The organism is Sulfurimonas sp., from assembly GCF_028694605.1.
In the GTDB taxonomy this organism is placed as follows: domain Bacteria; phylum Campylobacterota; class Campylobacteria; order Campylobacterales; family Sulfurimonadaceae; genus Sulfurimonas.
Genome location: NZ_JAQVKP010000006.1, coordinates 57672 through 112208, shown reverse-complemented (window position 1 = coordinate 112208; position 54537 = coordinate 57672). Strand labels below are relative to the sequence as shown.

Annotated in this window: 72 protein-coding genes, 3 tRNA genes and 1 pseudogene (2 of these 76 running past the window's edge); 32 read left to right on the top strand and 44 right to left on the bottom strand. The window is 40.3% G+C overall.

All coding sequences use genetic code 11. The features are described 5' to 3' along the window. The 18 genes in view from PHY84_RS05245 to PHY84_RS05160 are tightly spaced (at most 60 nt apart) and all read right to left on the bottom strand, a layout consistent with a single transcriptional unit that may run on beyond the window. Nucleotides 1-972: the 5' portion of a hypothetical protein gene (locus PHY84_RS05245; RefSeq protein ID WP_299858315.1), read on the bottom strand. It extends 4269 nt beyond the left edge of the window; only the first 972 of its 5241 coding nucleotides appear in the window; its start codon is at nt 970-972; the stop codon falls past the left edge of the window. Then, the gene (locus PHY84_RS05240; protein ID WP_299858314.1) at nt 969-1232 is read right to left on the bottom strand and encodes a hypothetical protein; all 264 of its coding nucleotides are present in this window, start codon (nt 1230-1232) and stop codon (nt 969-971) included. Before PHY84_RS05240 ends, PHY84_RS05245 begins: the two co-directional genes overlap by 4 nt. An 11-nt stretch (nt 1233-1243) precedes the next feature. Beyond that, nucleotides 1244-1825, bottom strand: coding sequence for a hypothetical protein (locus PHY84_RS05235; protein WP_299858313.1), 582 nt, complete (start codon nt 1823-1825; stop codon nt 1244-1246). Then, nucleotides 1791-3236 (bottom strand): hypothetical protein, encoded by a 1446-nt coding sequence (locus PHY84_RS05230; protein WP_299858312.1) that lies wholly within the window; start codon nt 3234-3236, stop codon nt 1791-1793. Before PHY84_RS05230 ends, PHY84_RS05235 begins: the two co-directional genes overlap by 35 nt. A 60-nt stretch (nt 3237-3296) precedes the next feature. Next, nucleotides 3297-4256, bottom strand: coding sequence for a hypothetical protein (locus PHY84_RS05225; RefSeq protein ID WP_299858311.1), 960 nt, complete (start codon nt 4254-4256; stop codon nt 3297-3299). Further along, entirely contained in the window at nt 4256-4675 is a 420-nt protein-coding gene (locus tag PHY84_RS05220) for a hypothetical protein (RefSeq protein WP_299858310.1), read from the bottom strand. Before PHY84_RS05220 ends, PHY84_RS05225 begins: the two co-directional genes overlap by 1 nt. Next, the gene (locus PHY84_RS05215; RefSeq protein ID WP_299858309.1) at nt 4668-5114 is read right to left on the bottom strand and encodes a lysozyme; all 447 of its coding nucleotides are present in this window, start codon (nt 5112-5114) and stop codon (nt 4668-4670) included. Before PHY84_RS05215 ends, PHY84_RS05220 begins: the two co-directional genes overlap by 8 nt. Continuing rightward, nucleotides 5111-5338, bottom strand: coding sequence for a hypothetical protein (locus tag PHY84_RS05210; protein ID WP_299858308.1), 228 nt, complete (start codon nt 5336-5338; stop codon nt 5111-5113). The genes PHY84_RS05215 and PHY84_RS05210 overlap by 4 nt, the downstream gene beginning before the upstream one ends. Further along, on the bottom strand, nt 5335-5727 hold the full coding sequence (locus tag PHY84_RS05205; RefSeq protein WP_299858307.1) for a hypothetical protein: 393 nt from the start codon (nt 5725-5727) through the stop codon (nt 5335-5337). The genes PHY84_RS05210 and PHY84_RS05205 overlap by 4 nt, the downstream gene beginning before the upstream one ends. A gap of 2 nt (nt 5728-5729) precedes the next feature. Then, nucleotides 5730-6191, bottom strand: coding sequence for a phage holin family protein (locus tag PHY84_RS05200; RefSeq protein WP_299858306.1), 462 nt, complete (start codon nt 6189-6191; stop codon nt 5730-5732). Beyond that, nucleotides 6188-7198: a radical SAM protein gene (locus PHY84_RS05195; RefSeq protein WP_299858305.1), complete on the bottom strand. Its 1011-nt coding sequence runs from the start codon at nt 7196-7198 to the stop codon at nt 6188-6190. The genes PHY84_RS05200 and PHY84_RS05195 overlap by 4 nt, the downstream gene beginning before the upstream one ends. Then, nucleotides 7191-8285 carry a radical SAM protein gene (locus PHY84_RS05190; protein WP_299858303.1) on the bottom strand — a complete coding sequence of 365 codons (1095 nt, stop codon included), beginning with the start codon at nt 8283-8285 and terminating at the stop codon, nt 7191-7193. Before PHY84_RS05190 ends, PHY84_RS05195 begins: the two co-directional genes overlap by 8 nt. Then, nucleotides 8278-8598: a hypothetical protein gene (locus PHY84_RS05185; RefSeq protein ID WP_299858301.1), complete on the bottom strand. Its 321-nt coding sequence runs from the start codon at nt 8596-8598 to the stop codon at nt 8278-8280. The genes PHY84_RS05190 and PHY84_RS05185 overlap by 8 nt, the downstream gene beginning before the upstream one ends. Continuing rightward, nucleotides 8595-9656: a collagen-like protein gene (locus PHY84_RS05180; protein ID WP_299858299.1), complete on the bottom strand. Its 1062-nt coding sequence runs from the start codon at nt 9654-9656 to the stop codon at nt 8595-8597. The genes PHY84_RS05185 and PHY84_RS05180 overlap by 4 nt, the downstream gene beginning before the upstream one ends. A 2-nt stretch (nt 9657-9658) precedes the next feature. Beyond that, the gene (locus PHY84_RS05175; RefSeq protein WP_299858298.1) at nt 9659-9943 is read right to left on the bottom strand and encodes a hypothetical protein; all 285 of its coding nucleotides are present in this window, start codon (nt 9941-9943) and stop codon (nt 9659-9661) included. After that, on the bottom strand, nt 9915-10322 hold the full coding sequence (locus tag PHY84_RS05170) for a hypothetical protein (RefSeq protein WP_299858296.1): 408 nt from the start codon (nt 10320-10322) through the stop codon (nt 9915-9917). The genes PHY84_RS05175 and PHY84_RS05170 overlap by 29 nt, the downstream gene beginning before the upstream one ends. Nucleotide 10323: 1 nt before the next feature. Continuing rightward, on the bottom strand, nt 10324-11250 hold the full coding sequence (locus tag PHY84_RS05165) for a DUF5309 family protein (RefSeq protein WP_299858294.1): 927 nt from the start codon (nt 11248-11250) through the stop codon (nt 10324-10326). Further along, entirely contained in the window at nt 11250-11726 is a 477-nt protein-coding gene (locus PHY84_RS05160; RefSeq protein ID WP_299858292.1) for a hypothetical protein, read from the bottom strand. Before PHY84_RS05160 ends, PHY84_RS05165 begins: the two co-directional genes overlap by 1 nt. A 195-nt stretch (nt 11727-11921) precedes the next feature. Here PHY84_RS05160 and PHY84_RS05155 point away from each other — a divergent pair, with 195 nt between their 5' ends. Continuing rightward, a complete protein-coding gene (locus PHY84_RS05155) occupies nt 11922-12485 on the top strand; it encodes a hypothetical protein (protein WP_299858290.1) in 564 nt (187 codons plus the stop codon). A gap of 11 nt (nt 12486-12496) precedes the next feature. Here PHY84_RS05155 and PHY84_RS05150 read toward each other — a convergent pair whose 3' ends face one another. Further along, the gene (locus tag PHY84_RS05150) at nt 12497-12877 is read right to left on the bottom strand and encodes a hypothetical protein (RefSeq protein WP_299858289.1); all 381 of its coding nucleotides are present in this window, start codon (nt 12875-12877) and stop codon (nt 12497-12499) included. A gap of 139 nt (nt 12878-13016) precedes the next feature. Here PHY84_RS05150 and terL point away from each other — a divergent pair, with 139 nt between their 5' ends. The 8 genes and pseudogenes from terL (at nt 13017) to PHY84_RS05110 (ending at nt 16424) form a co-directional block, all read left to right on the top strand. Continuing rightward, nucleotides 13017-14414: a phage terminase large subunit gene (gene terL, locus PHY84_RS05145; RefSeq protein WP_299858288.1), complete on the top strand. Its 1398-nt coding sequence runs from the start codon at nt 13017-13019 to the stop codon at nt 14412-14414. Then, nucleotides 14415-14731 (top strand): annotated as a pseudogene (gene ssb, locus PHY84_RS05140) (single-stranded DNA-binding protein); the annotation flags it as partial. Nucleotides 14732-15017: 286 nt separating this feature from the next. Next, nucleotides 15018-15359: a DUF3310 domain-containing protein gene (locus PHY84_RS05135; protein ID WP_299858287.1), complete on the top strand. Its 342-nt coding sequence runs from the start codon at nt 15018-15020 to the stop codon at nt 15357-15359. Next, complete coding sequence (locus PHY84_RS05130) at nt 15353-15637, top strand: hypothetical protein (RefSeq protein ID WP_299858286.1); 285 nt, start codon at nt 15353-15355, stop codon at nt 15635-15637. The genes PHY84_RS05135 and PHY84_RS05130 overlap by 7 nt, the downstream gene beginning before the upstream one ends. After that, nucleotides 15624-15764: a hypothetical protein gene (locus tag PHY84_RS05125; protein ID WP_299858285.1), complete on the top strand. Its 141-nt coding sequence runs from the start codon at nt 15624-15626 to the stop codon at nt 15762-15764. Before PHY84_RS05130 ends, PHY84_RS05125 begins: the two co-directional genes overlap by 14 nt. Beyond that, nucleotides 15761-15952: a hypothetical protein gene (locus PHY84_RS05120; protein ID WP_299858284.1), complete on the top strand. Its 192-nt coding sequence runs from the start codon at nt 15761-15763 to the stop codon at nt 15950-15952. The genes PHY84_RS05125 and PHY84_RS05120 overlap by 4 nt, the downstream gene beginning before the upstream one ends. Then, nucleotides 15949-16176 carry a hypothetical protein gene (locus tag PHY84_RS05115; RefSeq protein WP_299858283.1) on the top strand — a complete coding sequence of 76 codons (228 nt, stop codon included), beginning with the start codon at nt 15949-15951 and terminating at the stop codon, nt 16174-16176. The genes PHY84_RS05120 and PHY84_RS05115 overlap by 4 nt, the downstream gene beginning before the upstream one ends. Nucleotides 16177-16247: 71 nt before the next feature. Beyond that, nucleotides 16248-16424, top strand: a complete 177-nt coding sequence (locus PHY84_RS05110; RefSeq protein WP_299858282.1) for a hypothetical protein — start codon at nt 16248-16250, stop codon at nt 16422-16424. A 123-nt stretch (nt 16425-16547) separates the two neighbouring features. Here PHY84_RS05110 and PHY84_RS05105 read toward each other — a convergent pair whose 3' ends face one another. Beyond that, nucleotides 16548-16706, bottom strand: coding sequence for a hypothetical protein (locus PHY84_RS05105; protein ID WP_299858281.1), 159 nt, complete (start codon nt 16704-16706; stop codon nt 16548-16550). 809 nt (nt 16707-17515) lie between these two features. Between PHY84_RS05105 and PHY84_RS05100 the strand changes: the two genes are divergently transcribed. Further along, nucleotides 17516-17662 (top strand): hypothetical protein, encoded by a 147-nt coding sequence (locus PHY84_RS05100; RefSeq protein WP_299858280.1) that lies wholly within the window; start codon nt 17516-17518, stop codon nt 17660-17662. 465 nt (nt 17663-18127) lie between these two features. On the opposite strand, the gene PHY84_RS05095 is transcribed toward PHY84_RS05100, so the two are convergent. Continuing rightward, nucleotides 18128-18352, bottom strand: a complete 225-nt coding sequence (locus PHY84_RS05095) for a hypothetical protein (protein WP_299858279.1) — start codon at nt 18350-18352, stop codon at nt 18128-18130. Between the two features lie 442 nt (nt 18353-18794). Here PHY84_RS05095 and PHY84_RS05090 point away from each other — a divergent pair, with 442 nt between their 5' ends. The 5 genes from PHY84_RS05090 (at nt 18795) to PHY84_RS05070 (ending at nt 21148) form a co-directional block, all read left to right on the top strand. Then, the gene (locus PHY84_RS05090) at nt 18795-19367 is read left to right on the top strand and encodes an ORF6N domain-containing protein (protein WP_299858278.1); all 573 of its coding nucleotides are present in this window, start codon (nt 18795-18797) and stop codon (nt 19365-19367) included. Then, nucleotides 19360-19584 (top strand): helix-turn-helix transcriptional regulator, encoded by a 225-nt coding sequence (locus PHY84_RS05085; RefSeq protein ID WP_299858277.1) that lies wholly within the window; start codon nt 19360-19362, stop codon nt 19582-19584. Before PHY84_RS05090 ends, PHY84_RS05085 begins: the two co-directional genes overlap by 8 nt. 163 nt (nt 19585-19747) lie before the next feature. Next, nucleotides 19748-19933: a hypothetical protein gene (locus PHY84_RS05080; RefSeq protein WP_299858276.1), complete on the top strand. Its 186-nt coding sequence runs from the start codon at nt 19748-19750 to the stop codon at nt 19931-19933. Nucleotides 19934-20079: 146 nt separating this feature from the next. Beyond that, nucleotides 20080-20874, top strand: a complete 795-nt coding sequence (locus PHY84_RS05075) for a BRO family protein (protein WP_299858275.1) — start codon at nt 20080-20082, stop codon at nt 20872-20874. 1 nt (nt 20875) lies between these two features. After that, nucleotides 20876-21148, top strand: a complete 273-nt coding sequence (locus PHY84_RS05070) for a hypothetical protein (RefSeq protein ID WP_299858274.1) — start codon at nt 20876-20878, stop codon at nt 21146-21148. Here PHY84_RS05070 and PHY84_RS05065 read toward each other — a convergent pair. Next, on the bottom strand, nt 21126-21470 hold the full coding sequence (locus tag PHY84_RS05065; RefSeq protein ID WP_299858273.1) for a hypothetical protein: 345 nt from the start codon (nt 21468-21470) through the stop codon (nt 21126-21128). The genes PHY84_RS05070 and PHY84_RS05065 overlap by 23 nt on opposite strands. Before the next feature lie 198 nt (nt 21471-21668). Between PHY84_RS05065 and PHY84_RS05060 the strand changes: the two genes are divergently transcribed. The 4 genes from PHY84_RS05060 to PHY84_RS05045 all read left to right on the top strand — a co-directional run bounded on the left by PHY84_RS05060 (nt 21669) and on the right by PHY84_RS05045 (nt 25605). Continuing rightward, nucleotides 21669-21992, top strand: coding sequence for a hypothetical protein (locus PHY84_RS05060; protein ID WP_299858272.1), 324 nt, complete (start codon nt 21669-21671; stop codon nt 21990-21992). Continuing rightward, nucleotides 21979-23001 (top strand): site-specific integrase, encoded by a 1023-nt coding sequence (locus PHY84_RS05055; RefSeq protein ID WP_299858271.1) that lies wholly within the window; start codon nt 21979-21981, stop codon nt 22999-23001. Before PHY84_RS05060 ends, PHY84_RS05055 begins: the two co-directional genes overlap by 14 nt. A gap of 43 nt (nt 23002-23044) precedes the next feature. After that, nucleotides 23045-24442, top strand: coding sequence for a leucine-rich repeat domain-containing protein (locus PHY84_RS05050; protein WP_299858270.1), 1398 nt, complete (start codon nt 23045-23047; stop codon nt 24440-24442). 65 nt (nt 24443-24507) lie between these two features. Beyond that, nucleotides 24508-25605: an AAA family ATPase gene (locus tag PHY84_RS05045; RefSeq protein ID WP_299858269.1), complete on the top strand. Its 1098-nt coding sequence runs from the start codon at nt 24508-24510 to the stop codon at nt 25603-25605. A gap of 33 nt (nt 25606-25638) precedes the next feature. On the opposite strand, the gene PHY84_RS05040 is transcribed toward PHY84_RS05045, so the two are convergent. Then, a complete protein-coding gene (locus tag PHY84_RS05040) occupies nt 25639-25899 on the bottom strand; it encodes an HTH domain-containing protein (RefSeq protein ID WP_299858268.1) in 261 nt (86 codons plus the stop codon). Between the two features lie 265 nt (nt 25900-26164). Between PHY84_RS05040 and PHY84_RS05035 the strand changes: the two genes are divergently transcribed. Continuing rightward, the gene (locus PHY84_RS05035; RefSeq protein WP_299858267.1) at nt 26165-26401 is read left to right on the top strand and encodes a hypothetical protein; all 237 of its coding nucleotides are present in this window, start codon (nt 26165-26167) and stop codon (nt 26399-26401) included. A 54-nt stretch (nt 26402-26455) separates the two neighbouring features. On the opposite strand, the gene PHY84_RS05030 is transcribed toward PHY84_RS05035, so the two are convergent. Continuing rightward, nucleotides 26456-27607 carry a DUF4172 domain-containing protein gene (locus tag PHY84_RS05030; RefSeq protein WP_299858266.1) on the bottom strand — a complete coding sequence of 384 codons (1152 nt, stop codon included), beginning with the start codon at nt 27605-27607 and terminating at the stop codon, nt 26456-26458. A 172-nt stretch (nt 27608-27779) separates the two neighbouring features. Between PHY84_RS05030 and PHY84_RS05025 the strand changes: the two genes are divergently transcribed. The 4 genes from PHY84_RS05025 to PHY84_RS05010 all read left to right on the top strand — a co-directional run bounded on the left by PHY84_RS05025 (nt 27780) and on the right by PHY84_RS05010 (nt 28885). Continuing rightward, nucleotides 27780-28145: a hypothetical protein gene (locus PHY84_RS05025; protein WP_299858265.1), complete on the top strand. Its 366-nt coding sequence runs from the start codon at nt 27780-27782 to the stop codon at nt 28143-28145. Further along, entirely contained in the window at nt 28145-28276 is a 132-nt protein-coding gene (locus PHY84_RS05020; protein ID WP_299858264.1) for a hypothetical protein, read from the top strand. The genes PHY84_RS05025 and PHY84_RS05020 overlap by 1 nt, the downstream gene beginning before the upstream one ends. A gap of 137 nt (nt 28277-28413) precedes the next feature. Next, a complete protein-coding gene (locus PHY84_RS05015) occupies nt 28414-28584 on the top strand; it encodes a hypothetical protein (protein ID WP_299858262.1) in 171 nt (56 codons plus the stop codon). Between the two features lie 16 nt (nt 28585-28600). Further along, nucleotides 28601-28885 carry a hypothetical protein gene (locus PHY84_RS05010; protein ID WP_299858261.1) on the top strand — a complete coding sequence of 95 codons (285 nt, stop codon included), beginning with the start codon at nt 28601-28603 and terminating at the stop codon, nt 28883-28885. A 568-nt stretch (nt 28886-29453) separates the two neighbouring features. Here PHY84_RS05010 and PHY84_RS05005 read toward each other — a convergent pair. Then, a tRNA-Asn gene (locus PHY84_RS05005) sits at nt 29454-29528 on the bottom strand. An 11-nt stretch (nt 29529-29539) separates the two neighbouring features. Beyond that, nucleotides 29540-29616 (bottom strand) — tRNA-Met (locus PHY84_RS05000). Between the two features lie 223 nt (nt 29617-29839). Here PHY84_RS05000 and groES point away from each other — a divergent pair. Both groES and groL read left to right on the top strand, forming a co-directional pair. Further along, nucleotides 29840-30100, top strand: a complete 261-nt coding sequence (gene groES, locus PHY84_RS04995; RefSeq protein ID WP_299858260.1) for a co-chaperone GroES — start codon at nt 29840-29842, stop codon at nt 30098-30100. 89 nt (nt 30101-30189) lie between these two features. Continuing rightward, nucleotides 30190-31818, top strand: coding sequence for a chaperonin GroEL (gene groL, locus PHY84_RS04990; RefSeq protein WP_299858259.1), 1629 nt, complete (start codon nt 30190-30192; stop codon nt 31816-31818). Nucleotides 31819-31854: 36 nt separating this feature from the next. On the opposite strand, the gene PHY84_RS04985 is transcribed toward groL, so the two are convergent. From PHY84_RS04985 to tpx, 3 genes are read right to left on the bottom strand one after another with little or no spacing between them, the layout of a single operon-like run. Then, entirely contained in the window at nt 31855-33387 is a 1533-nt protein-coding gene (locus PHY84_RS04985) for a diguanylate cyclase (RefSeq protein ID WP_299858257.1), read from the bottom strand. Further along, a complete protein-coding gene (locus PHY84_RS04980; RefSeq protein ID WP_299858256.1) occupies nt 33384-34214 on the bottom strand; it encodes a substrate-binding domain-containing protein in 831 nt (276 codons plus the stop codon). The genes PHY84_RS04985 and PHY84_RS04980 overlap by 4 nt, the downstream gene beginning before the upstream one ends. A 3-nt stretch (nt 34215-34217) precedes the next feature. Continuing rightward, the gene (tpx, locus tag PHY84_RS04975; protein ID WP_299858255.1) at nt 34218-34727 is read right to left on the bottom strand and encodes a thiol peroxidase; all 510 of its coding nucleotides are present in this window, start codon (nt 34725-34727) and stop codon (nt 34218-34220) included. A gap of 253 nt (nt 34728-34980) precedes the next feature. Here tpx and PHY84_RS04970 point away from each other — a divergent pair, with 253 nt between their 5' ends. Beyond that, nucleotides 34981-35208, top strand: coding sequence for a hypothetical protein (locus tag PHY84_RS04970; RefSeq protein WP_299858254.1), 228 nt, complete (start codon nt 34981-34983; stop codon nt 35206-35208). On the opposite strand, the gene exbD is transcribed toward PHY84_RS04970, so the two are convergent. The 6 genes from exbD to PHY84_RS04940 are packed head-to-tail and all read right to left on the bottom strand — an operon-like array spanning nt 35209 to nt 39942. Continuing rightward, nucleotides 35209-35601 (bottom strand): TonB system transport protein ExbD, encoded by a 393-nt coding sequence (exbD, locus tag PHY84_RS04965; protein WP_299858253.1) that lies wholly within the window; start codon nt 35599-35601, stop codon nt 35209-35211. Beyond that, nucleotides 35594-36055, bottom strand: a complete 462-nt coding sequence (exbB, locus tag PHY84_RS04960; RefSeq protein ID WP_299858252.1) for a TonB-system energizer ExbB — start codon at nt 36053-36055, stop codon at nt 35594-35596. Before exbB ends, exbD begins: the two co-directional genes overlap by 8 nt. Next, the gene (locus PHY84_RS04955) at nt 36056-36886 is read right to left on the bottom strand and encodes a HAMP domain-containing sensor histidine kinase (protein ID WP_299858251.1); all 831 of its coding nucleotides are present in this window, start codon (nt 36884-36886) and stop codon (nt 36056-36058) included. It lies immediately after the preceding gene. Continuing rightward, complete coding sequence (locus tag PHY84_RS04950; protein ID WP_299858250.1) at nt 36876-37529, bottom strand: response regulator transcription factor; 654 nt, start codon at nt 37527-37529, stop codon at nt 36876-36878. The genes PHY84_RS04955 and PHY84_RS04950 overlap by 11 nt, the downstream gene beginning before the upstream one ends. Then, nucleotides 37522-38529, bottom strand: coding sequence for a dihydroorotase (pyrC, locus tag PHY84_RS04945; protein WP_299858249.1), 1008 nt, complete (start codon nt 38527-38529; stop codon nt 37522-37524). The genes PHY84_RS04950 and pyrC overlap by 8 nt, the downstream gene beginning before the upstream one ends. A 54-nt stretch (nt 38530-38583) precedes the next feature. Further along, nucleotides 38584-39942, bottom strand: coding sequence for a phosphomannomutase/phosphoglucomutase (locus tag PHY84_RS04940; protein WP_299858248.1), 1359 nt, complete (start codon nt 39940-39942; stop codon nt 38584-38586). A 108-nt stretch (nt 39943-40050) separates the two neighbouring features. Between PHY84_RS04940 and pepN the strand changes: the two genes are divergently transcribed. The 5 genes from pepN (at nt 40051) to PHY84_RS04915 (ending at nt 47916) form a co-directional block, all read left to right on the top strand. Further along, complete coding sequence (pepN, locus tag PHY84_RS04935; protein ID WP_299858247.1) at nt 40051-42609, top strand: aminopeptidase N; 2559 nt, start codon at nt 40051-40053, stop codon at nt 42607-42609. Nucleotides 42610-42764: 155 nt separating this feature from the next. Next, nucleotides 42765-44234 carry an FAD-dependent oxidoreductase gene (locus PHY84_RS04930; protein ID WP_299858246.1) on the top strand — a complete coding sequence of 490 codons (1470 nt, stop codon included), beginning with the start codon at nt 42765-42767 and terminating at the stop codon, nt 44232-44234. A 27-nt stretch (nt 44235-44261) separates the two neighbouring features. Next, nucleotides 44262-44426, top strand: coding sequence for a hypothetical protein (locus PHY84_RS04925; protein WP_299858245.1), 165 nt, complete (start codon nt 44262-44264; stop codon nt 44424-44426). 11 nt (nt 44427-44437) lie between these two features. Then, nucleotides 44438-45244, top strand: a complete 807-nt coding sequence (locus PHY84_RS04920; RefSeq protein WP_299858243.1) for a peptide deformylase — start codon at nt 44438-44440, stop codon at nt 45242-45244. A gap of 14 nt (nt 45245-45258) precedes the next feature. Then, entirely contained in the window at nt 45259-47916 is a 2658-nt protein-coding gene (locus PHY84_RS04915) for an ATP-binding protein (protein ID WP_299858242.1), read from the top strand. Here PHY84_RS04915 and PHY84_RS04910 read toward each other — a convergent pair. The 9 genes from PHY84_RS04910 to PHY84_RS04870 form a co-directional block, all read right to left on the bottom strand. Then, the gene (locus tag PHY84_RS04910; RefSeq protein ID WP_299858241.1) at nt 47913-48662 is read right to left on the bottom strand and encodes a response regulator; all 750 of its coding nucleotides are present in this window, start codon (nt 48660-48662) and stop codon (nt 47913-47915) included. The two genes, PHY84_RS04915 and PHY84_RS04910, sit on opposite strands and share 4 nt — an antisense overlap. A gap of 147 nt (nt 48663-48809) precedes the next feature. After that, nucleotides 48810-48884 (bottom strand) — tRNA-Asn (locus PHY84_RS04905). Between the two features lie 49 nt (nt 48885-48933). Continuing rightward, nucleotides 48934-49872 (bottom strand): radical SAM protein, encoded by a 939-nt coding sequence (locus PHY84_RS04900; protein WP_299858240.1) that lies wholly within the window; start codon nt 49870-49872, stop codon nt 48934-48936. Next, complete coding sequence (gene hemE / locus PHY84_RS04895; RefSeq protein ID WP_299858239.1) at nt 49873-50904, bottom strand: uroporphyrinogen decarboxylase; 1032 nt, start codon at nt 50902-50904, stop codon at nt 49873-49875. It abuts the gene before it with no gap. Nucleotides 50905-50940: 36 nt separating this feature from the next. After that, a complete protein-coding gene (locus PHY84_RS04890) occupies nt 50941-51459 on the bottom strand; it encodes a YqhA family protein (RefSeq protein ID WP_299858238.1) in 519 nt (172 codons plus the stop codon). Between the two features lies 1 nt (nt 51460). Next, nucleotides 51461-52495 carry an aspartate-semialdehyde dehydrogenase gene (locus tag PHY84_RS04885; protein ID WP_299858237.1) on the bottom strand — a complete coding sequence of 345 codons (1035 nt, stop codon included), beginning with the start codon at nt 52493-52495 and terminating at the stop codon, nt 51461-51463. 18 nt (nt 52496-52513) lie between these two features. Further along, complete coding sequence (locus tag PHY84_RS04880) at nt 52514-53683, bottom strand: sigma-54 dependent transcriptional regulator (protein WP_299858236.1); 1170 nt, start codon at nt 53681-53683, stop codon at nt 52514-52516. 11 nt (nt 53684-53694) lie between these two features. Beyond that, nucleotides 53695-54111, bottom strand: coding sequence for a hypothetical protein (locus tag PHY84_RS04875; protein WP_299858235.1), 417 nt, complete (start codon nt 54109-54111; stop codon nt 53695-53697). After that, nucleotides 54060-54537 carry the 3' portion of an LPP20 family lipoprotein gene (locus tag PHY84_RS04870; protein WP_299858234.1) on the bottom strand. It continues 98 nt past the right edge of the window, so the window shows 478 of its 576 coding nt (coding positions 99-576); its start codon lies beyond the right edge, outside the window; its stop codon occupies nt 54060-54062. The genes PHY84_RS04875 and PHY84_RS04870 overlap by 52 nt, the downstream gene beginning before the upstream one ends.

Here is a 54537-nt window from a genome sequence, read left to right as displayed (position 1 = left end):
TGTGTCCTCAGCTTTTACCTCTTCTCGCATACTCATAAGCTCTTCAAAACGTGGATGTTCTTGAGCTTTTGCTAGAGCCTCATCCATCTCTTTTGACTTTACAAACACATCCCCGCTTACGCTATGCTCTTTGAGTTCAAGCGGTTTTTCGCCCAAAAGCTCATCTTTGCTCTTACCCATAGCCTCAGCCCTTGCTTCAACCACGCCGTTGACGACGTTTTGCGCTTGTGTAGGTTTTGGCTCTTCTTTGGCTTTTTTTCTAACATCAATGATATCATCGGGAGATATCTCCTCCGCTTCAAAAAGCTTAGCGTTGTCTGGTTTTGGTTCTGCTTTTGGAGAGGGTTTTGAAAAAGGAGCAACAGCCGCACCCATCACACCGCCAGTTGCCACACCGCCAAATCCACCGCCCATAGCTGCTTTTTTTATCTCCTCATCACTATCGCCTTTGCCGTAAGCGTTCGCCGCCTCTCCGACACTTCCTATCACACCACCCTCAGCCGCACCGCCCATAGCACCTAAACCTATCTTACCAAGAGTAGTAACACCTTTTTTAGCCAAGTACCCGCCCGCACCAAGCCCCGCAAGATTAAGCGGGTCAGATGGAGAGAAGTTTTCTACCACGCCTTGCACAGTCCACTCGCTAGGATGCATAAGCGTATCTCCAAGCGACATTCCAGTACTCTTGATGATGTCAAGCGTACCCTCAGCCTTTTGTGATTGGGCTTTAAGCTTCTCCAATTCTGCCTTACGCTCTGGAGTGCGCTCTTTGTCAAGGATTTGCTCTTTGGTCTCTTCCAGTTTTTGTTGCAAACCGCTAAGTTTTTTCTCATCAAACGGAGCATCAAACCCCACCGCTTTTGCTAGTGCATTTGTATAAGAGAGAGTTCTTGCCCCAGTAGAAGCAAAACCACGCAAAAACCCATCACTAACACTATCAGAGGAGGTATCAAGAATGTTTTTTAAGCTCATATCGCCACCGAAGCCGCCGCTTTGTTTATCGTAGCATCCTCTTCATCTTGACGCAACTGGTTTTTGTAGTAGCTCTCTCTTCCCAGGGCGTTTTCTTTTTTTGCCTCGCCAAGAGCCTTGTAAGAGTTGTACGCTCCAAACCCAGCCGCTCCGATGTTTGCTAGATTGCTCAAACCCTCAGCATTAGAGAGAAGCGAACCACCTAAACCCTTAGCACCATCAAGCAGGGAAGTCCCCGCACTTAGTATATTTTCCCACATATCACTCTCCTTTATTGTTCAAACATGGAACTACCTATAGTCCCACCTTTTTGTAAGCGTTTCGCTTTTTCATTCAAGTACTCGACATTTGAGAGATTCAAAAGACCTCTTTGTGAAGTACCTATGTCTCTGTTTTCTCTCTCGTTTTGACTATCTTTTTCTTGCCTTAGCAAGTTTCTAAAGTCTATGGCGTACTTCTTAGGCAACAAACCCGCCTCTACATCAGTTTTCTCTTTTTGCGCATTTTTCAAAGCTATATCCGCAAACGCTTTAGGGGCGATAGTCGGTATCTCTTCTAATGTTTTGTTCTTTTGCGCATTTGTGTTGAGTGCCGTTGCGGTTTTTACGTCGATTTCAGCGTTGTTTTTACTATCTCTTGTGAGGTTATCTATCTGGACGCCTTTTGCGTCTGCCTCTGTTTTTGCTATATCAGTGAGAGTTTTTTGCGCATCAAGTGCCGCCTTAGCTCTCGCACCTTTTACCGCTTCCATCTTCTCAAAAGGCTCTGCTATCTGCTTAAAAGGGTTAACTTTCAAAAGTGCATCCGCATAGCCATAATCAGGCTTGTACTGTAGTTGGTTGCTGTAGCCCATTTTGTTCTCCTTGTAGTTTTTCTAAAGTTTTTGCGTCAACTAGCATTGGCAAAAGCGCATCTTTTGCGATGGTAGAAGCACTTTGCGGGTCGATGTTGCCCAGAAGCTGGAGCGATTCTACAAGTCTCTGCTTTTTAAGCTCTTTGTTTTCCCCCGGCTTTTCTATCTCAATCTCCACATCATAGACGACCTCTCTTCTGTCTCGTATGCCTCTCATAAGAGCCTTAGGCGCATGAGCGGCGACAAGAGAGACATAAAGCTCTCCAAAGTCTTTAAAGAACGTCTCATGCACCGTGCGGATTTCAGCAGCTATCTTTGTGTTACCCTCACTTGTGAGTATGCTCATACCCGTTGCGGTTTGGTTGAGCATACCTGCACGGCTTATACCCGAGTTGTAGCTTGTCACTCCACTTGCTTCTTGTATCTCAAGGTCAAGATTTTTTATCTCGTTGGACGCTTGAAGCACGGATGGAGTAGGGGCAAACTGTATGCTCCTAAGATTGTTCACATAAAGCACATCCCCAGGTGCAGAGTTAAACCAGTCGTAAGAGCTAAGACCGCTCCCAGTCTCCGCCAAGATACGAGGCGTGAGGTTGTCTCTTGTGGTGTCACGCATTTGTGAGCGGATTTCGTTAAGCTCATCTTGAAGCGGAGCAAGCACACGACACTCACTGTCTCCATAAACATTGGAGTACATCACACCGTCAATGCCGTTCATGGCGTACTTCTCATAAATCTTTGCAAGTGCATACCCGAAACTAAAAGGGTGGCGACGCAGTAAAGCAGTGCGAAAAACAGCGTTTGCGTGGATACTTGCTACATTCCAGCCGTTGTCAAAGTAGTAGAAGTCATCCACGGCGTAACGGCTAAATATCCCTTTGTTAAGACCTTTTGATACTTTCTTTTCAACACCGTAGCTATCAAGCACAGAGCCGTCCACAAAGTAAGAGTGTACAAAGTATCTGCACTCGCCCAAACTCTTAGCATCCACATCAAAAGCAAAGTCCCGTGGGTCAACTCTCTCAACAACAGGACCCTCAAAACTCCAAAAAGTTCTCGTTATCCCTATGCCATAGATGTAAAAGTCGTAAAAGACACTAGTTAGAACCGACTTAAAAGGTTTGTTGCGTTCATAGTGGTTTATAGCACCGTTGAGAACCTCTGCATCATTTCCGCTCACGGTAAAGATACCATCGGCATTGAGGTAGGTTTCAAACAAAGAGGCGACTTTGCGCTTGATGGTTGAGTAGGTCTTTGGAACAAAGATTTTGGCACGGTTGCCAAGCGCACTCTCAACAGTGGGAGAGAACTTGCTCATAAACCTATACAAGTAACTATCAAGCGTTGTATGAAATTGTGCGTAGTGTGATTTTGCCGCGTTAGCGGTCGTGATTATCTCTTTTGTTTTCATCTTGTCATAGTAGGGGCTTTCACTATGAAAAGAAATCGTTTTTGCAGTTGTGCAAAAAGCCTAATAATGTGGAAGAGGGGGAACCGCCATGATGTCATCTCCAAGATATTCATCATCATCAACACTCCAGAGCATGTCGTTTTTGTAAGATGATTCACTAGGGTTCATTTTGTCTTTGTCTTTGGAAAACATTGTCGTACCCATGTTTATGGCAGTGCTAATGATAAACCCCATAGGACCGGTAAAATATATCGCAAGTGCGGAGAGCGCAAAAGAAAAAAAGTCACTAAACCAACCGCCATCCTCAGTCTCTATGTCTTGCACTATTCGCCCCTCTGTGTCTAGCCACTCGGCAAATGCAGTAGAACTCATGTTCTTACGCATCTTTTGGAGGTCATAAAAGTAAAACACTCTTTTTGTTTCGGTTATGGTGTAGTAAAGAAGCACCGCGTTCTCAGACATCGGGTCGTCATAAACACTCACATAAGAGATACCTTCGGCAGTGATGTTGATTCCCTCAAGAGTATCGACATTGTACGTATTGACAACAAGCTCGGTAGGGTCTTTTTCCGGATAGTAAATCCCCATAGCATCTACATAATCAACAGAGTTAACGTCTTCAAAAACCGCTCTCTGGAAAAACCCAAGAAAAGCGGGGTCGCTAGAACTGACAAGAAATTGTTCGTTTTTGATTCTCTCCGCACGAGAGAGTGGATAGAGCAAAACACCAGGCCATAAGTGGTCAAGTTCATTAGGCCAGTGAGCAAGACCAAACTCGTAAGTAGGAAAAAAGAAATCGGCAACAGGTTTTGCACTATCTAGCCGACCGTCATTAATGGGCGTATTAAAATAAATATCTATAGGAAGAGGCAGATATCCAGAACCAGACCTTGTCCCCTCGCTGTAGTTATCGACCAGATTAAAAAATTTATTTTTAAAAACACTTTTGGTTATCACAGAACCAAGAAGCGCACTCTTATAACTGGAGACGATATCAGAGTTGCGAAGAACGACACGCATTAAGGGTCTGTAGTTACGCTGGCAAAAGCTTCATCATCTGCAAGACGGTTGATGGACTTGCTAGCCACACCCCACCAAGCACCTGCGTTGTTTCCTGCCGACTTGATGATTCCAAGAGCCTCGCACACTATTTTGGCAGTATCCCGACGCACCGCATCATCAAGCGCGGAGGTCTGTCTGTCTTTGTATAGCTTACTTGCGCTAAGCTCGGAGATTTGGGCATCAAAAAGTTCAAGCTCTTTTTTGAGCTTAAGCGTACCAATGGCAGAATTGAGCAGCACTTCTACCGCCTGAACTTTAGCAGCATCACTAAGACTATCAAGCGGTACTTTTTCTACAAGCGTATCATATATTGTGACAAAGTCGGCTATAAACTCTTCAAGCGTTACTACAGGAGTAGCTACAACTGTTTCATCCATTGAACATCTCCATTTCCGTTTTTCTTCTTTTTGTAAGACCCGCAAGTGCAATGCCTTTGCTCTTGTCCCACTTCAAGAACTCTTTTGCCGCATCCTCAAACAAAGAGGCATTGAGCTTTTTGAGAAGCGTTGACTTTTTAAAATTTCCTATGCCCACATTGTATGTAAAACTTACAAGAGCATCAAACTGATTTTGATTCAAAAATGGCAAAGTAACATAGCGGTTTATTGCATCTTCATATTCGCCCAAAGTCGCTTCTAAAAGCTCCTCTGCTTCAAAGTACGTAACAGGCTTATCACTCATCTTGACGGGACGACCATCCGCATATTTTGTACTGCCATACCCTATAGTGGCTATTCCGGCAGGGCAATAGTACGGACTTGCACTAAAGCCCTCAAACGTCGTTATTAACTCTATACCTTTTAGACTTGTCTTCATTTGCAAACCTCACTGTTTCGTCTTAACTCTTCTATGCAAAGTCTCATATCTTTTATAATCTCTGTGTATGTAGCGGTTTTCTCTATCGTGCATTCAGTGTCTGGCACTATGCACTTTTGAGGTATCTTCACTTCATTAAACCTATCAACGTAAACGATTTTAGGTTCTTTTTCGGCACACCCAACAACAACAAAAGCCATTACAAAAAGCATTAATTTTTTCATATTCCGCTCTCTTTGATATTATCCAATATGTTTTTGATGTCGTCACACTCATTGCTTTTGAGATCTATCTTTGGAATCTCTTTGTATATGACTTTGTATCGCACGTCCGGAGGTTGAGACTTTAGCTCTCTTAGCTTCTCTTCCCTTTTCTTGATATCTGCCTCGTTTACGGCGATAGTCTCGTTTTGCATTTTGATAGAAGCATTGCACACGCTCACGCTTGCCTCTAAATGTGCTAGAGTAGTTTTGTATTTCTCTATCTCCAAATCTCTAACCAAAAGTTCGTTTTCAAGAGCGTTGATTTGGTACTCTTTTACTCCAAACATCACAAGCGCCACAACGCTCAAACCTAAAAAAAGATACTCTCTATAAGACATAAAAAGATTCATGCTCACTCCTCTTCTTTATCGCTGTAGCGTAAAAGCACGGCTCTTATCCTCTTGCCAAGCATCGCCACAACGTCGTACTCTGGCAGTTCATCTTTTGTGCGTATGCTGTAAATATTTCCAATGATTGAGTAAACCTCGCTCAGAACCAAAATATTAACGCCGACAAGAAGCACCGTCTTAAAGTCGGCACCAACCGCTTTAGCTCCGATTGCCAGAACTAAAGGTATCAAAAGCAAAGAGAGCTTAGAGAGAATGCCATATTTCATGCGATTTGAAGTGATACACTGATTGAGCCTAAAAGCCTTAGCTACACCCGTGATATAGTCGATAAGCAGGAGCATGGCAAAGAGGAAGAAAGATTCTACATTTAACCCAAGATAGGTCAAAATTCCACCCACACAAACCGTAAAAAAGTTAAAAAGCACTTTTGCATATATACTTGCTGTTGTTCCCTCTGCTATCATTTTTCCCTCCCAACATTTCTAAAAAAAGCATCAGCATAGTAAATACCTTTGTGTGCAAGGAAAAAATAAACATGATGTTTTAAAAAACAGTCATTCGCACGACCCTCACTGTCTCTATCATTCGGACATCCGCCAAAGCAAACGCCCCAAAATGGACATCCAGCACAGTCTGCACAAATAGCAGCATTGTCAAAAACCTTATCCCTTTTTTCAAAAACGCTCTTTAAGCTCTCATCCCTCCAATTGCCAACAATACCGTCTATATTGTTGGTTTTATTACAAACAAACACCTCGCCAGAAACTGCACTAAATTCACTTATGGCATTAGAACTGCACCCGCCGTGTATGCAGTATTCATAGTTAAAAGATTGCATTTTGCGCCAATGACCAGTGAGCACACCCCATTTAGCCAAAAGATATTGATCGTGAGGCGACAGCGAAAAACCGTCCCCATGAGCCAGTTTGATAACCGCTTTTATGCCTAAACTATCGGCTTCATTAAGTAGCTCTGCCAGCTCGTCAAGATACTTTATTGTCTCACACGAAACTACGCTCAAGATGGAGCATGTGTAGCCTCTAGCCTTAACATCAAGTAAATGAGAAAAAACAGTGTCATAGCTACCGCCCCTATACTTGTCGTGTACACTTTTGGCATCAATACTAAAGCCTATCGTCAACTTGTCGCTCAAATCCCCAAGAGCATCCAGATACTCTGGTGTCAACGCTACGCCGTTTGTTTGCACTCTGACTTTATGCAATGGCTTTAGTCTCGAAACGACCCCTTTTATAGTCTCTGGCTTTAAGACAAAAGTTTCAGCTCCGTGGAGGATGATATTATCGATCTCAATCTCCTCTTTTGAAAGTTTGTCGGTAAGCAGTTCGCAAGATTCATATATAAGCACCTCGTTCTCTACCTTTTGCGCTCTGCCATCAGCACTCAGATAGCAGTAACTACAGTTCAAGTTGCAACTTTTGGTAAGTTCAAAATAAAGATTATTTTTAAACATTAGACACCGCCTTGTATTGCAACCCAAGTAAATAGCCGTGCCAATCCTCGTTCACATGCTCTTTTATATGTGTAAGAATTTTTTTAGTCGCATGACAAGAGTGTGAGAGACCGCTGCTTGTTCTTCTTATAGGACAACCGCCCATGCACCACATAGCAAATTCACAGGTAAAGCACTCTTTGTCTATCTTTGCATGAGCAGTAGCATCACAGCGAGTTTGCATGATTTTTTCTATGCTATCTTCAAACCAGTTACTCAGAACCGTTTGACTATCAAACCCCTTCTCGCAAAGATATACATTCCCGTTATTTATGTCAAAGAGAGTTTTGTGGCATTCATTGCCGCCTCTGTAACAAAAACCAGATGAAGTCAGTTTGCCACACTCTTTTATCAAATCGTTCTCTATTATGAAGTCGCAGTATTTTTCTGAAAATTCTATATTTTTAATGGAGCTGTCGCTTATACCGTTGATTGTCATATCAGCCGCCGCCATAAGCAGGTCTATGTTGTTTTCCTGTAAAATCTTCACAAAATCGACAAGTTCAGTTTTACTGTCTTCGTCTTCATAATGTTCTATGTTTGTTGTACAGGTTACTCTATTGAACACTTTGGTGTTTTTTGCAACATATAGCAGATTTTCCATGGCTACGCCATAGCTGTTATTCCGATGCTTATCATGAATTTTTTTTACACCGTCAATACTCCAAAAGATAAAAAGACGATTTTCATCTCTGAAGTTTTTAAGCAGCTCTCCTACATAATCTTGATTTAGGAGTGTTCCGTTTGTTTGAAAGCCAACACTACACATAGGAAAGCTATCTGCAACAACTTGAAGTATTGCGCCCAGAACACTAGCAGAAACAACAGTAGGTTCGGCACCATAAGCAAAAAATCGCTCAAGGGTGTAACCCTCTTTTTTTATCTTTTCTATGAGTTTTTTTGTGTTGGCGACAAGATGCCCCTCATCGCTTTGCTTGTCTGATTTGCTCTCCTGTGGTAAAGCACAATAATCACACCTTAAATTACAAAAACTCTTGAGGTTAACCTGCATTTGCAAGTTTTTATGTAGATAACTCTCTTTAATCATTGTTGGTCGTTGCCTCACTTTCTAATGCTTCAAAATAAGCTTCTGCCGCCGCTTTAGCTTCTATGTTTTTCTGCTCCCTTTGCTGGGCAACTCTACTAAAGGCGGTCACGATATCTTCGTCTGTGTAAAAAAGCTCATCAAGCATAGCTTTAAACTCACTTCTATCCATCAAAGTAGCAGCCTCGGCTCTGCGTTTTCTTACCTTCTCTGGCATAGGCACTCCTCCAGACAACTCTCTAAGCACAAAAAAGTCAGTATTTTTTAAATAATCACTAGCCGCAAGCTGTAGTGCAATTCCATCTAACATCTTCATCCACATCCTCCACAACTAGATATATTGGTTATTGCCCCGGTATAAGCGCGCTTGGTAACACCATTGATTACAAGAGAGTATGTGTCGCCAGCGATGTATTGTGTTGAGCTAATCGCTAGGTTTTTAGCGGCTGAAAATGACCAACTTACAAGACCCGACGGTCCAGCAGGTCCAGTTGCTCCGGCAGGTCCAGTTGCTCCAGCAGGTCCAGTTGCTCCGGCAGGTCCAGTTGCTCCGGCAGGTCCTTTGAGCTGCTCCACCACTGACAACGGCAAAGCTGTTACATTACTAAAATCTTTATTGGCTTTCGTATTAAAGGAAGCTACAAAAGAGTTTTCTAAAGCAGTCAAATCCACCATAAACACATCGCTATCAAGTCCGTTGTGTATAGTAAAGTCGCTTGTCGTTGTATCTGTAAACGTGATGCGGTAAGTGTCCGTAGCTCCACTTTGTGCAGCAAATCCGCTTATGTCGGTTGTACTGAAAAAACTCACACTTGCTATGCCGTTACCAGTTGCTCCTGTATCGCCAGTCTCGCCTTTTCCAAACGGAGAGCCAAGTGACCAGTCGGCAGATGTTGCACTAAGCTTGAAGTAGATAAGCGCTTCATCAAGTGCCAAAAAGCTAAAGCCTGCTGTTTGCAAATCATAAAGAGACTTTTGGGAGAGAAGCCCTACTGCATTAACTGTAAAACTATCCCCCTTTGCTCCCTTTGCTCCCTGTGGGATACCAAAGGTTAGCTTTCCATCCACCGGATTGTAGCTTGCAGTTGCAAGACTTCCAGCCACAAGTGTCGCGGCTTGTGCCGTTACATTCTTTATCTCGTTTGCTTTTGCGGTCGCTATACCTGCTTGCATGGTTGCAGTAGCGGCAAAACCCTCAGACTGCAATGCAGACCCGGCAGATTGAGCGGCAAAACCCTCAGACTGTGCGGCAGACCCGGCAGATTGAGAGGCAAAACCCTCAGACTGTGCGGCAGACCCGGCAGATTGAGAGGCAAAACCCTCAAGTGCAGGCATATTCTGCAATAAAACATTCACATTTTCAACGAATCCCATTTTTAAACTCCTATTTTTCCCAGCTCTTCATCAAGAACTTTGCTAAATACATCTAAGCCTTGCTCGTCTGCATACTTAACAAATCTCTCGAACATCTCATACTCTCTTTGACAAAGCCTCTCTCCGTCAAAAAACGCCTCTATGTTGCTCAAAAAGGCATCATTTGGCACAAGGACAACACCGTCAAACTCTCTTTTATTATAAAAAAATTCGCTTTGCTCCTCTTTTGGAGAAACAGTGTTTATAAAGTTTCGCTCATTAGCGACGGCATACAGTGTGTTGTCCATTTTGTCTCTCCAAAGCCATAACGCTTACATTTCTATCATAATCAAGGATTATCTCCTCAGCCTCATTTTTAAACCAGTTTCTCGCTTCAGGAGCGACAACATCACACGCAACAAGAGCGGCTACTGCAAAGCAGAGTTCATTGTCTATATCAAGTTCTTTAGTTTCATCTTTTGGATATTCAGGACGACGGATTGCGGCTTTTTTGTCGTAGCGAAGCACATTAGCTTCACCCGAACAAAGGAGCGCAAGAGGCATTGTTTTCATGCAGACACGTATCATAGCCGCATACGTCAAGGAGGCAAACATCGGAAGTTCGATAGCATCACTTCTTCTAAGCGTCTTGTATTTAACATACTCTTGCAACTCCACTAAAGTCATATTACACCGCAAATCCCACGCCAGCAGAGAGCGCAAACGTGTTTCTAAAGTGGTACGTCATACCAGAGTAGATGATGGCATTGTCAGCAAGGTTATCTCCCTCAGGTTTAGAGATAGTTGTATCTTGCAAGATACCAAGTTCTATGCTCTCAGGGTCACAACAAAGGATGCGGTCAGGCATATCTTTCATAAAGCGTGTTAACACGATATCCGTCGCACCGAAGTCCGTCTCTATCGTAGAGATGAGGAAGTCCACTTTTCTGCTATCACTTTGCACATAGCGGCTCACTTTTTTACTCTCAACGATAGTGTTGATTTTACGCTTCATAGCCGCACCTACAAAGATTTTTCTAGGGTCTCCGCCTGCATCATAGACTTTTTGTTGGATATCCAAGATATCATCAAAGGTTAGGACTTTGCCTGCGTAGTCGGTTGTTTGGTTTGCCGCAAAGTGCCATACACCGCCGACTACGTTTTTCTCCGTGTCGTTTGAGCTCAAGAACGGTGATTGCGCACCCCAAAAAGAGTTTTCAATGTCTAAGAGATGCTCTATAGAACGCTTAGAGAGCTGTCTCTCAAACTCAGCTTGCTTATCGATGCTAGAGATATTTTGAAAAATTTTAGCAACAGAGACATCATCACGGAAGATTTGAACAACGTTCTCATTCTCAACGCTCGTGTTTGAAGTAGAAGCGGCAAAATCTTGCACATACTTAGAAGCAGAAGCAGAAGCAGAGCGAGGAGCTCTAAGCGCATCATGTAGCCATACAGACTTAACGTTGCTTACAGGAACTCTCTTGATTTCACGAAGCATAGGCGTATCTTTTGCGCCTACAAGTAAAATGTTTTCTAAGATAGACGGTTCAGTCCCGACCGCAAGGTTAGGAAACAGTGTACTTAAGTTTGAATTTGGTGTTAAAGCTGCCATTATTTAGCTCCTTGTTTGTTTAAAAATTTACCTAAGCCCGCTCTTGTCGCAGGCAACTCTTCTACATTCGACCCGTTCACGGACGGGATGATGGCGTCTGGTGTTTGCGGCGCACTCTTTTGCACTATCTCGCCCCAGACGGCTCTCCATCCAATTGGGTTTTGAAAAACCTTATCCACAAGCGCTTGCGCTTGCTCAGGTGTTGCACCCTCTGCTACATACCCATTGTACTTTTCTTCAAGCGATGCAAAAAATGCGCTCTCATCAAAATCAGGGATTGAAGCTTTGAATCCGCTATACTCGCTAAGCAGATCAGCTCTTTGCTGCTTTACAACCATATCATCCAGCTTTGACTTTGTTCCTGCAACTTGCGCTTCAAGTGCGGCAATCTTCTCTTCAAGAGGATTGGGCATTGCACTTGGCGGTGTTGCATTAGGCGGAGGTGCACCAGCACCCATTAGCTCTGAAATATCCATTTAGTAACTCCTATAAATTTTAAATCTTCACAACTTTATACTAAACACATTGTTATTGTTTGCACTTTTGCACAACTGCGAAAACAAGCGCAATATATGTGTTATACTAAATGATATAAAATTTACGGTTCGTCATTGGCAAACTTATGACGTTCGTCATTCCAAACTCGATTTGGAATCTAAAAAGGAACAACAATGCAAGAAAATCTTTTTGAAGTAGAAGCACCACCGCCCCCAGAGTGGATAAGAGCAAAAGAGCTTTTTTTAACGGTTGACGGTTTTGGAGAAAAAGTTTACACGCTCCGAGAGATAGAAGCCAAACTAAAAGCCGAGGGCTTTGCAGATGCTCCAAGTGCAAGTACGCTAAGCCGTAGAAGTGTTTCGGAGGGTTGGGAAAACGAAAGAGCGTTACTCATCAAACACGCCATAGTTCAAAAAGCAGACTTTAGCAAAGCCGACAAAAGCGAAGCTCTTACAAGCATGAACGACTTAGCCGCATATGTGCATAAAACAGGCAAGATAAACGCCGACGCACTCTGTGTTTTAGAAAACTGGCTACAAAGCCTCAAGCAAAAACAAATCATCGACGAAAAAGAGGCAAGCGTAGCCGCAAAAGTGATGGACGCAACAAGCAGGATTTATGAGAAACTCATAGACAAACTCGACGCAAAAGACAACGCAAAAGCAACGGCAAATGAAGTGTTAAAAGTGCTAAGAGGAGAGAAGATGAGAGATATTATTGAGATAGAGATAAATTAGTTCCAATATGCCTAAAACTTATCTATAACCTTAAAAAGTGCCAAAAACGCACCCATAACCATAATGAGAGTAACCATATTTTTATTTAACGCTTTTTGGATGGTATGTTCTACTTTCTCTTCAAAGAGTTTAAATTTCAAATCCATCCTCTCCTCAAGCCCTTTAAACTCACCCCTCAAATCGTTAAACTTGCCCTCAAGTGCCTTTACGCTAGCCACAGTTTCGTTTAGCTTATCATCCAAATGGTTTATATGGTTGTATTGGCTCTTGAGCAGAAGCGTATTTATATCATCTTGAGTTAACCCCTCGCCACGACTAAACTTTTCCTCTATCTCTTTGATTTTTGGGCTTATCATCTCTATGAGCATATCATCAACTCTTGTTTTGTCCATAGCACAACCTTTTTATTTTCCAAAATTATAGCACACTTTAGCACAACTGCAAAAACGCTACCGCCACACCGCCCAAAGCTCTAAAATACCGCCGTCACCCTGAACTTGATTCAGGGTCTAACCTAAACAGAAGCGACACATGACAACAAAAGAAATTATCAACTTTGCAGCACTCTTCTTCCCTGGGGAAATCGGCGCACAAAACAACAAAGTCAGCATCAAAAGTTTTCACAAAGAAATCCTCGACACCATCAACGCAAACACCTACACAAACATCACAGGATTTCGTGGTTGCGCCAAGTCCACATGGGCGGCATATCTTTACCCACTCGCCGCTATCGTCCTCGATAAAGAACCCTACACCATCATAGCCCGAGAAACAAAAGACTTAGCACGTGAAGCATTTGACGCTTTTAGTGAGGCGTTAGAGACTATCAAAGAGGCGATGAATATCGACATAAAAACAGCAGGCGAACTCACGCTCTCCATCACGCACACCTCAGAGCAAAAGACCTCAAAGATTCGTTTTTTAACCAGAGAAAAAAAGATAAGAGGGGCAAGAGCAAAAGGCGGAAGCCGTCCTACGCTTATCATATTAGATGATATTGAGAGTTACGAAACAGTTGAGAGTAAGCTTGAGAGAGAACGCACCAAACGCTTTGTTTATGGAGAGGTGCTAAAAGCCTTTGATGCAAAACGCATCAAGTTCATAAACATAGGTAACTACATCCACCAAGACAGCGTGGTGGTAAACCTAGAAAACGACCAACGCTTCAAAACCGTAAAAATCCCAGTCTTTGAAGATGACAAAAGCGTCTGGGAAGATAGATTTTCAACATCGATGCTCAAAGAGGAGTATGAGAGCTACAAAGGCAACGGACTAGGCAACCTTTGGCTCATGGAGATGATGTGCCAAATCATCGACGAAGAGAACGCAACGTTCAAGAGAAGCGACTTTGTTTACATAGCAAGAGAGGAAGCCCTTGCACTCTCACGCTACACCTACACACTTTGCGACTTAGCACTCACGCAAAACGCCAGAAGCGACTACACCGCATTTGTCACGGTAGGCTTATCAGAAGCAAACGACATCTTCATCCTTGATATCACAGCGGGTAAGTGGAGTGCCAAAACAGACAAGATAGGACGAGAGCTTTACAGCCTCTATGAGAGAGAGAAGCCACTTCGCATAGGCATAGAGAACAAAGCAGGAGTGGAGGGCTTCTTTTTTGTTCTCGACACACTCGCAAAAGAAAACGGCTCATATCTGCCCCTAGACGAGATAAAAGCCTCAAACGTACCAGATGCTAAGTTTAAACGCATTAGTGCCTTGCAACCCCTTTTCCGTGCCAAAAAAATACACTTTTGCAAAGAACTAGAGTTTTTGAGCGAACTAGAAAACGAACTGCTCACATTTCCAAGAGGCGCACACGATGACATCATTGATGCACTAAGTTACTTGCAAAACTACACTTTCAAAAGAGATATGTCCAAAAACCAAACAGCACCAAACCAAAGAAGAAGGAGACCATGGTAGATGTATAACAAGATCATTTTAGTAGGAAACTTAACAAGAGAGGTGGAGTTGCGCTACTTGCCAAGCGGCACGGCTCTAGCAAACACGGCAATCGCAACAAGCCATAAATATACAAGCAACGGCGAGAAAAAAGAGGATGTCTGCTTTGTGGATATCTCCTTTTTCGGACGCAGCGCAGAGGTAGCAAACCAGTACCTCAAAAAGGGAGCAAGATTTTAGTAGAGGGCAGGCTCAAACATGACACATGGGAAAAGGACGGACAACGCCACTCCAAACATAGCGTCATGGTGGAAAGTATGCAGATGCTAGGAAGCAAACAAGAGAGCGCAAAGCCGCCGGAAGTTGTCTATGAAAACGTACCAAAAGAGCAACCACAAGTTGACATCGATGGAGAGGAGATACCATTTTGATAATTGACAATCCATTCAACGCACAAGTGGCGTTTTATCTTGACATCATTGTTGTGATGTACGTGATGATTTTTTTAAATTGGAAGGACACCATAAATGATTGACTATCTCGTACTAAGCTTAATCGCATATGCCATAGGTGTGCTTTTTGCACTCGAATATTACAAAAGAAAAACCAGAAAATGGGGAGAAAATGAGTAAAACACTACATCCGCTCATAAACGAGAAAAGCGTTCACTATGAGAAAAATAAAAAAGTAGCCATCCAAGAAGCAGAAAAGCTCTTGACGGTTAGCGAGATGATAGGCACATGCAAGTTTAACGTCTTCAAGTACGAATTCAGAAAAGAGTTCAAAGGCACACTTGAAGCAGACGAAAAGAAGATAGAAACTTACAAAAACTATCTCAAAGAGCTTGAAGACATGCTCTATCTAAGTTTAGGACATTTTCTCGTTTGCGATGCTATCAAAATAACGAAGCGTGAATGGGCATACCGCCGTGAAGAACTTATGTGCGAACAGGATCTCTTTTGCTAGTAACACGAACAACGCTAAGAAAAAAAACAACGCTAAGTGAGCAGCAGATTCATTCGCTCTTAATACTTGCATTAAGATTTGAGTTTGCATGCGGATATCACACGGTAACAGGCAAAGACAGCAGAGGATACATAGTACCTATGGCATGTTTTGACATAGTGCTTTTGGCAGATTTTTTTCAAAAGCGAACAGTGCATCCAAACACGGCAAAACGCCAAAATGCAGCGAATGCTCTTATCCAAAAAGTATGCGAGCAAATCAAAAATGACAAAAACTAAAATGCTTATAGACCAAGCAAAAGACCAAAATCTACAGATAAAAAACATAGTGATGCAGTTGCTCACCACTCCGATGACTGAAGAGCAAAAAGAGTTAATTTTAAAATTATACAGGTTGGTAAAATGAAATTCAAAAAACTAAAACAAGAGCTAAAAGAGCTTCAAGATAAGCTAGGCAGTGCAAATAAAGTTATCTACATGCAGATGCAAGAGCTAAAAGAGCTCAATAACATTTGCGAACTTAACGATAAGTTTCACAAGGAAGAAATTTTTAAATTGCAGAGTATCGTTGAGTATTTGGAGCGCAAGATATGAAAACTTGCAGTTATTGCGCACACGTAAAGGTGCAGTTGTCGGATGACAAAAGCGATGTTGATTTTGAAAAACCGTGGGTTTGTACAGTCAAAGATAACAAAACAAAAACGTTTTTTGAAGTTGGCGGCTCAAGAGAAGATGGATATAAAAACATAACCGTATTTGGCTATGAAGTTGACCCAGATGCCCCACCGTGCGAAAATTTTAGACAAGGCGAGATATGAAAATCCCAGAAAACATAATGCTAACCCCGAATCTAAAAAAACGTCTTGAAGCCGTCCCCCAAATGGGATACATGGAGCTAGTAGCATTCCGCCAAGAGGTGGCAAACTCGTGGAACGACACGCAAACCAACTGCTTCTGCTATGAGATTATTGAGAAGCGCATGGAAGCACTAGACATATCTGCCGCCGCACTCATAGAAAATAACGAGCCGTTGAGCTTAAATGACTTTGATGGAGTCGAGAGATGACTTCTCTCGTTCCCATCGCCCCTCAATGAGAGCGTTTACCTTTTTTTGAATCTTTGATTAAAAGATACACCGAATATACCAAGAGAACCGTTGTAAGTCCTACGATAATAGCCTGTCCTGCCGTCATCTTCTCTCCTTTTTTTGAAGTTTAATCATAATCGCCATCACGACGATAGAACCAATAGTGATGTACAGATTTGTCACGCTTATGTCAAAATGTAGCAAATCATAACTACCGTTTACAAATAAACCTAAACCAATATTTTTTATAAGCTCTGTCATTCTGGGATTATAACACAATTTTTTTAGCTCACACAACAAAGGAGGTGGGACTTCAGTCCCGCCCAACCCATAACGCCAAACCTTAAACCAAATCAAAAAACCCCACAATAGCCCTAAGAAAACTTTTATATGAGTGCCAAAAAAGCCACTTTTTTTACACTTTTTTTCTCATTTTTGCCAAATTCCCAACTCTCCAACACTTCTGTAATCCACCATCAAACCCCTATTTATCGACATTCTAAGCAAAACAGAGTAACTTTAAGATTACAGCCCAATACAGGGAAAAAAGAGAAAGAAAAGCCCTTATTATAGGGGCTTAAAGAGTTTAAGTTATAGCTTTACATCTTTTTCTTCTATTTAGTGTGAGAAAAAAAGGTTAATATTTATATATATTAGAGTAAAAAGAGAGAAGAAAAAAAAGAAAAAAGAGGTAAAAAAAGATTAGGGTAGTAGGCGGTATTACAGCGTGTACTGTAACCATCGCATTTTAGGCACTTTGCCCCCGCCCCCATTTCCCCAAAAGTGCCGTTTGTACTGTAATCAGCCCAAAATCGCAAAACACAACCCTCATTTTTGCCCCTTTTTGGCACTTTATTACACCCAAAAAAAACGCTAAACAGAGTTTCCAAGCAACTTTTAAGGAAAAAAGCAAAGTTTAAGAATGTCAAAATAGCACTTCCAAAAAAGCAAAATCAACCCCAAAAAGAGCCAAATTTGAACTTTAGCCCCATTTTAGCCCTGCAACATCGTTTGAAAATCTCAAAATTTTTCTCACAGGGCTTAGTGTAGATGTTGCGAGGTGTGTTGGGGTGGGTACACCCACACAAATCAGCCCATCCAACCGCAAAACCATCACACCACGCCTAACCATCCAGCCAAAGAAGCAAGACAACCGCCACACAAATCTAGTCACACCGCATAGTGATTACTATGCACAACCAAACCAAACCGCATAGTGATTACTATGCACAACCAAACCAAACCGCATAGTGATTACTATGCACAACCAAACCAAACCACGCCGTTTCATTGCCAAAATTAAGTGATTGTTAACTACAATCCCCACAAACAAGGGCGTTTCAAGCCTCAAGTGTTCCTTTTTCTGTTCCTTTTTAGACGTTTTTAGCTCTTTTTTTCATCAACACCCACGCCAAAAATCCAAACAAAAGCATCAAAAAACCAAAACCAAACTCAAAAACAACATCAAATCCAAACTCAAAAACTCAAAACGAAACGCAACACGCAAAAAAAAACACCCCACCTCTCCATCCCCCCACTTGATGCCAAAGTACCAAAGCGCACTTATTACGGTTACTGCTCGTCATTGATGGGGTGCGGGGTGTGGGGAGCGGAACTGCTGTACTTGAGATATTGGGTGTAATCGGGGATTTATAGGGGTTTGGGGATTTATACGCTAGAGACTACTCTTCGTCGCAGACAAAGCCTATCTCAGCACTTTTATTCTTACTCGCAAACTCTACCATTCTAGCAGCTTTTAGCAGCACATTGTCCATCGGGTCTATGCCTAAGTCTTCCATACACACTTGACACTTGATGAGCGAATGCCCAAGGTTTAAGATAGTCTCCGTGCCACACTTAGCACACACGATATAAATCTTACGGATGCTTCCCATACTTTTTTTCATTGTACGCTTCCTTGTTAAAGTTTATATATTATACAGTAAAAGTTAGATGATTTACACCCCATTGTGTGGGGTTTCCTAACGAGGTAGGGAGTTTCGGGGGCAAGGGGTAAAAACCCCTCGGCGTTACCGAAGTAACGGTGCAAAGATGCACATAAGCGTGATTGTGATTAAAAGCTTATCCATAAAGAACCCCCTGAAAGTAAAGTCTTTGGAGGGCAAAAAAAAAGGTCAGAGGCTCATGACTTCCCCCAACCTTAAATATGCCACTCCATCGACTTTACTAACAAGTTTTTAATCACAAAAAGAATTATACACTATCTACAGCTTAAACCCATATTAGCCAAACCAAAAACACCACAAACCCCACATTTTTCCGCCACTCTTCTAAACCCTTTGAAAAATGGGGTAAAATTTTGCACAAATATAGACATAAGGGAAAGCTATGCAAGAAGAAAACATAGTAAACATTTCGGCGGTAGAAGATAAGATCTACACCGTTCGTGGCGTAAAGGTAATGCTAGATAGCGAACTCTCAGAGATATACAGAGTGCCGATAAAGAGGATAAATGAGCAAGTAAAAAGAAACATTGAGCGGTTTCCGAGCGACTTCATGTTTCAGTTAAATGACTATGAGTTTAAAAACTTGCAGTCACAAAATGCGACCTCAGAGCAAGATTCTTTAAGGTCGCAAAATGCGACCTTAAAAAGTCAAAGAGGCAAGCACAAGAAGTATTTGCCGTTTGTGTTTACCGAACAAGGCGTATATATGCTTGCAACCGTACTAAGAAGCACCATAGCCACACAGGTAAATCTCCAGATTATGCGAACATTTGTAAAGGTTAAAAACCAGTCTATCCCTTACTTCAATATCATACAAAGGCTCTCAAACCTAGAAGCCGACAACAAAGAGACAAGAGACCTTTTAAACACGGTCATAGAGGTAGTAGCGTCCATGAGCCAACTTCAAGATGAAGCAAAAAAAGAAACTAAACAAATAGGATTTATAAATGAGTAACGAAGAAAACATAGTAAAAAAGGCTTGTAAAGAGCTTGGGGTTACGCAGAAGGAGTTGGCGGAGACGATGGGGGTAAGTCCTCAGGCAGTTTCGCAGTGGCATGTTGAAACACCAAAAACTATACAACTGGCACTAGAACTTTTAATTGAAAACAAAGAACTAAGAAGAAAACTTGAGATTATTAAAAAAGCTCAAGACATAATGAATACCCTATAAAACAATTCTTCTTAATTTCGGCAGTAAAAAAATAAATATTACTTGATTTAACTATTGACATTATAAATTATAGTTGATATAATTCTCTCATAAGTTAAGTTATCTTAACTTTGTTCTTTAAAAACAGAGAGATTTAGAAGTTTAAAGTGTGCTATACTTCATTATGAAAAAAGAAACTCATAAAGAGATAGGAAAATATTTCCTAGATATTTCAAAAATATTGATTGCGTTAGCACTTGTTCCTCCGATGCTAAAAAATGAGCCTATCTCATTTCTTGCGGTAGGACTTATCCTTGTGCTAATAGGGATTGGTATTGTATTTACAAACAAAGGAGCTAAAGATGAGTGAAATTAACTTTGCTATTATCGCAGTTGCTGGATTGTTTATCGCCATAGGCGTATCTATCTTAGCTTACGAAAGATTTACGAAAAGCCACCGCCCACACTAAAAACTTCTCAAATCTCTCTGTAAAAAAAACTTTACGGAGAGAAAACATGAACATAACCACATTCGATTTTAACGACAATATGGTAAGAGTTGTAGAACAAGAAAAAGAGTTCTATTTTGTAGCTAAAGATATTTGTGATATTTTAGGATATGAGCATATCACAAATGTACTAGAAAAACTAGAAGATGATGAACACCTGACTGTAAAAATTTTACAGTCAGGTCAGTCTCGAGAGATGAGAGCTGTAACCGAAAGCGGTCTATACACTCTCATCCTAAGAAGCAACAAACCCGAAGCGAAACCATTCCGCCGCTGGGTAACCCACGAAGTCCTACCATCCATCCGCCGCACAGGTTCATACTCAAAAGGCTTTTTTACAGAGCCAGATGAGTTCGAACAAGAAGCAGTTGCACCAAAGAAGTATTACGATTCAGAGGGTGCAGAGATTCCCGACCCAAAAGACCACCGCTACAAACTCCCAGAGACTATCTCGCCATCATGGATAAAGTGCATAGTGGAACTGTACGGCAAACGCATAGCAGAAAACTACTTTGCCACGCACTTAGGAGTGCCTCAAGAAGTTCTTGAAGTGCCTGTGATGACTTTTCTAAACGCAACAACAGAGATGAAGCAGTTTGTAGCGGAGTGCATAGAAGAGAGAAAAGGCGAAGTCATCACGACACAGGCAGTATATGAAGCCTATTTGCAATGGGGCGGGACAAAGTCAAAAAACAACTTTGGCAAAGACATCAAGTTCGCCATCGGTAAAGACTCAAAAGTTATGAACATAAACGGACAATCTGTCAGAGTGTATGAACACATCGCACTCAAAGGGGTGTGAGATGCAAGATTTAGTGATGACTATCGACATATTGAGCAAAATCGGCGATGAGTATAAAAGCATAAGAGTTGAAGTCGGAGCGGACGCAAAGGGAAGCTGGAGTTCGTCGGGTTATGAAGCAAAAGAAGCAATGGAAATTTTTAAAGAAACGGCAGAGCTTGTGAGAATTGTGAATGGTTTCAAAATCAAAGTTTACAACTCAAGCTATCTTGCAAGCAGAGAACCTAACGCAGGTAGAGATAAGCGCAAGATTACCAAGGACGAGAACGTATAGGGCGATTAGCATCACGCTGCTGGAGCAAAAATGTAAGAGAGTTTTTTTCTTTGAGAATCTCATCTTTTTCTTTGAGAATCTCATCTTTTTCTTTGAGAATCTCACTGTTTTTCTGCTCTAGTTTTTTGAGAGATTCAGTTAGTTCGTCTAGCTTGTTTTTTTCTATTTTACGCTCTGCTTCATGGCTTAATGTTTGGTTGTGTCTATAGCGAAAACCAAGCACAAAGCTCCAGTAAGCTACAAAAATGTGGCTAGAGACGATAGCGATTATCGCACCGACAGAAAGATTGCTCATAGAGCTATAAAGTAAATTTAAATCCATAAGGAGACACTGCCATGACTATTTTAGATGGCTTAATTATAACATTTATTGTAGCTTTTTATCTAGGCTATAGACTAAAAAAACATTTTGAGGAGTTGAGATGAGTGCAAAAGTTTTAAGTTCTCTTCTGGTGGCAGCCAGAAGAGATGGGGTTATCACAGTAGCCGAGTTCGCAAAATGGCTAAAGGAGATGAAATTATGCCAGATGTAGGTTTAAAATCAGTTTGTGAGCAACTACACCTCACAAAACGCATCATTGACGATATGACTTTGGTCATCACACTTGCCCGCCTTATTAAGCCTTTTGAGCTTAAAGGCGACATAGAAGCGGCGATGCTTGTCACTGCCATAAGAGGTAAAACATTCACGCCAAGCGGGATGAAAGCAAGAGTACAAAGAAGTTTATATAAAGAAGATATACATTTTCGTACGACAGGTGGTAAAATGCGCTTGTGGAACAGAGAAGCCATCATCGCTCAAGAAATTCAGTTTATGAAGGATGATGGATATGAGGTTATTTGAAAGGTCAGGCGTATTATACGCAGATTTTAAGATAAAAGGCAAGAGATTTAAAAAATCTTTGGAGCTAGCAGACACACCTGCAAATCGTGAGTATGCGCAAAAAACGCTCATACCAAAGCTAACAACACCAAAAAAGCAAAAACACGGTCTGCAAGAGTACCTTAACATAGTGCTAGAGGACACGCTGGAGAAGAAACCAGCGACTTACAAACTCTATGAGATAGCCATACGAAGAGCGTTAGAGTATTTCTCTCCCACACTTCACATAGCAACTATCTCCACGCAAGATGTAGATGAGTACATAAGAGAGCTATCTCGTGCAGGGATGAAGCCAAAGAGCATAAAAACATATCTCGCACCGCTCTCACTTGCATTTGATGAAGCGTACCGACTGGACATCATAAACAAAAACCCAGTCAAAAAAGCCAAAAAGCCAAAGGCCAGGGAAGAGGAAAAAGAGATTTTTTCAAAAGAGGAAATGCACAGCCTGCTGCACAACGCCAAAGGTATGTTAAAAACTTTTTTGATGGTAGGCTTCTTGAGTGGAGCAAGGGCAGGCGAGATAATCGCTCTAAAGTGGAACGACATCAAAGGCGACAAGATGAGCATTAACCAAACCAGAAACTGCTTAGGCTCTCTCAACTTGCCAAAAAGCGGAAAAACTAGAACCTTCAAGATGCCGCCACCACTCAAAGCATACCTCCAAACCATAGAAAAAACAAGCGAGTGGGTACTGGGCAAAGAGTTCACACACATAGGCAGACCGTCCATAGAACTCAAAAAGCTACAAGAAGAGCTAGGCATAGACCCAAAGACCCCACACGCCATGAGACACACATGCGTTTCACTCCTACTAAGCGCAGGAGAAAACCCAATGCTCATAAAGAAAATGGTAGGACACGTTGACATGAAAATGATAGAAACAGTGTACGGACACCACATAGAAAACGAAAGAGATTTCAAGGTTTTCGTGTCCCATTTTGAGCAAGATACGGAACACGCCGCTTAGAAGTGCGGAAAGTGCGGAATTTGTGGTTTTAAAGAGGATAATAATGGAAGCTCCTGAAACAATTAATATAGACACAAACTGGTGGCAAGGAGAATCACGAATCAACATTAATGATCTATGTAAAATTGAAATTTCAATCATAGCAAGCATGTTTCAATCAAAAGAGCTTTTTTCCAAAATTACTGAATCAATTAACGAAGAAAATTTTACATTTTTTGTAACTAGAAAGATCTTCAGCCATCTTAAGTCATATTCGGACGAAGTGGATTATTTTGGAAATGAAGACGAAAAAACCAACATCGCCGAGGAGCTATATGCTTTTGAGAATATTTTTACAACAACTACTCTTAGAATTCTAGATTCTAAACCTATAAAAAATATTGATTTGGAACTAGCAGAGTTTCTTGATTTTAGCAATAAGCGACTTGAGGTTTTTGAACCGCCTCTTGAACATTCCAATAATGGCAAGCACTATTCAAATATCATTATAGAAGATGAATATGGGCAATATGCTTCTCTTTATTATAATGGCATAGTTAAAGAGATTTTTACTACATATATTTTCCATCTTCCAGAAGAGTTGTGTGATACATTCAAACATACATTTGAAAAAATAGCTCCATATGCTCAAAAAGAAAATTTTAACCTTGCTATGGAGATAAATGAAAACGATCCAAAAGATATAAGAGCATTTGTTTTAATAAAAAACATTAATAAAATCAAAAAGCTGAAGAATCTTATCGCTTGGGGCAAAGAGAATGATATTAAACAAAACATATTCCCAAGAAACAGGGCTGAGCTACTTGGGACAATAGTTTTTGAGCTAAACGATCAAAATCTGGAATATATACCAGATGAATTTTGCGAAGTATTGAGTGAAGTCAGATTTCTGACCTTACTCAACAATCATATAAAAGAGATCCCTAAAAATATCAATTCGCTAAAAAATTGTATTTTATTAATGTTGTGCAATAACCAAATCAAATTCTTGCCAGAGACTCTTTTTCAATTAAACAAGCTCACTGTTTTATGTCTTCATGGGAATGCGATACAGGAAATACCTGAAGAAATTGGTAATCTGGTTGAGCTGAATAATCTGATTTTATCGAACAATTCTATTGACTCACTTCCATCTACGGTCAGTAAACTGATCAAGCTTAAAGAACTTGATATTGAAAATACATTAATAGATGAAAGTTCATTGAAATATGTCAATTTGGAAAATATTGAAAAAATAAGCTTTGATGATAGGCTTTTGCCATTTTTTGTAAAAAATCTTCATCGACTAAAAGAGATCGACACAATAAATTTGGTTCATAGCCAATATAAAAAAAGTGATGAAATAATCAGTTCTCTTGGCTTAAATCATGATGATGAAAAATGGATGGAAGATAAAGATTATAAAGGGCATGGATGTATAGTACTATCTAAACATAAATAGCATTATAGACAATATGTGTACATTTTATTTTATAAGATTCTATAAATTTTATAAAAGGGGTGTGCATGAATAAAGCAGAGTACGGTAAAAAAACGCAGATCATATATTTTGACACTGCAGCTGAAGCACATATTTATGCAAAAGCCAACCCTGGTTTGGTCATAAAAAGGGTAAAAGACAGATTTGCCGCGTTTGGTTCATATAAAAAAAATATGCATAGTAAAATAACTCCCCACTCAATCCTTGAACATTTAGACCAATATGTCGTATCTCAGGATTTGCCAAAACGCGAAATAGCGCAAACGCTCTACTATCACTATGCCAGGTTCAAAAACCGTGAAGCCTCAGTATTTGGTCAAAATCTCCCACTTATGCTGGTAGGCTCAACTGGTAGCGGAAAAACATTTATCATGCAAAAAGCTTGTGAGGCGGTGGATCTGATTTTTTTACATGTAAATACCGCAAATATGGTTCCTGACGGTATAAAAGGCTATAGTGTCGACAGTATCGGTTCGGAACTGCTAAAACTATCAGACGGAGGTATGGGCAGGCTCTATCATGCGGTTATATTTCTTGATGAGATAGACAAGCTTTTTCTTGACGACAATTCTGATTCTCAGTTTGGCTCAAAAGTTGCCGCTCAGATACTTAGAATACTCGAAGGGGGAGATCTGAAGGTCTATAAAAATGATAGTACATACACTATCAAGACAGACAATATGCTTTTTATATTAGGCGGCGCTTTTCAATCTATAGTTGATGAAAAATTCACCCAAAAAGATGTCATGGGGTTTGTTGACAATAACAAAAAAGAGAAAAATATAGCAATAACTCTAGAGGATCTCTACGCATACGGTGTGCCAAAAGAGCTTTTGGGGAGAGTTGGAAGCGTTTTAAATTTATCAAAATTAAGCAAAGATGATTATTTGAACATTTTGACAAAAAGCAAAAGCACTCCTCTTGCAGATTTTACCACTAAGATCCAGTATCATGGCAATTTCGTAGATATTGATATGAACACATTGGAGAACATCGCTCAAGAGGCAGCCCAAAGCGATTTAGGAGCCAGAGGCTTGAGGCAGATACTAAAGCTGCTGTTTCAAGACGCGCTCTTTGACGCTCCCAGCAGGAGAGGCGTAACTTACAAGATAAGATATGAGTAATATTTTTTATCACAACGAATATTAAATCAAAACTCAATAACCTCTCTTCATCTTTTTTCCAATTCTTCCAGCAGTGTTAAGGATATTAAATCCCTCCCTAAAGACAAGCCTTCCAAAAGCATCTTTCGTTATGTCAAACCCTGCAAGTCTATTGTAAACATCGGTTTGAATAGTTCTCTTTGAGACATTGAACTCTTCTGCCAAAGAGTCTATTGTAGGTCTCTCATCTTTTACTAGCATAGATAAGATGGAGATAAGCCTATAAAGAGCCTTGTCGTATGATTTTTGAGCCATAAGTACTCCTTTGTTGGTTATGTGGCGCCATTTAATAGCGGCAGTGCCTGAGTTATGCTAACAACAAGCTCTATGGTCAGCACAAGAAACGTAAATTTATGCTCTTTTGTCAGCTGTTTTGCTTTTTTCATCTCTTTCTCCTTAGTGCGATATGGAATATATAAGAAGTATTATATATAAATATACATATAGTGTCAAGTAAAAATATGTAAATTGGAAATATATATGCTATAATTTTCACAAATATAGCAATAAAGGATGAAGCTTGGATAAAGATCTTTTTCAAAACAGGCTAAAAGAGCTGGGGATAAACAAGCAGGATTTCTCAGAGATCTCAAGAGTTCCATACTCTACGGTTACAAACTGGGGAGTTATGAGAGACGGCAAACCTATGATAATACCAAACTGGGTAGAGCCGTTCTTAGACTACTACGAAAAAGCCCAAAAGCTTGAGTATGTAATGAGGGAGATTTGTAGCAAGATTGAGGCGGTGAAGCAATAATATCTTAAAAACTCTTAGACCATGAGTGAGACTCTATTGTAGGGTTTAAGTTGGTTAACCATTAGGTATTTTTACTTTATATCGAATATTTCTGCCAGCTGTCCCCTCAACTTGTTCAATGCACCCATATTCTAAAAGTTCAGATATATCTCTTATGGCGGTGGCTTTACTTACTTTTGTGAGTGCTATATACTTTTTAGTATTTAGCCCGCCTTCAAAATTTTCGCTACCCATGTCAAGTATTTTGTTAAGTACTTTTATTTGTCTCTCATTAAGAGCTTGTTTGCGGTGAATATCCCAAAACTTTGTTTTTTGTATAAGATACTCGATATTTCTTAGTGCTTGCTGCATAGCATTATTTAAAATATTCAAGTGCCATAAAACCCAAGGGGTTAAATCAAATTCTTTGTTTAAAAAGAGATTTGTAGTGTTATCCAAAACAGTATAATATCCTGCTCTATCAATACTAATTGCTGTAGAGATAGAGTAAAGTTTGAACTTTGTGCTTGAAGTATTTTGTGAGAGAATATAGTCTGTAATAGCCCTTGCAATTCTTCCGTTTCCATCATCGTAAGGATGGATTATTACAAACCAAATATGAGCAATTGCAGCTTTTATATAAATATTTTCATTACTTTCATTACAATATCTTAGAAAATTTTCGATATCGTCCTCTAGCTTTTCAAGAGGTACTGCTTTATAGTGAACTTTCTCATGTCCAATTGCACCTGATACCACCTCCATATCACTATGGCTTCTAAATTTAGCAATATCAATTTTGCTTAATCTATCATATCCGGTATGCTCAAAAAGACAATTATGCCAGCCATGAAGTCTTTCCAAATTCAAAGCATCTTTATTTAAATTTGAATCAATTAAAATCTCCACAAGATTATCAGTTGCTCGTGTTGAATACTTGTCATATCTTCCATCAAAATCTTTATCAAGTTTTTTTCTAAAAGATGATCGCACGCTTTCTCTTTTAAATATTTCACCCTCTATCAAAGAGGTATTGATAGCTTCATCTGTTAGAGTCTCAATCTCAATATTGACAATATCGCTAGGCTCAAATAGTTTTGAGATACCATCAAGTATTCCTCTGCTATAATCAATTTTACTGATTGTTTCAGTTAATTTCGATTTGTCATATTTAAAATTTGGATACTCTTGATGTTGCCATATCCATTTTTTAATTTCTTCTTTCATATTTAACCCTTGAGACGAATAACTACTGTAATAGTATCATAATATGAGTCGATTATGGCCTATGATCGTTTCATTTTCTATAAACCAGATTCTTTTCTTGGTCTACTGTCAAACGAAATAACCCTTTCATTCAAACAATCTATACTTTTTTATATTTATAAAAAGGCAAAGTATGGATATTGAAATATTTAAACTCTCAGTGATGTTAGTTTTTTCACTGCTGCTGCTTTACTTCTCTTTATTAAAAAAAGGCGAGAAGTTCTCAATGAGGGTAGTGGCATTTATCTTTATAGGCTCATTTTTATTTATTACGATACTTTCATCACTTATAGCGCTTTATGAAAATAGCGACGCAAAAGATAAGATAAAAGCTTTTTATGACAAAAAAACAGTTCTTTGCAAAGCGGGAGCACTTGGCATTAAACATAACTATCTTGTCTTAGAAAACGAGGGATGGAGTGTTTACGATGATAGATTTTTTAAAAAAGATGATTTGCTCTTGGAGATCATAAACTGTGAAGTAAAGGAGAGCCGTTGATGAAGCTTTTTTGCGGTATTTTTAACTTTGATAGATATTTCAGAATCGTGGATGAAGCGCTCAAGTTCGCTACTGAGCGTTCATTTATCATAACGACCAATCCCATAAAACAGATAGCGATACAAAGATAAAAAACTCATCGCCATGAAGATAAACCTAACCGATAAAAATCTAAAGATCATAACTCTTAGCAGCTTTGAGCTTTAACGAAACAACGCTTGCACTGTTACTTACTACAATATTATAAAAAGAAGAGAAAAAAACAGAGATGTTAATAAGTCAAGACACTCTTATAGCCATAAGAGAATTTTTACCGCCCTCGAATGAACCGCCGCTGCTTCTCTACCTTGGTATAGGTATATTTATAGGTGTAGTGGTCGTAATAATGAAGTTTGAGAGATATAAAAAAATCAGAGAGCTTTTTATGAAGCTTTTTTAAAAAAGGAGAGAAATAGATGCGAAAGTTTATAGAGAGTATTATAGTAATAGTTTTAATTGGAGGCATCTTTATGGGCTTTATGCTTCTGCTAAGAACAGGCATAAATTATATGAATGAGTTTGATTTGAATGAAAGAATAGAGAGTTTTCAAAATGACAAAACCTTTATCTGTTCAACCGGATTTATGGGTAATCAAAAACTATTAGTAAGCAAGAGCGGCAACTGGGAGATCCATAAAATGAGATACTTTAAAAAAGAGGAGACGCTTTTAGAGATAAGGCTTTGCGAGATAGAGGATTGAAGTGAGTAGAAGCCGGGTTAGTTGTAGCAATATCTTTTACTCTGGTATCAAATCATGTAAAACTAATATCTCTCCGATATTCGTTGCTCCTAATCTTCTTTGACAGTCCTATGAACAGGGTGCTTTTCTTTTTCTAGGATTGCATTTTCAAATATAAACTTTGTGGCATCTATTATTTGAGCCTATGACGTATATTTAAATAATAGAAAAATATGTATTCGATAGTATTTAACTAATACAAAAGTACTAAAATAATAATTTTTTAAAGATAGCTTTTAGTGTTTTAGTATTAATTCAATAGCTTATTATATAGATAAAGAGACCGTGTCTAGTGGGGATTTCTTATCTCAAGCAACATAACTGACAAAATAAATATCTTCTAAAAAGTGGGACCCAAAGTGGGACCCATAGAAAACTTAAACAAAAAGCATACTTTTGGTTTTGCTAATATTAGCTTAGATTCAACGTTGTACAGATTAGTAAAATAGAGTGCCGTATAAAGAATAAAATTATTTCATAAGAATATTTAGGTCTTTGGAAGTGCGTATTTTAGGGATTTAAAAGGTGGTGGCTCCGAATACTGGATTCGAACCAGTGGCCAAGTGATTAACAGTCACCTACTCTACCGCTGAGCTAATTCGGAATCTTAAAAAGTGGTGTCAGAGGGGGGACTTGAACCCCCGACCCCCGGCTTATGAGACCAGTGCTCTAACCAGCTGAGCTACCCTGACATCTTTTAAGAGGCAGAATTATACTTGTTTAAAACTTTAATTTACCTAAGAAATAGAAAAAAGAGTGCTAAAAACTGACATAAGCAATTAAATGGATTGTTGTGTCAATTAGATTGAGTTGAAATGATAAGATATGTTTAGTCATATAGACTAAGAGCATTGACTTTGTTACCTTTCTTTTGTATCATTGCGATTCTAAACACTATTATTTAAGGAGTTTTGTATGAATTTTCAACCGTTAGGAAAAAGAGTCCTAATCAAAAGAGTAGAAGAGGCAAATACTACGGCAAGTGGTATTATTATTCCTGATAATGCGCAAGAGAAACCTTCTCGCGGTGAGGTTGTAGCGGTAAGTTCTGAGGTTAGTGAACTTAAATGCGGTGACGTTGTTCTTTTTGGAAAGTTTTCCGGCAGTGAAGTTTCGCTTGATGGTACGAAATATCTGGTTTTGGAAGCAGAAGATATTTTTGGAATCATTAAATAAAGTTCTTGCAAACCAAAGATTCTCAATTTGGAATCTAATTTTTTAGCTATGCAAAAAAGTCTAATAAAATAAAAACTAAGGAAATAAATATGGCAAAAGAGATAATTTTTTCAGATAATGCAAGAAATGCCCTTGCTCGCGGTGTTGCAAAACTAACGGATGCGGTAAAAGTGACAATGGGACCTCGTGGTCGCAATGTTTTGATTCAAAAGAGCTATGGAAATCCGGTAATCACAAAAGACGGTGTTTCTGTTGCCAGAGAGATAGAACTTAGCGACAAGTTGGAAAACATGGGTGCAACGCTTGTAAAAGATGTCGCTTCAAGAACGGCTGATGAGGCGGGAGACGGTACTACAACAGCTACTGTTTTGGCAAATGCTATCTTTTCTGAGGGTCTTAGAAATGTCACTGCAGGGGCAAATCCTATCGAAGTAAAAAGAGGAATGGATAAAGCTTGCGAAGCTATTTTGGCAAACCTAAAAGCTTCAAGCAAAGTAATTAACGGCAAAAAAGATATAGCACAGGTTGCTACTATCTCCGCAAACTCTGATGAGCAAATCGGAAATATGATAGCAGAAGCTATGGACAAAGTTGGACAAGACGGCGTTATTACCGTAGAAGAAGCCAAGGGAATCGTTGACGAGCTTGCAGTTGTTGAGGGTATGCAGTTTGACCGCGGATACTTAAGCCCGTATTTCATCACAAATACCGAAAAGATGGTAGCGGAGATTGAAAATCCGTGGATTTTGCTTGTTGAGGGCAAAGTAACATCACTTAAAGATTTGCTTCCTGTTTTGGAACAGGTTCAAAAAACTTCCCGTCCGCTTCTTATCATCGCCGAGGATGTAGAGGGCGAGGCACTATCAACATTGGTTGTAAACAAACTTCGTGGCGTGTTAAATATCTCTGCCGTTAAAGCTCCAGGGTTTGGCGACAGAAGAAAGGCTATGCTTCAAGACATAGCGGTTTTAACTGCCGGAACTGTTATCTCTGAAGAGACGGGACATACACTAAGCGGCGCTACTATCCAACACCTTGGACAAGCTTCTCGCATTGTTATAGACAAAGACAATACTGTTATCGTAAACGGTGCAGGAAAGGCAGAAGCGGTTCAAGCAAGAGTTGCGGAGATCAAAGTTCAAGTCGCTGCAACTACAAGCGAATACGACAAAGAGAAGCTTCAAGAGAGACTTGCAAAACTTAGCGGCGGTGTTGCGGTTATCAAAGTCGGTGCGGCAAGCGAAACTGAGATGAAAGAGAAAAAAGACCGTGTCGATGATGCGCTAAGTGCTACAAAAGCGGCTGTTGAAGAGGGTATAGTTATCGGTGGCGGAGCTGCTCTTGTTCGTGCGGCGGCTAAAGTAAAACTAGATTTGAGCGGTGATCAAAAAATCGGTGCAGAGATAATCTTGCGTGCTATAAAAGCTCCGCTCAAGCAGATAGCAGCAAATGCAGGCTATGATGCCGGTGTGGTGGTTAATGCAGTTGAAAACGCCATAGATGAAAACATAGGCTTTAACGCTGCAACGGGCGAATATGTCGATATGTTTGAGGCTGGAATCATCGACCCGTTTAAAGTGGGACGTGTGGCACTTACAAATGCTACGTCTATCTCAAGCCTTCTTTTAACGACAGAAGCGGCGATTTACGAGATACCTGAAGAAAAACCTGCTGCTCCCGATATGAGCGGTATGGGCGGTATGCCGGGGATGTACTAAAAACTCTCCTCGCATGGGGGATGCCCCCATTAAGTGTTAACACTCTACGAATGTTGCGCAGTTTCTCCCTTTTCTTTTGCTTTCATAGAGTGAATCATCTGCTATTTTAAGTAGTTTGTCCGGATGCAAAGAGGCGTCTGGCAGACAATTTATAATTCCAAAGCTCATGGTTACAAATGGCGCAGTTTTTGAGTCTTTATGCTCTATGCCAAGCGCTACAACTCCAATTCTTGCTTTTTCTACCAATCTTTTAATCTCTTCTGGGGGAGTGGATGGAAGAAGAATAACAAACTCTTCTCCGCCATAACGTGCAACAATATCCATTTTCCGACTAAACGATGATTTTAGTACAGCTGAAACTTTTTGGATTACACCATCGCCCATCTGATGTCCGTATGTGTCGTTGTAGTATTTAAAATAGTCGATATCACACATGATGATAGAGAGTGTTGTCCTCATGCGTTTGACACGCTCTATTTCTCTCTCAAAAGCCTCATTAAAATAGCGGCGATTGTAAAGTCCGCTAAGCTCATCGGTTGTTGCAAGTGTGTCTAAGAGGATGTTTTTTTCTTTAAGTTCATTAAGGATGCTCATCTTTACGGTGACGTCACGATTTGCCACGCGCACTCCTAAGAACTCTTTGTTTTCATTATAGACAGGACGACAGATGTGGTCTATGTTGACTACATGCCCATCTTTTGTAATAACTCGAAATTCCACACCCTGTGCGTCCTCTTCCGGTCTGTTTGGAAGATGTGCCTCTTTGACGTGCTGCATCCAAAGAGACATATCATCAGGGTGGATAATGGTAGTTAAAAGAGAAGGACTGTTTATAAACTGTTGTGCGGTATAGCCGGTTATTCTCTCAACTGAGGGGGTCATAAAGATAATCTCCTTCTCTTTTCCTACCCAATACTCCCAGTCGTATGTCCAATTTGCAACAATGCGGTACTTCTCTTCGTTTTTTTGCAGTTTTTCGCCAAACTCTTCAAGTGGACGGATAACTCGTTTTGGGATAAGATAAAGACCGTTGAAAAGTGCAACAGATAAAAGAGTTAACGCCAAAATAACGATAAGCAACGCAAATGCTTTTTCTGCATTCTCTTCTTGTTCCATAAAATAGTTGTTTAGTTTTTCTGTCTGTTTTCCAAGATGAAGGGTATAAATGCTTACCTCTTCAAGTGCATTTTTTGCATCTTCCAAGCGATTTTCTTTTGAGTAGGAGACAGCACTTATAAGTATCTTGTAGAGTTGTTTATAGCTCTCCATCAAGGAAGAGGTGTCATAAGATGAGCTCTTTTTGAGTTCTACCATCTCATCATATATCCGATTTGAGAGATTAACCGCTCTTAAAAATACTTCATCATTTTCCAAAAATGTGGCATTGAGCGTTGATGAAATCATTTTTTCTATATTTTTTGTCAATTCTGCAGAGTGCTCATGTGCTTTTATCATAGCATTTATGTTGAAATGGAGAAAAAAGTACATAGCCAAGAAGCTGAGTATGGTCGCGATGCTTGTAAGAAGCGTAGGAAGCCATAGGGTACAATAGGAGCATCTTGTCTTCATCTTTCTACCGCCACAAAACCAAGTTTCTCTACTGTTTGTTTAAATAGCTGATTTTTGCTCCATTCGATAAATTGGGCTGCTTTTTTATTATCTTTATTCCAAACAAGGTTTAGCTCCCGTATAAGAGGATAGTGCCTGTTTTTAATCGTTTCTATAGATGGGAATACACCCTCAATGCTGCTGATATGAATAGGATATGACATGTCTTGATAGCGTTTAGCCTCGCCATAAGAGACATAGCCGATAGAGTTTTTAAGTCCGCAGACCCAAAGAAGTGAGTTTATGTTTGACTCAGCTTCCCACGCATCTGCTCTGATAAGTTTTACATTTATAGGTAAATTTTTGTGGCGAGGACTTATTAGACCCGTGTATGCTTCAAAAGTAGCTAATGTTCCTCTGTCTATGGCTTTTGAGATAACAGTTATGTTATCACATTTCCAGCCTATCTCTTTGCACTCTTTTATAGTTCCGTTATAGATTTTGATAAGCATCTCTTTTGTAAGGGTAAGATTTGGCTCACTGTTGGTATGTATTATCGCTACTGCATCATAAGCGATAGTTACGTACTCATAGCGGCTTTTCTCTTCTTGGCTCAAATCTCTTGAAACCATGGCAATATCCGCCATTTTTTCTTTTAGTTTTTTTAACCCGCCTTCGCTTCCGCCTCCCTCGACTACAAGCTCGATTTTCATAGCATCAAAGTACGGTTTTGCAAGCTCTTCTATGATGGACTGAATGGTTGTTGCACCGCTTATCACTAAGCTGTTTTTTTTAATTTCATCTGCCTGTAAAAATAGTGCAAAAACTAAAAAGAGAAAAATTTTCAATGGCTATCTCGCCTGCTTTATCGCTTCAAGAGCCGCTTCATAGTCTGGCTCAGATGTTACTTCCGGAACTATTTCTTTATAGACTATAGTTCCGCTTCTATCAACTACAAAGACCGCTCTGGCGCTAAGACCTTTGAGTTTGTTGTCATCCATCAAAACACCATACGCAAGGCTTACGCTTTTGTCGATGTAGTCACTCACAACCGTTAGGTTTTCAATGCCTGAAGTAGTACAAAAACGCTCCGAAGCAAACGGCAAGTCCATAGAGACAACGGTTGTTTCGCAGATGTCGAGGTTGTTTACATCCTCGTTAAATCTTCTTGTCTCTGCCGCACATGTGTCTGTGTCGAGTGAGGGAACTGTAACGATAAGCTGAATTTTGTCCTTTGCACCGCCGATTTCTACATCGTTAAGATCTGTTCCGATAGCCGTTACCACCGGAGCAGTATCTCCAACCCCAATGGCATCTCCTACAAGAGTAACTTTTGTTCCTTTAAATTTTGTTGATTGCATAAACATCCCCTCTTTTTTGATTATGGTAACATAAAAAATATGTAATTCAACTTTTTAAACTTCTTTTTTGATTATAATTTTGGATGTAGTAACTGACCTTACGTACTTTTGTAAAAAGTTTGTAAGCACATTGTGAGTCTCGAAAAACATAGTTTTTCGTAGCTTTAGGGGGTTCTAGGGACTTTAGTCCCTGCCACTAAAACGGACGAGTTCGTTTTAGTGCGTAACAACAGATAGTAACTTTGGAGAAAATATGCAAAATCCCTTTGAAACAGGTCATATTAAAAATTATGTTGTGTTATATGTGAGTGTCGTAATAATTATGATTCTTTTCTTTTTTGCTACATCTCTTTTTCATGATGTTGAAGTGGTCGAGCAAAGAGTTTTTGAACAAGAGGGTAAAAAAGAGAGGAAACAAGAGCGCAGCGATGAACAAAATAGTTCAAAACCGCAATTTAAGCTCTTAGAGAAGGGGTACTAACTACTCTTTTGTCACAATGTAAAGCTGTTCATGGTTAAGGCGTTTTAGTATGTCCATCACGCTCACAAAGTCTTGAAATCTTGACTCTTTGTCGCTTCTAAGAACGACCGTCTGCTCTTTTGAGAGTGCGGAGAGTTTTGTCTCAAGAGTTTTCAAGTCAACCATCTCTTTTTCAAAAAACATCTCTCCTTTGTCATTGACATAAACGGTAACTTCCTGCTTTGTATCCTCTTTTTTTGAGGCTTTTGCTTTGGGAAGCTCTATGGGGATAATGCCTTGGTTGACAAATGTTGCGGTTGTAAGAACCATCACTAAGAGAACAAGCATGATGTCGATAAAGGGGATAACATTTATCTCGTCAAAACGTTTTCTCTGCTTTTTGAATTTAGCCATTGTTCGTTACTTGTTTTTTTTCTTGCATAACATCAAAATGGGTCAAAATCTTCTCTACTTTGCGCAAAAGCATAGTGTAAAAAATGATAGCAGGCATCGCAACCACAAGTCCCATAGCCGTAGCTTTTAGTGCAAGGGCAAGACCTACCATAATCTTTTTTGCATCAATCGTACCGACCTCACCCATTGTGTAAAACGTAAGCATTATCCCTATGACTGTTCCTAAAAGCCCAACGTATGGAGCATTTGAGCCAATCACACTGATAACGCTGAGGTTGTTTGTAAGCTCCATCTCCAGCGTGTCTCTGTTGTCATAATCGCCTAAGCGCAGTGAGCTATAAAACATCATACGCTCTATAAATAGCCAAAGAGTGATAACGCTCATAAGCAGAAGAAGCCCCATAACTCCGTAGTCTAATGTTGCTTCCGCATACGCCAAGATACCGTTTTGCATCTATTTTTCCTTAAATGTTAATGTTACTGTCGTGCCGTCGCCTACTTTGGATTTGAAGCCAAGCAAGATGTTGTTTGTATCACAAAAGCGCTTTACCATACTTAGCCCGATTCCAAAGCCTCGCATATTTTGGTTACTTTGATAATATCTGTCAAATATCTTTAAAAGTTCTACTTCATCCATCCCGCAGCCATAATCTTTGATGGCGAGCGATTGGTCGTGCAATGTTATATCTATTTTGTGAATATTTAGTGAATATTTTACTGCATTGTCCAAAAGATTGTCAATGACTTTAGATAAGCCCACCCTGTCGCTTTGTATCTGTAAGGGTGCGAGTTCAAGCGAAAATGTGATGTGCTGGTAGATTTGTTTCAAAAAGGCAACTCTGTTTTGGACAAGTTCGTCAAGTGCGATAGTCTCGTGCGTAATGTTTGCACTTTGAAGCTTTATCATATAGTCAAGTTCGTTGTAACGCTGTTGGAGCATCTCACACGCACTCTCGATTCTCTGCGCTCTTTTTTGTTCCTTTTCGCTTGCAAGAGCATTTTTGAGCATACCGATATTTGTCTTGATGGTGCTGATGGGAAGGTTGAGTTCGTGGAGCGTCTCGGTGGAGAGATTTTGCAGATTTTTGATGTACTCTGCAAGCGGGTCGATGGAGAGCTTGGCGATAACAAAGCCTCCAAAGAGTGTAAGCGTGAGCAAAATCGCAAAGAGCGGCAAAAGATTTTGCAGCTGTACAAAAACTACAAAATAGTAAAGCACCCCCAAAAGAGCCGTGACACTTAGAACATAGAAGAGAAAGACAGCGATACCGAGATTACGAAACAAGTTTGTATCCGATACCGCGAATATTTTCTATGCTAAGTTGTGGAAGAAGCTGTTTGATACGGTTGATATAAACTCGCAATGCCCCCTCGCTCCCGCCCTCGCTGCTGCTCCAAAGCGTATCCAAAATCATCTCTTTTGGCACTGTTGCGTTTACATGTTTGACAAGAAGCAAGAGAAGCTCATACTCTTTTTTGGAGAGATCAAGCTCTTGGTTGTTGTATAAAAAGCGTTTATGCAGAGCATCGTTGCAAAGCAGTCCGATACATGAGACACTCTCGCTCTTTGCTCTTTTAAGAAGTGCGGATACTCTAAGCAGAAGTTCGTCATTATCAAAAGGCTTTGTGACAAAATCATCTGCACCGCAAAGAAAACTTTTTTTGAGCATCTCTTTGTCTTTGTGGGAGGTGACAAAAATGGCGGGGGTGGTGTCTTTTGCATCACGCAGCTCTTGCAAAAGAGTGTTACCGTCAACCAGTGGTACATTGATATCAAGCAGATAGAGGTCAAACTTTTGCGCAAATGTTTTCTCTAGTGCACTATGCCCATTTGCAACGTGAACAACCTCAAAGCCGTTTTCTTCAAGCAAATCAACAAGAGACTCTGCAAAAAGCAGGTCATCTTCAAGGAGTAAAACCTTACTCAACGCTTCTTATGGCCCAGTTGATTGTTTGGTTTGCAAGCATCGGAACGACATTGCTGTAGTGTGGCGGCACGACAAAAGGGCGTTTTTCTAAAACTATCTCTTTAAACTCAGGACAGATTTTGTAGATGCTTTGTGCGTTGTCGCTTACAAATGCCTGTAAGTTTTCAAGCTTGTTGTATTGTTCAAAGATTTCACAGAGGATTTGCAGAGCGATTGGTGCGCTAAAGACACCCGCCGCACATCCGGAACACTCTTTTTTCTCTTTTGGATGCGGCGCTGAGTCTGAACCAAACATCACTTTTGGATGCGCTTCAAGTGCAACGCTTAAGAGTGCATCCAAATCTTCAGGACGTTTTGCGATGGGCTTGCAGAAGTTGTGCGGCATCATCATGCCGCCCACGACATCATTGAGGGTAAAAAGAAGATGGTGCACGGTAATGGTCGCATAGAGGTTTTCGTACTTATCCAGCATCGCCACCGCCTCTTTTGTGGTTATATGCTCCATTATGATTTTTAAATCAGGGAAGTTTTGCGCCAAAAGCTCATAGATAGACATAAACTCCGCCTCTCTGTCCATCACAAAACCATCCGTCTCGCCATGCACGCAAAGAGGAATGCCAAGCACGCTCATAGCTTCAAGTGTCGGACGCATCTCTTCTATGTCAAATGATGAAACTCCGCCCTCTGAGTTGGTTGTAATCCCCGCCGGATAGAGTTTTATAGCCACAATATGCTCCGCCACGCTTGTGAGAAACTTTTTGTCATAGTTTTTGTAAAAAAGTGTCATGTAAGGCTCAAAGAAGTTGTTTGGCACAGATGCCATAATACGTGCTTTATAGGCTTTTATCTCTTCAAGTGATACAACTGGAGGCACAAGATTTGGCATAACCAAACCACCACTGAAACTGTATGCACTCAAAGGTGCAATGTTTTCAAGCATCACGCCGTCTCGCAGGTGCAGGTGCATGTCCAAAGGCATCAAAAGTGTATGAGTTTTCATCGTTTATCCTTTATTTTCTATCACAATATTGGCGCAATTATAGCAAAACTCTTTTTAAAGAGCGTTTTTTGCCTCTAAGATAAGCGCATTAATCGCCTCTTCATACTCTTTTGCCTCTTCTTTTGAGGTCGCTTCAAAACGGGTTACCAAGATAGGCGTTGTGTTGGAAGCACGTACCAATCCCCATCCATGCGCAAAGTTGATACGCACGCCGTCCACATCAATGATGTTTTTGATAGCAGGAAAAGATGCAGGAGGGTTTTTAAGAAGCTCTTTTACTTTGTCGATGATTTTAAACTTCTCGGCTTCGGTTGTTTTTACTTTTATCTCTTCTGTTGAGAAAACCTGTGGAAGTTTTGCAAGCTCTGCATCAAGGTCAACCCCGTCATGAACAAGCTCTAACATACGAAGCGTTGCGTAGATTGCATCATCATAACCGAAATAGCGGTTTTTGAAAAATACATGTCCGCTCACTTCACACGCCAAATCCGCTTCTATCTCTTGCATCTTTACTTTAAGATTTGAGTGTCCGGTTTTGTACATGACCGCTTTTGCACCGCGTTTCTCAAGCTCGTCATACATCACTTGGGAACATTTTACCTCGCCCACAACCGTCGGTTTGTCCATCTTCATCGCATATAAAAGAGCCATCATGTCGCCCTTGATGTTGTTTTTATGGGTGAGAACTGCTATACGGTCTGCGTCGCCGTCATAAGCAAAAGCGATATCGCCATCTTTAGCAAGAAGCTCTTTTATATCTTCAAGATTGTGTTCATCGGACGGGTCTGGATGGTGGTTGGGAAATGTTCCGTCAGGGTCAACATAAAGTCCTTTAGTGTGTAGCCCAAGTCCCGCAAAAATCCTCTCTGTCACGATGCCCGCCACGCCGTTGCCGCAGTCATAAACGATGCGTGTCGGCATCCCTTTGAGGTGTGCAAACTCGCTTACCAAAAAGTCAACATAACGAGAAGTTGCGTCAATCTTTGTCACATCTCTAACAGCGTTAGGAACACTCGACATCGCTTCACATTCACGCCCGAGTGCATAAATCTGCTCGCCAAAAAACGGAGCTTTATCTATGGTGACCTTAAAACCGTTGTATTCGCTCGGGTTGTGTGAGCCTGTAATCATTACAGAAGCAGAAGCAAGCACACCGTCAAACTCGTTGTAGTTGCAAAAGTAGTTTACGGGTGTTGGAACCATGCCCATGTCCAAAACCTTTTTTCCTCCTGCATTTAGTCCGTGAACAAGGTACTCAAAAAGGATAGGCGAATGGCTTCTCGCATCATACCCGACCGCAACATATTCACCCTTGATTTTTGACGCAAGCGCATACCCGATGCGTGTAACGCTCTGTTCATTCAACTCTTTTTCAAAAATCCCTCTGATGTCATACTCTCTATAAATACTCACTGCTTTTGCCTTTTGTTGTTTTATGATGTAATTTTACTACATTTCTACTTTTTTGGGTGTTAGAGGTACCCTTATGCTATTATTATAAAAAAATTTAAAAGAAGCAATATGAATAAAGTAGAAACTATTTACCTAAAAGATTATAAGGTACCTGAATTTACTATCAAAACTTGCGATTTGGTTTTTGAACTCTTTGAAGAACATACTCAAGTAACCAACTTGATGCAAATCGTAAAGATGGATAAAAGCGTAAAAGATTTGGTGCTTGATAGCGTACATCTTGAGCTTTTAGAAATTTATCTTGATGATAGAAAACTTGATGCAAGCGGCTATCGGGTCGAAGAGGAGCATTTGATAGTTTTGAATGTTCCAGACACATTTAAAGTTATCGTTATCAACAAAATCTACCCACATCTCAACAGCGAACTTGAGGGGCTTTACAAATCCGGAGCTATCTTTTGTACGCAAAATGAGCCTGAGGGTTTTAGACGTATTACCCCGTATATAGACCGTCCCGATGTTATGGCAGTGTTTAAAACAACGCTTGTAGCGGACAGAGGGCATTATCCCGTACTTCTTAGCAACGGAAACAGAGAGTCCAACTTTAGGCTTGATGACGGCAGGCACGGGGTGACTTGGTTTGACCCGCATCCGAAACCTTCCTACCTTTTTGCGCTTGTTGCGGGAGATTTGGGCGTTATGGAGGATAAGTTTATCACAAAAAGTTCCAAATATGTAAGGCTCTACATCTACACAGACAAAGGCAACGAATCCAAATGCAAACATGCCATGAAGTCGCTTAAAGAGGCGATGAGCTGGGATGAAGAGGTGTATGGACGGGAGTATGATTTAAGCATCTACAGCATAGTGGCGGTGGATAGCTTCAACATGGGTGCGATGGAAAACAAGGGGCTAAATATCTTCAACTCCGCTTATGTTCTGGCGGATGAAGAGAGTGCAACGGATGCGAACTTTATGGGGATTCAGAGTGTCATTGCCCATGAGTACTTTCATAACTGGACAGGCAACCGCATCACATGCCGTGACTGGTTTCAGCTCACACTCAAAGAGGGATTGACGGTTTTTCGTGACCAGTGCTTCTCTGCGGATTTGAACTCCAAAGAGGTGCAGCGCATAGAGGATGTTAAGGCTCTAAGAGAGAGACAGTTTGTGGAAGATGCCTCGCCCACTGCACACCCCATCCAACCCGATTCGTACATGGCGATAAACAACTTTTATACCGCAACGGTCTATGAAAAAGGGGCAGAGGTTATCCGCATGCTTCACACGCTTTTGGGTGAAAAGAAGTATAGAGAGGCGATGGATTTATACTTTGAGAAGTTTGACGGACAAGCGGTACGCACGGATGACTTTTTGTGGGCGATGAGCAGTGCGGGCAAGCTTGATTTGGAGCATTTTAAGAGATGGTACCACCAGTCAGGCACGCCAAAACTTTTGGTGGATGAGAAGTTTGAAGATGGCAGATATACGCTCACGCTTACTCAGGTTATCCCAAATGCAGTCGATGGAAGCAAGCAACTTCCTTGCTTTTACCCGCTAAAAATGGCACTTTTAGATGCGGGCGGCAAAATCGTGGAGGAGAAAACGCTTCTTATCTCAAAAGAGAGCGAAGAGTTTCATTTCAAACTTGCATCCAAGCCTGTTTTGTCTCTAAACAGAGATTTTTCCGCTCCCATCATCATAGAGCAAAAAGAGAGCGATTATGCCTTTTTGATGCAGCATGACACAAACAGTTTTGTCAAGTATGAATCGGCGCAATCCTTTGCGCTTGAGGTTATTCAGGCATTGATGCGTGGCGGAGAGATAGACGAGGCGTACGTGGAGGCGTATGGGTATGTGCTTGAGAGTTCGCTTGACCTCTCCTACAAAGCGCTTCTTTTAGAGCTTCCAAGTGTCTCGGCGATTATGCAAAAAGAGGAAGTTATCGACTTTGAGTGCATTTATGAGGCAAAAGAGAAGCTCCAAAAATATCTCGCACAAAGATACAAAGAACAGCTTTTGGCACTTTATGAGCAAAATCACAAACCGTACTCAAAAGAGCTGGATGCACAAAGTGTAGGTGAGAGAAGTCTCAAAAACCGCATGCTCAAACTTCTGGCTTCCATTGAGAGTGATGAGGTGGCAGCCATAGCGCATGAGCAGTACAACAATGCCATAACGATGACGGATAAAATCGCTGCGCTTGATGTTTTGGAAAATATCTCGCCAATGCGTGGGGCTGTTGCGTTCAATGATTTTTACAAAAAACATAAAAACGAAACGCTGGTAATGCAAAAGTATTTCTCCATTTTGGCGGCTTCGCATAGAGAAGGAACACTTGATAGAGTTATGGCGCTTCAAAATGATGATGTTTATAATGAACTTGTTCCAAATCTTGTCCGCTCGCTTATCGGCACATTTACTAGAAACTATAAATATTTCCATGCTAAAGATGGTTTGGGTTACAAGTTTGTAGCGGACAAAATCATAGAGATAGACAAGATAAACCCTCAGATGGCATCATCTCTTGCCGGAGCATTTAAAATTTATGAAAAGCTTAATGAACAGAACAAAAACGTGATGCTAAAAGAGCTTGAGCGTGTAGTTTCTACACACTCTATCTCAAAAAATGTTTATGAAATTATTGGTAAAATAATTAAATTATAAAATTTGCTAATGAAGATTGTCCTAATTACGGCTTCTTTTTACATAATATAATATTATCATATAATAATTATTTCTTATTTTAAACTACTATTTTTTTCCTTTTTAAGATAGAATGAAAGCGAAGTTTTTAGACTTTTAGTAAAAAGGATATTTTTATGGCTAGAGTAGTTGTTTTAGGAGGAGGCGTGTCAGGTCATACCGCTGCAACTTTTGCAGCGGAGTGGTTGGGTTCGGCACATGAGGTTGTTGTTGTAACTCCAAATTCAAAGTGGAACTGGATTCCATCAAATATTTGGGTTGGAGTCGGTGGCATGAGCAAAGAGGACGTTACGTTTGATTTGGCTCCTGTGTATGCAAAAGCAGGCATTACTTATAAGCAGGCGAAAGCTGTTTCTATCAACCCTGAGGGGAGTGAAACAAGTGACAAACCTTTTGTCACTATTTCATACACTCTTGCAGGTCGTGAGGGCGAGAGTGAAAATGTAGAGTATGACTATCTCATCAACGCTACGGGTCCAAAACTTAACTTTGGAGCAACTCCGGGACTTGGCGATGCCAACGGTCTTGGCGAATTTACGGTCTCTGTTTGTACCGCGGACCATGCCGTACATGCAAATGAGGAGTTCCAAAAATGCATAGAAAAGATGAAAAAGGGCGAGCGCCAAAAATTCCTCATCGGTACGGGACATGGCTTGTGTACATGTCAAGGTGCGGCTTTTGAGTATATTTTCAACATCGAACATGAGCTAAACAAAGCTGGTGTTCGTGATATGGCTGATTTGAAATGGATTTCAAATGAGTCGTTTTTGGGCGACTTTGGAGTCGGCGGACTTCATATGAAGAGCATGGGATTTGCAGTCAGCTCAAAAATCTTTGCAGAATCGCTCTTTACGGAGAGAAATGTTGACTGGATTATCGGTGCGCACGTAAACAAGGTTGAAAAAGGAAAGGTTCATTATGAACTTCTTGACGGTTCTATGGGAGAAGAGGAGTTTGACTTCTCTATGCTCATCCCTCCGTTTGCAGGTGTGGGGCTAAAAGCGTACGCTAAAGACGGCTCAGATATCACAAGCACGGTTTTTGCTCCAAACGGCTTTATGAAGGTGGATGCCAACTATGCGGCGGGCAGTTACGATAACTGGAAGGCAAGCGACTGGCCAAAAACATACCAAAATCCGACGTATGACAACCTCTTTGCTTGCGGTATAGCATTTGCACCTCCTCATCCCATCTCAAAACCTATGAGTTCTCCAAACGGGACACCGATAGGTCCAACTCCTCCAAGGACAGGTATGCCATCGGGCATCATCGGCAAAGCGGTTGCACACAGCATCTGTGATAGAATCTTAAAAGGCAAAGATGCGCCGTTGCATGAAGCTTCTATGGCACACATGGGTGCGGCGTGCGTGGCAAGTGCAGGAAAAGGTATATTTGACGGAACGGCTGCCGCTATGACGATATACCCTGTTGTTCCCGATTTTGAAAAGTATCCAGGAACCGGTCGTGATGTAGATTATACTTTTGGTGAGATAGGTCTTGCCGGACACTGGATAAAACATATTCTTCACCACTTGTTCCTCTGGAAAGCTAAGCTTAAACCAGGCTGGACGATGATTCCTGAATAAAAAAATATATATAGAGGAGATATAAACATGGAAAAGAAAGCAGAGCACAATATCAAAGCATACGGCAATAATTTTACGACAATGACACCGGGAAGCTTTGCCATAAAGCTAAGAACATGCAAAATTTGGCAGTTGATTCGCTTTATAGTTATTAACATAAAAATGCTAATTGTAGTAAATAAAAGTCACTAGCCGCATTTTTGATGATTAGGGAAATAGTTACCTATCCTACGCCGCCGAGTGTGGAGTATGCGACGGATGTAAGAGTTTTTGATGAAGAGATATTTTCTTTGATTGAAGATATAAAAGAGACCATCAAAGCCAACTCCCTAGAAGCACTTGCTGCGTTTCAAGTAGGGAGTTACTATAACATAGTGGTTGTCAAAAAAGACGACGGCTCTTTTTTGGAACTTATCAATCCACGTATCATAAGCCAAAGCGGTAAAGTAACTACCATTGAAAAGACCGCTTATTTTCCGGAACTAAGTGCCAAAGTTACAAGATACGAGGCGATAGGTTTGGTATATCAAGACAGAGACGGAGCTCAACATTCACTCAGAGCAGACGGAGATTTGAGTATCTTGCTGCAAAGAAAGATTGATTACACATTTGGATCAAGTTTTTTTAACAAACTGGACAAAGAAGAGAAAAAACTGTTTCAAAAAAAACTGGAGTATGGAAGTGATATTGCGATTTCGCAAAGTTGCCCTACTGTTTTTAAAAGGGACTATATCGTTAAGGTTATAAATGCACTTTTAGTCGTTATGGCGGCATTGCTGATTGGTTCGCTATTTACGGAAAAAAGCACTTCAGGGCAACTTTTTAACTATCAGAGCTATCTTTTTCTCGCCTCCGTCGGGCTAAACATCATTTATATTTTTTATGCGCAGTACGAGGGCAAGCGGTTTACCTCATGCACCAGCTGTCAAATTGGAAATATCATAGGAACGGCGGCTATTCTTTTGATTAAGCTCTCTGTCGTTATGCTTCTCTCCTATTTTATAATGTAGCAGATGGAATCGCCATGGAAAAAAAAATCCCTTATCTTGTAAAAACACGGAAAATTTTTATAGCTTCAAAGGAATCGATTCTTCTGAAATGGGTCTCTTATGAATCACCGCGAAGAATACTGGAGCTTCATGCTATTGATAAACAACAGTTTTTAGATGATTATGCAGGCGGCGTATTTGACTATTTTATGGGTGTCATTGCAGGTGAAGTCGAGATAGGAGACTGCCCCATTATGCAGAGTCTTTTGGCATACCTAAAAGACAGGGATATAAGAGCTGATGAGCTTTTTGAGATATGTAGCCATTTTAGACGTGCAATGATAAGTTTTACTTTTGATATGAAATTTAATTCGCAAGAGATTTTTGATGAAATTTCATACATTTTCGATAAAAATTTTAAAGGTGTTTTGAAATACTACACGGATACGATTTATCAAAAAGAGCAAGAGATAGACAGGCATGTCAAACTTCTTAGTGAGTACCAAAAAGCGCTTGATGAGAGTTCGATTATCTCAAAGACCGATAAAAACGGTCAAATAACTTATGTGAACGACAAATATATCAAAATTAGCGGGTACAGCGAAGGGGAGCTTATAGGGAGTTACCATAGCATCGTAAAGCACCCTGATATGCCGGAGGAGTATTTTAGAGACTTGTGGTTTCAGCTTGAGCATAACGGTATCTTTCGAGGCACTATTAAAAACAATAAGAAAAACGGAGACTATTTTTATGTCGATGTTACCATTGTTAAAATTACAGACCCCTATGACAACACGACAGAGTATATCTCAATCGCAAATGATGTTACCAAGCTTATAGATGCAAGACTTGAGGCACAAAAAGCTTCGCAGGCAAAAGAGTACTTTTTATCTAACATGTCGCACGAGATACGAACTCCTCTTAATGCTATTTTGGGCTTTGTAGATCTTTTGCTGGAGCAAAATATCTCAAAACAGCATAGAAAATATCTTGAGATTATTTTAAACAGCGGGGAAAATCTCTTAAGCATCATTAATGATATTTTGGACTTTTCAAAACTTAGAAGCGGTGAGTTTACCATTGAACCCAGAATCTTTTCTATACATAATGAAATCAGCCATACATTGGAGCTTTTTGTTGCTTCTGCAAACCATAAAGATATTACTATTACCTCATTTATCGACCCTGCAATATCTAAAGAACTCTATGCTGACTCCCTGAGAATAAAACAAATTTTGTCAAACTTCTTAAGCAATGCGATTAAGTTTACCAGAAACGGAGGACACATCCACGTTGAAGCCACTTGCAGAGATAGAATCTTAAAAGTAAGTGTACGTGATAACGGTATCGGGATAGCAAAGAGCGATATAAACAATATTTTTACCGCATTTACGCAAGCGGGCGGAGGAGAAGTTGAACATATGGTAGGTACGGGACTTGGACTCTCTATCTGCCATCAGTTAGCAGAGCATATGGGCGGGAGCGTTCATGTAAGCTCTGAACTTAAAGAAGGAAGTACTTTTTGGGCGGAACTTCCTGTAGAGATTCACGATAACACATGTCAAGTATTTAATGACTTAGAAGACATAAAAAAACTCCAAATCGTGTTTTATCTCAAAGATTTGCAGCATGACTATAAATCAGACTCTTTTTTAAAATACTCTAGCATATTTGATATGAATATAAAAGTGGTTGATACTATCGTTGATAGCAATGATGTTGTTATTTTCTTGGAAGAGGGTGTTGACGAGGAGTTTAAAAAGCAGATTATTCACTCAGATAAAAAGTATATTTCTCTTACAAACAAACCAAGTGATATTTACGAACAATACCCACATATCACAAGTATCTGTTTTCCGCTTTACTGCTCAAAGATAAAAAGCACTTTTGATGAGTTGCTCAATCCGGACGTAGTTTCTCCTCAAAGGGTAGAAAAAGCTCTAAGATTTGAGGGGCATGTCCTTGTTGCAGAAGATAATGAAGCCAATCAAGAGCTTATTAAAATCCTCTTAGGCAAATACGGGCTTACATACGATTTGGCGCCAAATGGTTTAGAGGCTGTTCGTTTATACAAAGAGAATAGATATGACCTTGTATTGATGGATGAGCAGATGCCGATTATGGATGGAAATATAGCCGTACAAGAGATTTTAGCATACGAGAGAGAGAATGGATTGCGCCATACTCCTGTCTCTGCATTGACTGCCAATGTCATCAAAGGGGCACGTGAGAGAGGGCTGATGAGCGGATTTGACTCCTTTTTGGGCAAGCCTATTGTACTTAAAGAGTTGGAGAGGGTGTTTACACACTACCTAAAAGTTTCCAAAGAGAGTGCTTATAGTGAAAAACCGGTTATAAAAAATAGCGGTGTAAAAGGGTTGGATGCGCAAAAACTCTCTGAGGAGCTGATGTTAAGCCAAAATGAACTGATGATGTTAGTAGATCTCTTCATTAAAAAAATGTCCACACAGCTTCCTCAATTGCAGAATGCTATTGCGGCGAGAGACTACAAAAACATAGCATTGATGGCACATAGCATCAAAGGTTCAAGCGGTAATTTTAGACTTGAAGATATACAAGAGCAGAGTGCAAATATAGAAAAAATGGCAAAATCGCTTAAAGAAGATTTTGATTACGAAGAAGCGTTCGAGTATATCAGAGACAGGCTAATGCTCATAAAAATTGAACTTTAGCTTTCTATATAGTAGCCAATCCCCGATGCATTCTTTATAATGTCGGTAGGGAGTTTGCTTCTTAGTCTCCAAACAAGTGTGCGGATGCTGTTTTCGGTTGCTCCGTCCTCTTTCCAGACATAGTTGATAGCTTGTTCAAAAGTAATCACGCTTCCAAGTTTTGCCACAAGAAGACGTAAAATAGAATTCTCTTTTTTTGTTAATTTGAGCTTCTGAGTATTGTAATATATTTCGTTCTTTGCAATGTCTATGTAGTAAACAGCTCCAAAAGAAACAATCGGTCTGTCTGTTTCTCTTTTTGAAAAGAGAAGTTTTTCCACAATTTCTTCATCTATTTTAGATGCATTTGCATCCTCTCTTCTTTTGCATTCCATATCAAATTTAAAAATTGCCATTTGAATTGTTGCGTGCAGGGAAGACGGGTCGAAAGGCTTAACAATATATCCGTAAGGTTCTGTCGTGATTGCTTCTGTGATAATATCGTCATCGCTGTAAGAAGTAAGATAAATAAAAGGAATTGGATAGTTTTTGCCGATTTTTCTGCCTAGAGTTATCCCATCATTTCCCTCCTGAAGAGAGATGTCTATGATGACAATTTGAGGTTTATACTTTTCAATACTTTGCATCGCATCAGAAGCAGTGTCGCAAATAGCAAGAATCTTATATCCATGCTTTTGTAGAGAAAGTTTGAGATTAAGTGCAGTAATTTCATCATCTTCGACAATAATAATAGTGTTTTTTTCCATGGTTTCTCTACTATGATTTTTTAATGATACAGTAGAGCAATTTTATCATAATATTATAATTTTTTTTATATACGGATAAAAAATGTGATAAATGTGATAATTTTGTTACTGAACTACACGTAAAAAAAAGAGTGATTGTAAATGTGGTGGCTCCGAATACTGGATTCGAACCAGTGGCCAAGTGATTAACAGTCACCTACTCTACCGCTGAGCTAATTCGGAATGTTGATAGGGCGGAATTATACTTTATGAAGAGCAAAAAGTCAAGGTTTTAGTGCGTTTTTAACCGTTTTCTCTTTTCATTTTCATGTAAAATATAAAATTCTAAGTTGCCTACTTTTTTTGTGATTATTTCTTTGTAGGAGATGAGATTTTCTAGGCGTTTTTTACTATCTTCATCAAAAAGCAGATTTATATCTTCAGCGGTTAGGGGTCTTTTATCCAGCGTGTTTACTATCTCTTCTTCTGTATAGCTGGCGTGATTTGGCTCTGCATGAACTCTTGAGGCTATATGGATAGGCAGTGAGCTGTCAAAAAGAAGAGAAGCATCATATAGCTCTTTGTAGCTTAGTCCTACGACCGGGTACGCAGGGGGTCTGTCGATAGTTCCTAAATCAACCCTAGTGACATTCATTTTTAAGAGGATATCATTTAGTTTTTTTATCTCCTCTTTTGTATCGTTAAGCCCATGAACAAAAAGTATCTCGATGAAGAGTTTGCCTTGGAAAATATGGCTAAATTCTATGACTTTTTCAATGATTTTTTCGATTTGAATGCCGGTATGCGGTCTGTCGATTCTCTTAAACACATTGTCTGTAGCAGCATCAAGGGATAGTTTTACTTGATCAAGTTTTAGGAGTGAGTTAAAAACTTTTTTGTCTATTAAGGTCGCGCTGTTAGTAAGTATAAGCGTTTGAGTACCGTTTTTGATTTTGTTCAACTCATCGATTAGTTCGTCAAGATATGGATAAAGAGTCGGTTCGCCGTTTGCCGTTATAGTTACGACATCTATATGGTCGTTTAAATGCTCTTTTAGTTCATTAATAATCGCAGATACTTCCACGATGCTCTTTTGCGTATCTGTGGTAGCACTTGGAGCAAGCTCACAATAGAGGCAGTCAAAATTGCACTGTTTTAGAGCAGGGGAAAGGTCTATACCCAAAGAAGAGCCGAATCTTCTTGAGTTTATAGGTCCAAAAATCGTCTTCACTTATTTTTTGCTGACTCTGTGGCATTCAGAGATAAAGTGTTTAGCATTTTCTACCGGCACATCAGGTAAAATCCCATGTCCTAGGTTAAAGATATGTCTTTTGCCGCCCATAATGTTTTGGAGTGCTTCTACGCACTGCGTAGTTGCCTCTTTGGAGTAGAGGCGGCATGGCTCCATATTTCCTTGAAGCACATACTTCTCTCCAAGTTTCTCTTTGGCTAGTCCCATAGGGGTTGACCAGTCAACGCCAAACACATCAAAGTTACCATATACCTTATCTAAAAATGCAGGAATACCTTTTGGGAACATGATGATAGGAATATGCGGATATTTTGCTTTTAGATACTCTGCAATCTCTACCATATACTTCCATGAAAACTCATCATACTTTGCAGGCTCAATAGCAGCAGCCCATGAGTCAAATATCTGAACGACATCGATTCCTGCTTCTATCTGTTTTTCCATATAAAGTTTTACTACTTCTGTTACTTTTGCAAGTATTTTATGAAGAAGTTCAGGGTTTGCGTACATCATTTTTTTGCAGATGTTGTATGTTTTTGTGCCTTCACCTTCTATCATATACGTTGCCAGTGTCCATGGCGCACCGGTAAAGCCGATAAGCGCCTTGTCATCTGCTAGTTGCTCTTTGATGATTTTTATGGTCTCATAAACATAAGTAAGTCTCGATGCTGCCTCTTCGCCGCCTAAAAGTGCATTCAAATCTGCCTCATTTCTGACAGGCTTATCAAAAACAGGTCCTTCTCCTGCAAGAAAATCAAGCTTCATTCCCATCTCATTTGGAACAACTAAGATATCGCTAAAAAGGATAGCAGCGTCAACGCCGACAATATCAACAGGTTGAAGCGTCACCTCTGCAGCAAGTTTTGGGTTGTGGCAAAGATTTAAAAAATTTCCTGCTTGTTTTCTTACTTCCATGTACTCAGGAAGATAGCGTCCTGCTTGTCTCATCATCCAAACGGGAGTGTAAGGTGTCTCTTTACCAAAGCATGCATCTACAAATATTTTACTCATGTGTGTCCTTAAAATAGTTCATTTTTTAAATTTTTACTAATGGTGGTGCCCGACTTTACTTAAAAAGAAGAGACCCACTGCAACCGCTGCGATTGAGAGTGCAAGATAGAGCATATCAAGCGCACCGCTATATGTCGTATGACCCACTTTTTGAAAAAATCCTACAACCAATACCATAACGATAACTTTGGAAATCTTATCTTTAAGCTGGTCGAGTGAATGAACTGCTAAAAGTTGGTTTTCCTCTCCATGCTCATCCTTTGCCGGGTCTATATCTGAGATAAAAAGCTCATAAAGACCAAACGAGAAGATAATCATAACAACACCTATAAGATAAAGGTCAACCGCACCGATGATGCCGCCTACAACCTCTTCGTGAAAGTGTTCGGGATGTGCATGCGTTACATAGGTGTTGATAACATAGACTGCGGTCTCATAGACATCAAAACTTGCAACCACAAAGAGTAAAACAGCACCGACAAGACCAAAAAATACAGCCAAAACGATAATAAATCTTGAACTCCATAGGCTGTTTTCAAAGAACTTTTCAAGCATTTTACTTTTCCTCTTCCATCTCTATCCATTTCTGTGCAATGCGTACTGCATTTGTCGCCGCTCCGACTCTCAGGTTGTCGGCTACAATAAACATATGAAGCATCGTTTTGTCAAAGTTATCAACTCTGATTCTTCCTACAAAAGTTTCATTTTTTTCTAATGCAATGGATGGCATCGGGTAGATTGACTCTTCTGGTTTGTCTAAAAGAACAACATTGGGAGCATTTTTTAAAATCTCTTTCGCAGCTGACGCATCTACTTCACAAGCAAATTTGACACTCACTGCCTCGGCATGCCCTCTAAGGGTTGGAACACGAACGCAAGTAGCACTTAGAGGAATTTCTTTGTGCATGATTTTGGTAGTCTCATTGACCATCTTCATCTCCTCTTTCGTGTAGCCGTTATCTAAAAACTTATCAATTTGAGGGATGACATTAAGAGCGATGCGGTGGGCAAATGCTTTAACTTCTGCTTCATCAAGCTTAAAAGCAAAAAATGATTGCATCTGATTTACCAGCTCCTCCATTGCTGTTTTTCCTGCACCTGATGTTGCTTGATATGTGCTGACATCTACTCTTTGAATATCGTAGGCTTCATCAAGAGGTTTTAGAACCTGAACCATCTGGATTGTTGAGCAGTTTGGGTTTGCAACGATGCCGGATTTTTTCCATTGCGCGATATCTTCAGGGTTTACTTCCGGCACAACAAGAGGAATGTTTGCATCCATTCTAAAGTGAGAAGTGTTGTCTATGACAACAGCGCCTGCTCTCACGGCTGATGGCGCAAACTGTGCACTCACACTTCCGCCTGCCGAAAAGAGGGCTATCTCTACCTCTTCTTCCTCAAAAACAGCGTCCGTAAGTTCTTTGATAACAATATCCTTGCCCGCAAATGTAACAGTTTTACCGGCACTTCTTGAGCTTGCAAGAGGAACAACTTTGTTTATAGGAAAATCAACTTCCTCTAAAATTGAGAGTATCTCTTCTCCCACTGCTCCATTTGCTCCGACTACTGCTACATTATACTTTTTTGACATTATCTATTCCTTTTAAATTTATCTGTTTTTATCACTATTAACACCGCTGCGCAACTCTAAAAGAAGCTCGTGAGGGGTTATCTCGTCGTTATCACTTAAGATAACTGCTCTCTCAACTACAGAGATGAGTTCTCTGATATTTCCCGGCCAGTTGTAGGCTAAAAGACGCTCTTGTGACTCCTCGGAGAATCTTTTTAATTCAAAACCGTATTTTACACAATTTTGCTCTAAAACTTTTTGTGCAATAGCCAATATTTCATCTTTTCGCTCTGAAAGTGGCGGAATCGTGATTGGAATCGTGTTTAGACGGTAGTATAAATCTTCTCGAAACGAGCCGTCTTTAATTTTTTGCATCAAATTGGCATTTGTTGCGGCGATAACTCTTATATCTGTTTTTATACCCTTGGCAGAGCCTAGTCTGCGAACCTCTTTTTCTTGAAGTGAGCGGAGAAGTTTGGCTTGAACGCCATAAGGCATCTCGCCTATCTCATCCAAAAAGAGCGTTCCGCCCTCGGCAAGCTCAAACTGCCCGGCTTTTGCCTCGGTTGCATCAGTGAAAGCGCCTTTTTCAAATCCAAAAAGTTCGCTCTCTATGAGATTGTCCGGTATCGCTGCCATGTTGATGGCTACAAAAGGTCTGGCAGCTCTTGGCGAATGGTTGTGTATGTATGAGGCAAATACCTCTTTACCGACCCCGCTTTGCCCTAAAAGCAGAACCGTTGCGTCTGTTTTGGCTGCTTTGGTTGCGATTTTGAGTGCATCTTCAAGCGGTTTTGAAGTTCCGTAAAAACCGCCAAAGTCACTTTTTTTGCTCTCTTTTGCGGCGTTTTTCTTCACCTTTTGTATCTTGTCTTCTCTTTTGATAGCAGCTATAAGGGTGTCAACATCAAACGGCTTGAGTAAAAAGTCTTTAACACCAAGATGGATGGATTCTATGGCTCTTTGAAGTGTTGCGTTGCCTGTCATGATGATAACTTCAAACTTGCCGCCGAGTGTTTTGACAAATTCGATGCCATCCATCCCCGGCATGTTGATATCGGTGATAATAAGGTCAAAAGTCGCATCAAGCGATTTGAGAGCATCTTTTGCATTTTTGAATGTTTTGACTTCAAACTCTTTATAGTCGCTCATTGCGATTTCAAGAGATTTTCTCATATTGATATCATCTTCAACTATTGCAATTTTCACTTGAGTTTGCCTTATTTTAAAGGGACGATTGTAACAAAAGTATCATTAAAATCGACTTTGAAGCATGTTGTTCGTAGTGTGAGCGTTGTAGTGGAGCTGTTTTGAAGGTTTGTCGTTGCATCGCTGTACGCAACATGAAGTCCGAGCTTATGGATATACTCTAAAAATTCGGCTGAATTTTGAGCGATTACTTTTTTTAAATCACTCTCGCCATTGCTATAAAGAAGCAAATCGCTTTGTGGCAAACCGCTACATTTTTTCATGCTGTGTGAGATAAAGAGTGCTTCATTATAGAGTGTTGCGTCTTTGACGATGTACTTATAAGAGATAAGGTATTCGCCTGCACTGAGTGCAAGCGGAAAAAGAAGCAGGAGTATTATTGGGCAAAGTCTGCGTGTGAAATGACGATTTCCATCTCTACTTCGCATAATCCCTCTTTAAATGTAGTCTCAATAATATCAGCATTTCTTACCATTGCTTGAACATAAGTGCGCAGCGTTGACTTTTGCATCATCATATTTTTGATTGTATCTTGCCCATCAACACGAACACCTTTGACTTTTTCGGCAATTGCTCTGTATGCATCGGCAATAGCCGCCCTTTTTGCAAGAGCGTATGCTTGTGCAGGAGAGGATGTATTCATGGGTGCAACACCTTGCCCGACTACAGAGATATGCATTGATTTGTTTTTTCTTAGTATCTCTTCTTGAGCTGTCATAGTTGCAAGCTCTTCTTCTCTTTGCGCTTTTACCTGAGCGAGTTCATCCATCGTTTTTTGGCTCTCCGCTCTTGCTTGTGCCGCCACCTCTTTTGCTTTGGTTGCTTCAGCTTTTGCTGCTGCAACTTCTGCGTTT

Coding starts and splice junctions, on each gene's coding strand:
- PHY84_RS05240 (WP_299858314.1), bottom strand. CDS start 1,232: ATGTGGGAAAATATACTAAGTGCGGGGACTTCCCTGCTTGATGGTGCT.
- PHY84_RS05235 (WP_299858313.1), bottom strand. CDS start 1,825: ATGGGCTACAGCAACCAACTACAGTACAAGCCTGATTATGGCTATGCG.
- PHY84_RS05230 (WP_299858312.1), bottom strand. CDS start 3,236: ATGAAAACAAAAGAGATAATCACGACCGCTAACGCGGCAAAATCACAC.
- PHY84_RS05225 (WP_299858311.1), bottom strand. CDS start 4,256: ATGCGTGTCGTTCTTCGCAACTCTGATATCGTCTCCAGTTATAAGAGT.
- PHY84_RS05220 (WP_299858310.1), bottom strand. CDS start 4,675: ATGGATGAAACAGTTGTAGCTACTCCTGTAGTAACGCTTGAAGAGTTT.
- PHY84_RS05215 (WP_299858309.1), bottom strand. CDS start 5,114: ATGAAGACAAGTCTAAAAGGTATAGAGTTAATAACGACGTTTGAGGGC.
- PHY84_RS05210 (WP_299858308.1), bottom strand. CDS start 5,338: ATGAAAAAATTAATGCTTTTTGTAATGGCTTTTGTTGTTGTTGGGTGT.
- PHY84_RS05205 (WP_299858307.1), bottom strand. CDS start 5,727: ATGAATCTTTTTATGTCTTATAGAGAGTATCTTTTTTTAGGTTTGAGC.
- PHY84_RS05200 (WP_299858306.1), bottom strand. CDS start 6,191: ATGATAGCAGAGGGAACAACAGCAAGTATATATGCAAAAGTGCTTTTT.
- PHY84_RS05195 (WP_299858305.1), bottom strand. CDS start 7,198: ATGTTTAAAAATAATCTTTATTTTGAACTTACCAAAAGTTGCAACTTG.
- PHY84_RS05190 (WP_299858303.1), bottom strand. CDS start 8,285: ATGATTAAAGAGAGTTATCTACATAAAAACTTGCAAATGCAGGTTAAC.
- PHY84_RS05185 (WP_299858301.1), bottom strand. CDS start 8,598: ATGAAGATGTTAGATGGAATTGCACTACAGCTTGCGGCTAGTGATTAT.
- PHY84_RS05180 (WP_299858299.1), bottom strand. CDS start 9,656: ATGGGATTCGTTGAAAATGTGAATGTTTTATTGCAGAATATGCCTGCA.
- PHY84_RS05175 (WP_299858298.1), bottom strand. CDS start 9,943: ATGGACAACACACTGTATGCCGTCGCTAATGAGCGAAACTTTATAAAC.
- PHY84_RS05170 (WP_299858296.1), bottom strand. CDS start 10,322: ATGACTTTAGTGGAGTTGCAAGAGTATGTTAAATACAAGACGCTTAGA.
- PHY84_RS05165 (WP_299858294.1), bottom strand. CDS start 11,250: ATGGCAGCTTTAACACCAAATTCAAACTTAAGTACACTGTTTCCTAAC.
- PHY84_RS05160 (WP_299858292.1), bottom strand. CDS start 11,726: ATGGATATTTCAGAGCTAATGGGTGCTGGTGCACCTCCGCCTAATGCA.
- PHY84_RS05155 (WP_299858290.1), top strand. CDS start 11,922: ATGCAAGAAAATCTTTTTGAAGTAGAAGCACCACCGCCCCCAGAGTGG.
- PHY84_RS05150 (WP_299858289.1), bottom strand. CDS start 12,877: ATGGACAAAACAAGAGTTGATGATATGCTCATAGAGATGATAAGCCCA.
- terL (WP_299858288.1), top strand. CDS start 13,017: ATGACAACAAAAGAAATTATCAACTTTGCAGCACTCTTCTTCCCTGGG.
- PHY84_RS05135 (WP_299858287.1), top strand. CDS start 15,018: ATGAGTAAAACACTACATCCGCTCATAAACGAGAAAAGCGTTCACTAT.
- PHY84_RS05125 (WP_299858285.1), top strand. CDS start 15,624: ATGACAAAAACTAAAATGCTTATAGACCAAGCAAAAGACCAAAATCTA.
- PHY84_RS05120 (WP_299858284.1), top strand. CDS start 15,761: ATGAAATTCAAAAAACTAAAACAAGAGCTAAAAGAGCTTCAAGATAAG.
- PHY84_RS05115 (WP_299858283.1), top strand. CDS start 15,949: ATGAAAACTTGCAGTTATTGCGCACACGTAAAGGTGCAGTTGTCGGAT.
- PHY84_RS05110 (WP_299858282.1), top strand. CDS start 16,248: ATGGAGCTAGTAGCATTCCGCCAAGAGGTGGCAAACTCGTGGAACGAC.
- PHY84_RS05105 (WP_299858281.1), bottom strand. CDS start 16,706: ATGACAGAGCTTATAAAAAATATTGGTTTAGGTTTATTTGTAAACGGT.
- PHY84_RS05095 (WP_299858279.1), bottom strand. CDS start 18,352: ATGAAAAAAAGTATGGGAAGCATCCGTAAGATTTATATCGTGTGTGCT.
- PHY84_RS05090 (WP_299858278.1), top strand. CDS start 18,795: ATGCAAGAAGAAAACATAGTAAACATTTCGGCGGTAGAAGATAAGATC.
- PHY84_RS05085 (WP_299858277.1), top strand. CDS start 19,360: ATGAGTAACGAAGAAAACATAGTAAAAAAGGCTTGTAAAGAGCTTGGG.
- PHY84_RS05080 (WP_299858276.1), top strand. CDS start 19,748: ATGAAAAAAGAAACTCATAAAGAGATAGGAAAATATTTCCTAGATATT.
- PHY84_RS05075 (WP_299858275.1), top strand. CDS start 20,080: ATGAACATAACCACATTCGATTTTAACGACAATATGGTAAGAGTTGTA.
- PHY84_RS05070 (WP_299858274.1), top strand. CDS start 20,876: ATGCAAGATTTAGTGATGACTATCGACATATTGAGCAAAATCGGCGAT.
- PHY84_RS05065 (WP_299858273.1), bottom strand. CDS start 21,470: ATGGATTTAAATTTACTTTATAGCTCTATGAGCAATCTTTCTGTCGGT.
- PHY84_RS05060 (WP_299858272.1), top strand. CDS start 21,669: ATGCCAGATGTAGGTTTAAAATCAGTTTGTGAGCAACTACACCTCACA.
- PHY84_RS05055 (WP_299858271.1), top strand. CDS start 21,979: ATGAGGTTATTTGAAAGGTCAGGCGTATTATACGCAGATTTTAAGATA.
- PHY84_RS05050 (WP_299858270.1), top strand. CDS start 23,045: ATGGAAGCTCCTGAAACAATTAATATAGACACAAACTGGTGGCAAGGA.
- PHY84_RS05045 (WP_299858269.1), top strand. CDS start 24,508: ATGAATAAAGCAGAGTACGGTAAAAAAACGCAGATCATATATTTTGAC.
- PHY84_RS05040 (WP_299858268.1), bottom strand. CDS start 25,899: ATGGCTCAAAAATCATACGACAAGGCTCTTTATAGGCTTATCTCCATC.
- PHY84_RS05030 (WP_299858266.1), bottom strand. CDS start 27,607: ATGAAAGAAGAAATTAAAAAATGGATATGGCAACATCAAGAGTATCCA.
- PHY84_RS05025 (WP_299858265.1), top strand. CDS start 27,780: ATGGATATTGAAATATTTAAACTCTCAGTGATGTTAGTTTTTTCACTG.
- PHY84_RS05020 (WP_299858264.1), top strand. CDS start 28,145: ATGAAGCTTTTTTGCGGTATTTTTAACTTTGATAGATATTTCAGAATC.
- PHY84_RS05015 (WP_299858262.1), top strand. CDS start 28,414: ATGTTAATAAGTCAAGACACTCTTATAGCCATAAGAGAATTTTTACCG.
- PHY84_RS05010 (WP_299858261.1), top strand. CDS start 28,601: ATGCGAAAGTTTATAGAGAGTATTATAGTAATAGTTTTAATTGGAGGC.
- groES (WP_299858260.1), top strand. CDS start 29,840: ATGAATTTTCAACCGTTAGGAAAAAGAGTCCTAATCAAAAGAGTAGAA.
- groL (WP_299858259.1), top strand. CDS start 30,190: ATGGCAAAAGAGATAATTTTTTCAGATAATGCAAGAAATGCCCTTGCT.
- PHY84_RS04985 (WP_299858257.1), bottom strand. CDS start 33,387: ATGAAGACAAGATGCTCCTATTGTACCCTATGGCTTCCTACGCTTCTT.
- tpx (WP_299858255.1), bottom strand. CDS start 34,727: ATGCAATCAACAAAATTTAAAGGAACAAAAGTTACTCTTGTAGGAGAT.
- PHY84_RS04970 (WP_299858254.1), top strand. CDS start 34,981: ATGCAAAATCCCTTTGAAACAGGTCATATTAAAAATTATGTTGTGTTA.
- exbD (WP_299858253.1), bottom strand. CDS start 35,601: ATGGCTAAATTCAAAAAGCAGAGAAAACGTTTTGACGAGATAAATGTT.
- exbB (WP_299858252.1), bottom strand. CDS start 36,055: ATGCAAAACGGTATCTTGGCGTATGCGGAAGCAACATTAGACTACGGA.
- pyrC (WP_299858249.1), bottom strand. CDS start 38,529: ATGAAAACTCATACACTTTTGATGCCTTTGGACATGCACCTGCACCTG.
- pepN (WP_299858247.1), top strand. CDS start 40,051: ATGAATAAAGTAGAAACTATTTACCTAAAAGATTATAAGGTACCTGAA.
- PHY84_RS04930 (WP_299858246.1), top strand. CDS start 42,765: ATGGCTAGAGTAGTTGTTTTAGGAGGAGGCGTGTCAGGTCATACCGCT.
- PHY84_RS04925 (WP_299858245.1), top strand. CDS start 44,262: ATGGAAAAGAAAGCAGAGCACAATATCAAAGCATACGGCAATAATTTT.
- PHY84_RS04920 (WP_299858243.1), top strand. CDS start 44,438: ATGATTAGGGAAATAGTTACCTATCCTACGCCGCCGAGTGTGGAGTAT.
- PHY84_RS04915 (WP_299858242.1), top strand. CDS start 45,259: ATGGAAAAAAAAATCCCTTATCTTGTAAAAACACGGAAAATTTTTATA.
- PHY84_RS04910 (WP_299858241.1), bottom strand. CDS start 48,662: ATGGAAAAAAACACTATTATTATTGTCGAAGATGATGAAATTACTGCA.
- hemE (WP_299858239.1), bottom strand. CDS start 50,904: ATGAGTAAAATATTTGTAGATGCATGCTTTGGTAAAGAGACACCTTAC.
- PHY84_RS04890 (WP_299858238.1), bottom strand. CDS start 51,459: ATGCTTGAAAAGTTCTTTGAAAACAGCCTATGGAGTTCAAGATTTATT.
- PHY84_RS04885 (WP_299858237.1), bottom strand. CDS start 52,495: ATGTCAAAAAAGTATAATGTAGCAGTAGTCGGAGCAAATGGAGCAGTG.
- PHY84_RS04875 (WP_299858235.1), bottom strand. CDS start 54,111: ATGCGAAGTAGAGATGGAAATCGTCATTTCACACGCAGACTTTGCCCA.